We start from the raw sequence: 57,671 nt of genomic DNA on the forward strand, positions 1-57,671 counted from the left end.
AATCTGCTGTTAGAACTCAATCTGTACGAGTGCCCACACAGATGATTGCTTTATATTGTTAAAGAACGTTGCGACGTTGTCGCTAGGGATGCGTATAATACATCCTTAATTTTTCGAGTCAACACTTAATTTCAAACTTTCTTTTTAGACCGTTTTAAACCGAAGTTTTACTTAACTCTCTGCTACGTTGTTCAGCGTCTTTCGTTGCTGCCCGCCGTGTCAGTGGATGCGCATTATAGGGATGCGAAGAATTAACGCAAGCACTTTTTGAAGGTTTTTTTGATTATTTTCAAATTAGTACAATAACCATACAAATAAAGGGCTACAAAGGGATTTTAGCTCAAAAAGCAGTCATTTTTGTGAAGGTAAAATGGCATAGAAAAAGCGACATGCTTTAAATTAGCTATGTCGCTTTTTATTTTTATAAGGCGGATTAGTTAGTAGAAATTTCCCAAACAGCGATTGAACCCGAAATTTCATTACCAACAACTAGCAATGCTTCATTCGTTGCACTTTGTTCTGCTGGTATAAATGCCATACCTTCAGGGGCAAGATCACCCGTAATATCTGCATCAGTTTCTAGACCACGATTAAAAAAGTAATCTTGGAATGTCACATTGTATGGATTAGTAATATCAAACACCATAATGCCACCCATACGCTCTAAACCAATAAATGCAAATGTACGCTCGCCAATAGTACCTAGTGCTAATGCTTCTGGTTCTGCACCTTTGTCATCAGAGCGACTATCGCCGTCATTTTCATCTTCGTTATTATTGAATGCTGCTCCGTGAACTGATGCAGTAATGCGTGAAATTTGATCGCCAGAGTCAAAAACTACCATGCCGTTATTATCCCAGATGGTAAAGGAGCGGGCACCATATGCATATAGTGATTCGTATTCGCCATTATTATCTTCATCACCTTTAACAGTGGTCACTTTTAAACGGCCAATATCACTGTTGTCATTGTTCAGGTAGTCAAAATTGCTTGCTAGTGTTAAGTCTTTAGCTCTTGTCTCATCTATATATGATAAACAACCGTCATCTTTATCATAATCAAGACCACCTTTAGCTATGCAATCAGCTTCGTCGTTTGTATCAAAGAAGTATTCTCGTGCATCACCTTCGTTCGCTGTGACAATAAAGTTAGCACCTTTCCAGGTAAAGCTTGAAATAGTATCTGGTTGATACATGCCATAGAGGCCAGGGTATGATTTAAAGTTAACCCCACCGTCTTTATCAGATGCATCAAAAAGCAAATTAGACCAATCTTTAAAACCTAAGCCTTTAAGCTCTAGGCTATTATCTTCAAGATTGACGATAGCAAGGGCGTTATTTTCTTGTAGTGACACGTAGGCAAATTTATTATCTTTCGAAACGCTGATGTATTCAGGTTCTAAATCCATAGCCACGGTTGTATTAATCAAATTACCGTTGATTGTTCGACCTGTCGGGTTAGCAAATACAATCCCTCGCTCTTCAAGCTCTGCTTGTTTGTCGTTATAAGCTGAAAAAGTAATGCTAATAGCAGTATCTGCAATTACACCATCATTGATATTAATAATGCTAATTGAGCCTTCAGGGTCAATACTGTAATCACCATTAGGCTCACCTTCATTTGCAACCAGTACCTTATTGCCATCATGGCTAAAAGTAACCATGTCGGGTAGGGCGCCTACCGTTACATTCTTAATAAACAGAGGCTCATCGCCACTGATATCATAAAATGCGATTAAACCTTCATCACCGGTAATATCTGCGGCCATTGCAACTGCAAGAAGTTCATTATTAGCATCAATAGCGATACTGTTTGCATCACCCGCACTGTGCTTATTAAGTGCAAGGGTAATCTCTGAGGTTAAATTAGTGCCATTTATAACCCCTTCGTTATCTTTAACTAAAGCTGCACGGTCAAAGCTATCGGCTTTCATGATATTCACAACTGCCGAATCACCGGAACTATTGATCGCAAAAATTCGTTGTTTAGAAGCTTGATAAGCGACAATCTCTGCTGCACCTTCCGGACTTTCTGCGTTAAGCACTGCACGACCGATAAGGTTTATACTTAAAGCCGCGTTTGCATCTGTACCATTTGCTCCGTCAGCTCCGTTAGTACCATCGGAGCCATTTTCCCCATCAATTCCGTTAGTACCATTTTGACCTGCAGGACCTTGTTCACCTTGTAGGCCATCTTTGCCGTCGTCACCGTCTAACGAGCAACCTGTAAGAATAGTTAAAAGTGATAGCGCAATAATTGATCTTTTTAACATTATTATTTTTCCTTGGTATTGTATTGAGGCAATTACAACACGCAGGCATTACAACTATATGGCACTTTTATGAGAACAAAATTTAGCCACAAAAAAAGCGAGTATAAACTCGCTTTTATTTATAAATTAGTAGGGTAGCTCACTACTTTTTGGTTGGACGCTTCCAGCCAGTTAGATTACGTTGTTTGCCACGAGCTACTGCAAGCTGATCGTCTTCAACAGTATTAGTAATAACAGAACCTGCGCCAATCGTTGCCATTGAGCCAATATTCACCGGTGCTACTAGTGATGAGTTTGAACCGATAAAGGCGTTATCACCGATAATAGTTTTTGATTTGTTTACGCCATCATAGTTACAAGTAATAGTACCTGCGCCAATATTCACTTTTTCACCAACTTCAGTGTCACCTAAGTAGGTAAGATGATTTGCCTTTGAGCCTTTGCCTAAGCGAGTCTTTTTCATCTCAACAAAGTTACCGATATGCGAGTCTTCTTCCATAATCGCACCAGGGCGAAGGCGAGCATAAGGGCCTAAAGTACATTTAGCAGCAACACTCGCTTCTTCAACAAGTGAGTTAGCTTTAATTACAACGTTATCACCAACAGTACAATCTTTAAGTACGCAGTTAGGGCCAATTTGCACGTTATTACCTAGTGTTACTTTACCTTCGAAAATAACATTAACGTCGATTAGTACATCTTCGCCGGTAGTAACTTCACCACGCACATCAATACGCGCAGGATCAGCAAGTGTAGCACCATTAAGCATTAGCTCTTCGGCTTGCCATGCTTGGTATGCACGTTCAAGAGCTGCAAGTTGAACGCGATTATTTGCGCCTTCGACTTCCATCGGGTGCTCGGGCTGTGCAGAAGTAATTTCAACACCTTCGCTATGTGCCATAGCAACGATATCTGTTAAATAGTATTCACCTTGAGCGTTGTTGTTCGATAGGTTACCTAACCAACGTTTAAGTAGCTCACCATTGGCAGCCATAATACCGGTATTAATTTCTTTAATTGCAAGTTGCTCAGCAGAGGCATCTTTTTGTTCGATAATACCCACTAGCTTGCCATTTTCACGGATCATACGACCATAACCTGATGGGTCTTCTAAGGTAACGGTTAATACAGCTAAGCCTTTTTCTGGTGTCGCTGCGAGTAACTTCTCTAAGGTAGCGCGTTTTGTCAGTGGCACATCACCATAAAGAATTAATACAGTGTCATCATCAGCAATGTGTTCTTTAGCAACTGCCACGGCATGACCCGTACCTAGTTGTTCTTCTTGTAATACCCAGTTTACTTGATTGTGCGATAGGGCATCTTGCAGCTGTTCACGGCCATGACCGTAAACAAGGTTCGTTTCACGAGCGCCAAGGGCAGTGGCATTATCAATAACGTGCTGCACCATAGGTTTACCAGCAACTTTGTGTAAAACCTTTGGTAGAGCAGAGCGCATACGAGTGCCTTTACCCGCAGCAAGAATAACGGTAGTCAGAGACATTAAAACAATATCCTTCTTTCTTTGTTTTAGGTGTGCAATATTTTGTGAGTTCTGGGAAACATACAAAGTTGTGTAAGTCACATCATGTGTAAATACGCAATCCTAATGAGTTGGACTGAACCTTGGATGAAACAGCTATTCACTATTAATTTACACTATTGTAGCGAGCTTTGATGAAGGATATAAGTATAAATATTAAGTAGGGTAGAAAGCCGTGAATTTCGGGCACAAAAAAGCCCACATTAAGTGGGCTTTTTGAAAACCGAGTAGGCTTACTTTTTACGTAATTGTTGAATTACGCGAAGTTGAGCGATTGCTTCAGCAAGTTGCACTGCAGCTTGTTGATAATCTAACTCAGCAGTTGACGTATTCGCCATTTGCTCTTCAGCATCACGTTTAGCTTTTTCAGCCGCTTGCTCGTCTAGGTCTTCACCACGTACTGCAGTATCTGCAAGAATCGTGATGCGATCCGGTTGAACTTCTAGCGTACCGCCAGCAATATACATCACGTCTTCGTGACCAAATTGCTTAACTAAACGTACCATACCAGGTTTTAGGGCAGTTAATAATGGAGCGTGACCATAGTTAACACCAAGGTCACCTTCACTACCACTCACTTGAATCGATTCAACCAGACCAGAGAACAAGCTCTCTTCTGCGCTTACTACGTCAAGATGTACAGTCATAGCCGCCATACTACCCTCCTAATTACATGCTTTTGGCTTTTTCTTGAGCTTCTTCAATAGAGCCAACCATGTAGAACGCTTGCTCTGGCATATCATCAAACTCACCGTTTAAGATACCTTTGAAGCCAGCAATTGTGTCTTTAAGTGACACGTATTTACCAGGCGCGCCTGTGAATACCTCAGCAACGAAGAACGGCTGAGATAGGAAACGCTGGATTTTACGTGCACGAGATACAACTTGCTTATCTTCGTCAGAAAGCTCGTCCATACCTAGGATTGCGATGATGTCTTTAAGTTCTTTATAACGTTGAAGAACTGTTTGAACGCCACGCGCAGTATCGTAGTGCTCTTGACCGATTACTAATGGGTCAAGTTGACGTGAAGATGAATCAAGTGGGTCTACCGCAGGGTAGATACCAAGTGAAGCGATATCACGAGAAAGTACTACTGTTGCATCTAAGTGAGCAAACGTTGTTGCTGGAGATGGGTCAGTTAAGTCATCCGCAGGTACGTATACCGCTTGGATTGAAGTGATTGAACCCGTCTTAGTAGATGCGATACGCTCTTGAAGTACACCCATTTCTTCAGCAAGAGTTGGTTGGTAACCTACTGCTGAAGGCATACGACCTAGAAGTGCTGATACCTCTGTACCCGCTAGAGTATAACGGTAGATGTTATCAACGAAGAAAAGTACGTCACGACCTTCGTCACGGAACTTCTCTGCCATAGTAAGACCAGTTAACGCTACGCGTAAACGGTTACCCGGTGGCTCATTCATTTGACCGTATACTAGAGATACTTTATCTAGTACGTTTGAGTCGTTCATCTCATGGTAGAAGTCATTACCCTCACGAGTACGCTCACCAACACCTGCGAATACTGAGTAACCGCTGTGCTCGATTGCGATGTTACGGATAAGTTCCATCATGTTTACGGTTTTACCAACACCGGCACCACCGAATAGACCAACTTTACCACCTTTAGCGAATGGACATACAAGGTCGATTACCTTGATACCAGTCTCTAAAAGTTCTACTGAACTTGATTGTTCTTCATAAGAAGGTGCTGCACGGTGAATAGACATACGCTCTTCTTCACCAATTGGACCAGCTTCATCAATAGGGTTACCTAATACGTCCATGATACGACCTAGTGTCTTCGTACCTACAGGAACGTGGATTGGCTGACCTGTACCTTCTACTGCAGTACCACGACGTAAACCGTCAGTAGTACCAAGTGCGATACCACGTACCACACCGCCACCTAGCTGTTGTTGAACTTCTAAAGTTAAACCAGCTAAGTCGCCATCTGTTACTTTTAGTGCGTCATATACGGCTGGCACGTTGTCTTGTGGAAATTCGATATCCACAACGGCGCCGATAATTTGGACGACCTTACCTAAACTCATGTCTATTCCTCTCATTAAACTTTGCCGAAGCGTTAAACTGCTGCCGAGCCGCCAACAATCTCACTAATTTCTTGTGTGATTGCAGCTTGACGAGCCTTGTTATAAACAAGCTGTAACTCATCCATAAGGTCGCCTGCGTTATCTGTTGCAGCTTTCATTGCAACCATACGGGCAGCCTGTTCAGAGGCAGCGTTCTCAACTACACCTTGGTATACTTGAGACTCAATAAAGCGTACTAACAGAGCTTCTAAAATCGCATCTGGGTTTGGCTCATATAAGTAATCCCAAGAATGTTGAGATACTTCTTCTTCAGCTTTTGGCAAAGGGAGTAACTGATCGATTGTTGGCTCTTGCTTCATAGTATTAACGAACTTGTTAAATACTACGTATAAGCGGTCAATTTTACCTTCAGAGTATGCATCTAGCATTGTCTTTACAGGACCAATAACGTCTTGTAATGAAGGTGTATCTCCTAAGTTCGCTTTTTTAGCGACTAACTTACCGCCAAAACGTTGGAAAAAGCCAGCTGCTTTGCTACCTAAAGTAGTAAACTCAGCTTCAACGCCTTTTTCTTTCCACGCTTTCACGTCTAGGGCAACTTTTTTGAACTCGTTTGAGTTCAAGCCACCACATAGACCACGGTCAGTAGAGATAACAATATAACCAACTCGTTTTACTTCACGCTCTTCTAAGAAAGGGTGAGTAAAATCAAGATTTGCTTGAGCAACACGACCAATCACTTGGCGTAAGTTTTCAGCGTATGGACGGCTTGACGCCACACGTTCCTGCGCTTTTTTCATTTTAGACGCAGCAACCATTTCCATCGCGCTGGTGATCTTCTGAGTATTCTTGATACTCCCGATCTTGCTTTTAATCTCTTTTCCGCTGGCCATGACTCTCTCTCCGAATCAGGTGGGCTTTAGTTACCTAAAGCTCACCATTCATAACTAAATTACCAAGTTTGCGTCGACTTGAACTTCTCTAGAAGTTCTTTAAGTTGAGCTTCAATCTCAGCGTTGTAGTTACCAGTTTCATTGATTTGAGCCATTAGCTCTGCGTATGTGCTGTTTGCATAAGAAATTAGGCCAGCTTCGAAATCCATGATTTTCGCGATTTCGATGTCTTTTAGGTAGCCCTTTTCAGCAGCAAATAGCGACAGAGACATTTCAGCAACAGACATTGGTGCGTACTGTTTCTGCTTCATTAGCTCTGTTACGCGCTCACCATGCTCTAATTGAGCACGTGTTGCATCGTCAAGGTCAGACGCGAACTGCGAGAACGCAGCTAATTCACGGTACTGAGCTAACGCTAGACGGATACCACCACCTAGTTTCTTAACGATTTTAGTTTGCGCTGCACCACCAACACGAGATACCGAGATACCAGCGTTAACAGCTGGACGGATACCTGAGTTGAATAAGTCAGTTTCTAAGAAGATCTGACCATCGGTGATAGAGATAACGTTTGTCGGTACGAACGCAGAAACGTCGCCGCCTTGAGTTTCAATGATTGGCAATGCCGTCAGTGAACCTGTTTTACCTTTCACTTCACCATTAGTGAACTTCTCAACGTAATCAGCGTTTACACGTGATGCACGCTCTAGAAGACGTGAGTGAAGGTAGAATACGTCACCTGGGTATGCTTCACGGCCTGGTGGACGCTTAAGTAGTAATGAGATTTGACGGTAAGCAACAGCTTGCTTAGATAAATCATCATATACGATTAGCGCGTCTTCACCACGGTCACGGAAGTATTCACCCATAGTACAACCAGAGAATGGTGCTAGGTACTGAAGTGCCGCAGATTCAGAAGCAGATGCAACAACAACGATAGTGTTTTCAAGTGCACCGTGCTCTTCTAATTTACGTACTACGTTAGCGATTGTAGATGCTTTTTGACCAACTGCAACGTACACACACTTAACGCCTGTACCTTTTTGGTTGATGATTGCATCGATTGCTAATGCAGTTTTACCAGTTTGGCGGTCACCGATAACAAGCTCACGTTGACCACGACCTACTGGGATCATCGCATCGATAGATTTATAACCAGTTTGTACTGGCTCATCTACTGATTGACGTTCGATAACGCCTGGTGCGATTTTCTCAACAGGTTCAAAACCGTCGTTATCTAAAGCGCCTTTACCGTCGATAGGTGCACCTAGTGTGTTTACAACACGACCAAGTAGACCACGACCAACAGGAACCTCTAGGATACGACCAGTTGATTTAACTTTTACGCCTTCTTTAAGGTCAGCGTAAGGACCCATTACTACAGCACCTACTGAGTCACGCTCAAGGTTTAGTGCGATAGCATAACGGTTGCCAGGAAGCTCGATCATCTCACCTTGCATACAGTCAGCAAGACCGTGGATGCGGATGATACCGTCAGTAACAGATACGATAGTACCTTCGTTACGAGCTTCACTTACAACTTCGAACTGCTCAATACGTTGTTTGATCAGATCTGAAATTTCAGTGGAATTAAGTTGCATGCTCTTTTTCCCAATTACGATTGTAGTGATGTAGCTAAGCGGGCTAATTTGCCACGTACTGAGCCGTCAATTACAGTGTCACCCGCCTTAATGATAAGACCGCCAACAACTGTAGTATCTTCACTACAATTCAGCTTAACTTTGCGTGCGAAACGTTTTTCAAGTGCCGCTACCAATGATGCTTGCTGCTCAGCAGCTAGCGGTGTTGCAGAAACCACATCAACGTCGATTTCTTTGTCGTAGTCCGCTTTAAATTCAGCGAATAACTCTGCAACAGCAGGCAGTGCAACTAAACGTCCATTTTCAGCCATCACCTTGATTAGGTTCTGACCTTGTTCGTTGAGCTGCTCTGCACAGATCTTGATAAACAGATCTGCTTTTTCAGTAGCAGTAGGCAATCCAGCTAGCGCGGCAGCGGCTTGCTCATTGCTGGCAACATGGCCAGCAAAGAACAGCATGTCGTTCCAACTTTCAACAGTGCCTTTTTCAACGGCAAGTTCAAAAGCCGCTTTAGCGTATGGGCGAGCGATAGTAGCCAATTCAGACATGCTCATACCCTCCTAATTACAGCTCAGCGACAAGTTTTTCAACGATGTCACTGTGTGCGGCTTGATTGATTTCGCGCTCTAAAATCTTCTCAGCACCAACCACGGCCAGCGTCGCTACTTGTTTACGTAGTTCTTCTGTTACACGGTTACGCTCTGCTTCGATTTCAGAGTGCCCTTGAGCAATAATTTTTTCACGCTCTTGTTGACCACGAACAGTTTCTTCGTCAACGATTAGCGTGGCACGCTTTTTAGCTTGTTCAATGATATCAGCCGCTTGAGCTTTTGCCTCTTTAAGCTGCTCAGCAGCTTTCTTTTGCGCAAGTTCTAAGTCTTTTTCGGCTCTATCAGAGGCAGCTAAACCATCTTCGATTTTCTTCTGGCGAGCTTCAATTGCACCATTTAGTGGTGGCCATACGTATTTCATACAGAAAAGTACGAAAACCGTAAATGCAATTAATTCACCGATAAGAGTGGCTGTTAAGTTCACGACCGCTCCTCCTTAAAATAGTAAGCTGTTCAAAAAATAATATTAAAGTACGAACAACAATACCATTGCGATACCAACACCGATCATAGCTACGGCATCGATTAGACCAGCAAGGATGAACATCTTAACTTGTAATGAAGGTGCAAGCTCAGGTTGACGTGCACAAGCTTCTAGGAATTTACCACCCATGTTACCGAAGCCGATAGCAGTACCGATTGCACCGAAGCCGATAAGTAGAGCAACAGCGATGTACTTAAGACCAATCATTAGTTCCATTTTTTTCTCCAAAGTTTCAATTGTAAATTAAAGTTAAAATTTAAAAGTGTAAAAAATTAGTGATTATCTGAGCTTGCCATGCTTAGGTAAACGATTGTAAGCATCATAAATACGAATGCTTGCAGTACGATTACTAAGATGTGGAATACAGCCCAAATAAAGTGCAACGGTAGTTGCATTAAACCAACTGCGCCGATCAAGATGAAAATCAACTCACCAGCATATAAGTTACCGAATAAACGCAATGCTAACGAGAACGGCTTAGCAACTAAAGCGATTGTTTCTAGTAATAAGTTACATGGGATTAAGAACACCATCGCTAGCTTGTTTTTAGAGCTGAACGGGTGAAGCGTTAATTCAGCTAAGAATCCGCCAATCCCTTTGATTTTGATTGCATAACCGATCATCAGAATGAATACACCAATAGCAAGTGCAGCAGTCATATTGATGTCTGTTGTAGGTACAATCTTCATGTAAACGTCGTGAGAATCCATACCAAATGCTTGCTCGCCAACAAAGCCAGCTAATGCAGGTAGGAAATCAACCGGAATCAAGTCCATTAAGTTCATTAAGAACACCCAAACGAAAATCGTTAGAGCTAATGGAGCGATTAATGCGCTTTTACCATGGTATGTGTCACGTACGTTGTCGCCAACGAACTCAACAATCATTTCAATGAAACACTGAAATTTACCCGGTACACCGGTATTTGCTTTTTTAGCGGCACCACGGAAGATCCATAAAAATACCAGACCTAAACCGATTGACCATGCGAGGGTATCTATATTCCATGTCCAGAAACCACTGTCTGCACACGCTTTGTTGAAGGCAAGACCAGCGTCGGTCGAGCACATCTTAGCGTTAGTTAAGTGGTGCTGAATATGGCTTGATAGAGTTACTTCTTCTGCAGCCATGTTATATCCCAAAAGTTAATGATTAAAAAAAACGGGCGCAAACAATCCGCTAAATAACACCAATACATACACACAGAAAAACGGTAATAAAACGACCGTATAAGACTTCAGTATCAGTGCAAACAAAACGATTGTTAGCATAAATTTTAATCCGTTGCCGCGCTTTAGCGAGGCATACACTTGATTTACTCGACTTGCACCCATATAACGGAATGCATAGACAGCAAATACAAAATTAGGGAGTAGTGCAACAGCTCCGCCAGCAAGCGCTGACTGGCCGGCATTGACTCCCCAACCTATAAAAACAATTACTGCAGCGATAAATGCTACGATACCCTGAAGACAAATTAATTTAAATGCGGCAAGCCTATACGGCTTTGCTAACCTATTAGTCACGTTTTGTTAACCTTTAGAACGTTAAATTGTCAGGGTATGAAAACTGGCGAAATTATACTGATTCCTACCAGTTTTGCAACTTGAGTCGACCCTTTGTAGTGCAAAAACACCACAAATGTCTCTTTTTGGACATGTTATTAATTAATGACGGGAATAGTCTTAATTTATACGGCTTAAAATGCCATCTAACTCATCAAGAGTTGTATAAGAGATAACCAGTTTGCCTTTGCCTTTTTTATTGTAGTTTATTTCTACTTTAGCGCCTAAATTTTCAGCAAGCTTTTGTTCTAACTGTTTGACATCAGGATCTTTTTCTTGCACTTCTTTCTTTGGGGCTGGTTCTAAAATAGAACGCACTAGCTTTTCAGTTTCACGAACAGTTAAAGCTTTAGCAACGGCTAATCGAGCAGCATCTGATTGCGCTTCGCCTTCAAGTGCTAATAAACAACGTGCATGACCCATTTCAATGTCGCCATGCTCTAACAAAATTTTAACATCTTCATTGAGATTATTTAAGCGCAGTAAATTAGTCACAGTAGTACGAGATTTACCAACTGCCTCGGCGACTTGTTGATGAGTTAGTTCAAATTCGTTAAGTAAACGATTTAACGCAATCGCTTCTTCCATCGCATTTAGATCTTCACGTTGAATATTTTCTATAAGCGCGATAGCAACGGCCGCTTCATCAGGTACATCTTTGATGATACATGGAACAGCATCTAATTTTGCAAGTTGAGCAGCACGCCAACGACGCTCACCGGCGATAATCTCATATTTTTCTGCACCAATTTGGCGCACAACAATCGGCTGAATGATGCCTTGAGCACGTATTGAGTTAGCTAACTCTTCAAGCGCTTCTTCAGACATGTCTTTACGCGGTTGATATTTACCCGATTGTAAAAACTCAATCGCTAACTTTTGCAGCTCACCTTTACTTTGCTCTGCAACGACCTCAGAGACTTGCTCTGGTGTTGCAGTCGCTTGTTGCTGATTATTTGCACTTGAGGCAGGTTTTGATGAACTTAATAAAGCGTCGAGTCCTCGGCCTAAACCGCGTTTTTTAGCAGACATGTTATTTTTTTACCTCGAAGTTAGGCTACTGCTGAAGATGTTTTCTCTTTTCTACGTAACATTTCGCCGGCTAGGGCTAAGTAAGCTTTCGCACCACTTGATGCACGGTCATAATACATGGCAGGGGCACCAAAACTCGGCGCTTCTGCTAAACGGACATTACGTGGGATAACGGTACGATATACTTTATCGCCAAAATGTTGTTTGAGTTGTTCTGATACATCATTTGCAAGGCGATTGCGCGGATCATACATGGTGCGTAAAATCCCTTCAATTGTTAATGCTGGATTTACTAGCTTAGACAACTGGGTAATGGTATCCATTAATGCCGTTAAACCTTCAAGGGCATAATACTCACATTGCATCGGAACTAAAATTGAATCTGCGGCAGCCATAGCATTAACAGTAAGCATGTTAAGTGAAGGCGGGCAGTCGATAAAAATGAAATCGTATTGGTCTTGAATTTGTTCAAGCGCATTACGTAAACGCACTTCACGCGCAAACAATTCCATTAATTTAACTTCAGCGGCAGTCACATCGCCATTAGCAGCAATTAAGTGATACTCACCTGAGGTTTCTCTATTGATAACTTCATCGATTGGTGTTTCTTCAATCAATAAATCGTAAATAGTCGCAACATCACCGTATTTATCGACACCACTACCCATGGTAGCGTTTCCTTGCGGATCAAGATCGATTAATAACACTTTACGCTTCGTCGCGGCCATCGATGCCGCAAGATTCACAGCGGTGGTTGTTTTACCAACACCACCTTTTTGGTTTGCTAATGCGATGACTTTTGCCACAGTGCTCTGATCCCTAGTCTTTAGAAAGAATGATTAGATGTCTTTGCGCATCTAACTCAGGTACTTCCAAGCTGATTTTTTCATCAAACTTAATACCTTTAGGTAATGAGTCTAGTTCTTCGCTCGGAAATACGCCTTTTAAGGCGATAAATTTACCTGAATGATCAATCAAGTGCGCACACCAGTCAACCATATCTTGTAAAGAGGCAAATGCACGACTTAATACACCATCTAATTTAACACTTGGTTGATATTCTTCAACTCTAGACTGCACTGGGGTTACATTTTCAAGGCCAAGTGCATGTTTTACCTGCATCAAAAAGCGCACGCGTTTACCTAAACTATCTAACAATACAAATTGTGTATCAGGTAAAGCGATGGCTAATACGATACCCGGTAAACCAGGACCCGTACCAACATCAATGTAATGTTTGCCTTTAAGGTGTGGCGCAACAACTAAGCTATCCATGATATGTTTAACCATCATTTCTTCAGGTAAACGAACAGAGGTTAAGTTATATGCTTTGTTCCACTTGTCTAATAATTCAACATATTGTACAAGTTGTTGTTGCTGCTTTTCTGTTAGCGCAATATCAGTTTGCGCTAACAGTGAAGTTAATTGTTGTTGTAACACTGTATTCCTCACCAACTACGCAGTCTTGCGCAGTAAGCCTTGCTTTTTCAGATAGACTAATAATAGCGAAATAGCTGCAGGGGTGATACCTGAAATACGTGATGCTTGGCCAATTGTATCTGGACGACTATCAGTAAGTTTCGCGATAACCTCATTTGATAAACCAGAAACAGTTGAATAATCAAAGTCTTTTGGTAATACAGTTTGTTCATGACGTAGCTGCTTATTGATCTCATCTTGTTGACGAGCAATATAGCCTGCGTACTTAGTATGGATCTCAACTTGCTCAAGTGCAGCTTGGTTATCGAACTCAGAGCCTAAACCATCGATCGCCATTAGGTCGTTATAACGAACTTCAGGACGACGGATCAGATCTTCAAGGCTCGCTTCACGAGTCAGTGGTGTTTTTAATAACGCATTTACTTGATCAACAGCCACGTGATCTTTATGGATCCAGGTTTCTTTTAAGCGTTGTGTTTCTTTTTCAATGATTTCCATTTTTTCGTTGAAGGCAGCCCAACGAGCATCGTCAACTAAGCCAAGTTCACGGCCTTTAGCAGTTAAACGAATGTCGGCATTATCTTCACGAAGTAATAAACGGTATTCAGCACGGCTGGTAAACATACGGTACGGTTCTTTAGTACCTAATGTTGCTAAGTCATCAATCAGTACACCTGTATATGCTTCATCACGACGAGGTGTCCAAGGTTCTTTACCTTGTACTTGTAATGCTGCGTTCATACCAGCAATTAAACCTTGCGCACCAGCTTCTTCGTAGCCTGTTGTGCCATTGATCTGGCCTGCGAAGAATAAACCATTAATAAACTTAGTTTCTAATGATTGTTTTAAGTCTCGTGGATCAAAGAAATCATACTCAATGGCATAACCAGGACGACAGATATGTGCATTTTCAAAGCCAGTAATTGATTGCACAATTTCAAGTTGCACATCAAATGGTAAACTCGTCGAGATACCATTTGGATATAATTCGTATGATGTTAAGCCTTCTGGCTCAACAAAGATTTGATGTTTATCTTTATCAGCAAAACGTACGATCTTATCTTCAATTGATGGGCAGTAACGTGGACCAATACCTTCAATAACACCAGAGTACATAGGTGAACGATGCAGGTTATTACGGATCACATCATGTGTTTTTTCATTTGTATAAGTGATGTAACACGGGATCTGCTGTGGGTGATCCGATTGTTTACCCATAAATGAGAATACTGGAGTAGGAGTATCACCAGGCTGTTCTTGCATCTTGCTAAAATCAACAGTACGCGCATCAATACGAGGAGGCGTGCCTGTTTTTAAACGATCAACACGGAACGGTAATTCACGTAAACGCTCTGCAAGTGCAATTGAAGGTGGATCACCAGCACGACCCCCTTTGAAGTTCTCTAAACCAATATGGATCTGACCACCTAAGAAAGTACCCACAGTAAGAACCACTGAAGGCGCACTAAAACGAAGACCCATTTGAGTTACAACACCGATTACTCGATCGCCTTCAACGATTAGATCGTCACATGACTGCTGGAAGATCTTTAAATTTTCTTGATGTTGTAAAGTGTGTTGAATAGCGGCTTTATACAAAGCACGGTCAGCTTGCGCACGTGTAGCACGTACTGCAGGGCCTTTAGATGAGTTTAAAGTACGAAATTGAATACCACCTTTATCGATAGCCTGAGCCATTGCACCGCCAAGTGCATCGATCTCTTTAACTAAATGGCCTTTACCAATACCGCCAATTGCCGGATTACAAGACATTTGACCAAGAGTATCCATATTATGAGTTAGCAATAGGGTATTCATGCCCATGCGAGCAGATGCTAATGCAGCTTCAGTACCTGCATGCCCACCACCTACAACAATAACATCAAAACGTTCGTGAAAAATCATTTATGGGATCCTACTAATCAACCAGCAAAACTTTGTAAAGGGAGCGTATTCTACCTAGAAATTTAGAGAAGATAAATGATTAAACAGTGCTCAAGATCTAAGTGGGTGATCTCTAATAATATAAAGGATCTTTTAAAGAGATCTTTTATTACTCTTACTACTAGTGAGGGCTAGATCTGTTGATAATGTTCAATTTGCTTTTTAAAACATTGCTTTAAGGCAGATCTAAAGGTGTTAGTATGATCGGATCTTCCGGCGTAAAAGCTTTGATCAAAAGGGCTATTTATACACAGGGCAATATCGGTTGGATCTTATCCAAGGGATAAACTAGGTTAAAATCGCAGTTAGATCAGTGTTTATCCACAATCCGATCTAAATTATCAGTAAATTGTGGGTAACTTTTATTACAACGATCAACACCGATCGGCTTAATTGAGTCCTACAGTCTCGATCCAGCTTGGTAACCAAGCTAAAGCTGTGTCTTCTGGTAACGCTTCATCAAGAATATTTAGCTCTAAGCGTTCTGCCACGCGGTTTGCACCTTTATTTGCTAATAACTCATCTAGATTACGGCCTGCATAGTTATAGGTGTCGTAGCTAGTGTCGCCTAATCCGATCACACTGTAGTTTAATCCTTTAAGATCAGCCTGTTGGTTAATAGATTCAACAAATGGCAGTAGGTTCTCTGGGTAGTCTCCCGCGCCATATGTAGAAGTACATAACAACCAAATAGTATCTTGCTGATCAATATCATCAAATACAGGCTGTTCATGAAGCTGCACTTGGATCCCTTGTTGTTCAAGGGCTTCTGCTAGTTGCTCTGCCACGTATTCAGCAGATCCCATTTGGCTGCCAACGATGATATTTACTGATTGCATGTGATTGATCATGTATAGAAATAAGTGGCCACATGATAACTAAGTTAGGGTGTGAGTAAAGCGTTGAATTACGATCTGAATAAGTTTTTCTGCCTAAAATAACGGCTTAAATTCAATGTTTTTTATAATTTACTGTTTTTAATGGTTTTTTATATTTATTCGTAAATTAAACCCTTTGATCAAGCTGTTAATAAATTTGGGGAAAGTTCTGATCAAGCTAAAATTTAGAAACTGTATAACTTTGCTAAGTTGTTGATCTTTAATTGTGTGTAAGCGCTTTAGTTTTTAGATCGGATTAAAATGGAGAGTATGATCGTTTTGTGGATAGATCGCTTGTTGATAACGATCGGTTTGTAATTTGCGATCAATAAAATAGATCGAAAAAAACTTAAATATGGGCAAATAAAGGCTGTTTTTTAGAAAATTAATTATCAAAAAGGGCTGTTGTTTGTAAATAAGTTCAAATTTCAGCGTTTTTTTATGATCAAATCAGCCTTTAGATCTAAAAACACCTCAATTGTGGATAACATTTTTAGCTAAAGTCGATCTTAAAAGCTGTTTTGATCTGATTTTTTAGCTCGCTAAGTTAATTTGCGATCTGAGTTAGGGTGGTTTTTATCGTATTTCCGACTAGATCATAGAGCGAATTACCCAATGAAAACCGTTTTGCGCCACCAGCGAAAGCGGCTTTTGCTGAGTTAAAATTGTTCATAGCCATCACATTTAGTGGCATATCTATCGCGTTAGCTAAGCTGGTTATGTGCTCTATATTAGTTAAGCCAGGTACAAAAAGACCATCTGCACCTGCATCTTGATAAGCTTTTGCGCGCTTCAATGTGACTTTAAAAGGGCTGTCACTAACAAAGTAGGTATCGGTTCTGGCGTTAATAAATAAACTGCCGAAGCCATTTTCGTTAAGTACTTTCTTTATCTCACTAATAATAGTGCATTGCTGTTTGATAGATCTGAGTGCATTCGTGTCTTTGTCTGAGTCTTCAATGTTGATACCTGCAACCCCCAATTTTGCTAACGCAAGAACGTTTTGGCTAATTTGCAGCGGATCGTTACTGTATCCTGATTCTATATCGACAGAGAGTGGAATATGTATGTATTTGGTCAAGCTTTTAACCAGCGCTAACTGAGTTTGAAAAGAGATGTTCTCACCATCAGCTAAACCTAAACTTTCAGCAATGCCCCAGCTGGTTGTTGCTACAGCTTTAGCTCCTGCGGCCTGAATGAATTGTGCTGAACTAAGATCCCACGCATTAGCGAGTACAAAGCCTATTTGCTGGTGGTGTAATTGATGAAAGAGTTGATATTTGTCCATGACGTCCTCCGTTTAATGACATCGCTAGACTAATTGATTTGGGTTTAATTACTGGCTGGTTTCGGCCCTGAACCGATAATTGATTGCTGAATTAAAAACAAAAAAAAGAGTCTTGCGACTCTTTTTTATAATATTGATGACCGGAATTTATTTACCGATACAGAACGAACTAAAGATTTTTCCTAGCAAGTCATCAGAAGTAAATTCACCCGTTATCTCATTTAAGAACTGTTGTGTTAGGCGTAACTCTTCAGCCAGGATCTCACCAGCAATATGCATCTCTAATTGCTCTTTGCCTGTGTTTAAATGATAGGCTGCGTGATCAAGTGCATCTAAGTGACGACGGCGTGCCATAAATCCACCTTCAGTTGCCCCTTGGAAACCTATACATGCCTTTAAGTGAGTACGAACTAACTCTATACCTTCTGCATTTTTGGCACTTAAACGGATCACCGGATATTGTTCATGTTCATCCATTCCGACATTTTCACCGGAAATATCGGCTTTATTTCGAATCACAGTAACGCCCATACCCTCTGGTAACTTGGCCATAAACTCCGGCCAAATATCATGAGGGTCAGTGGCTGATGTGTCTGTGCCGTCTAACATAAATAGTACGCGATCGGCTTGGTTAATTTCTTCCCATGCGCGCTCAATACCAATTTGTTCAACTTTATCAGGGCTTTCGCGTAGGCCTGCGGTATCGATAATATGCAGTGGCATACCATCAATGTGAATATGCTCACGCAATACGTCACGTGTTGTACCGGCTATTTCGGTAACAATAGCTGCATCTCGGCCAGCTAATGCATTTAATAGGCTTGATTTACCAGCGTTAGGGCGACCTGCAATAACAACACGCATACCTTCACGCATGATGCTACCTTGTTTTGCTTGCTGAGTTACATTTTCTAATTGATCAATAATGGCATTGAGATCTGCTGATACTTTACCGTCTGATAGGAAATCGATTTCTTCATCTGGAAAGTCAATAGCGGCTTCAACGTACATACGTAGGTGAATGACTTTTTCCACCAGCGTTTCGATGTGCTTAGAAAATTCACCTTGCAGAGATTGGAGGGCACTTTTTGCTGCCTGTTCACTGGTTGCATTGATGAGATCGGCAATTGCCTCAGCTTGAGTTAAATCAAGCTTGTCATTCATAAATGCGCGCTCAGAGAACTCCCCCGGCTTTGCTAAACGAACACCGTCAATTTGGCTAATTTCTTTTAATAGCATATCAAGTACAACAGGACCGCCATGACCTTGCAGCTCAAGTACGTCTTCACCGGTAAATGAGTTTGGTCCTTGGAAGTATATAGCAATACCTTGGTCAAGCTGCTCACCGCTCAAGCTTTTAAATGGCACATAGTCTGCGTAACGTGTTTTAGGACAACGGCCAATAATGTGCTCTGCCACTGTTTTAGCTAAGCTGCCAGAGACGCGAATAATACCAACCCCACCACGTCCTGGTGCGGTCGCTTGTGCTGCAATTGTGTCTTGATTAATCATGCGATGAAAAATGCCAATAAAAGAATGAATGCTGGCTCTATTGTAACCTATGGCTTAATTTCATGCGAATAGCTGTTTAACCAATGAAGTGTTAAAAGCGCATTGTAAGTAATACTTTATTTAGCTCCGATTAATAAAAAACGGCATTGCAAATGATAATTATATTCATTAACATGTTGCGCATTATTCATTTTGTCCCTTTTTATTATGCGTCTTTCTGCTGTTTTAATTGCACTTGCTGCTGGTTTTTCGACCATTGTCCATGCTCAAACAGAAGTTACTACTTCTGATCAAACCAATTCTAAAGAGATCGAAAAAATAGAAGTTGTTGGCCGTGCGTTTTCTTTATATCGCCCAACCGAGTCAAGCTTTGCAACTCGTACAAATACACCTTTAGAGAAAATTCCTCAGTCAATCCAAATTCTGCCGCAGGAGCTGATCAGCGATCAGGCTGCTCGTCAAATTACCGACCTTTATAGCAATATTGCTGGCGTTAATGCTTTTAGTTATTCGGGCGTGACATTCCGTGGTTTCCGCCAAGATGAGATTTTATATGATGGCGTAAAGGGCGACCCTTTCAATGGTTTTGCTGTACCGCAATTATTTAATATTGAACAAGTTGCGGTTTTAAAAGGGCCTGCTGGCGCTATATATGGTAGTGGTAATCCAGGCGGTATTATTAACTATGTAACTAAGAAGCCTAAATTCACCAGTGAACACAGTATTGAAGTTGAAGTAGGTAATGATGACTTCTTCAGTGGTGCATTAGAAAGCACTGGAACATTGAGTGAATCACTTGATAATCATGCTTACCGTGTTGGTCTTTACCGTGATACTGAAAAGCCATTCCGTGCTAACACTAGCAGCGATAATACTATTGTTGATCTTGGTTATACGTGGCTTATTAACAGTGCAACCGAATTGACCACTCAGTATACCTATATAGAGCAAGAGTTGGGTGGGGCACGTTTACGTGGAGTCCCTGCTGATGATAATGGCAATTTTTTAACTGATATTAGCTGGAATCATAACGAGGCGACAGACTTTCAAAATGTTGAAGCCCATGTCTATCAGGCTACTTTAAAACATGAGTTTAATGATATTTGGCGAACAGATGTCACAACACGCTATTTTGATAACAAAGAAGTACAAAACTACCATGAGCCAAGAGGGCTTGTAGATACTGATGACGACGGTATTGTAGATTGGAGCCATCGTGAGTTTCGTGATCAAGTACGTGAAAACGAAGGCTTTAGTTTAACTGCTAATGCGATTGCAGAATTTATAATTGCAGACATGCAACATCAAGTGCTGCTTGGTAGTGACTGGTATGAGCATGACTTTGAAAGTGCTTACCGCACAGCAAAGCAACAGAGTAAAGGAGGCCCTGTACCAGGTCTTGCTCTTAACGATCCTGAATATGGTTTAACCTCTGCTGATGATTATGATCTTGATAGTATTAAACCAAGGTTAGGTAAAACAAATAGCACTCGCTTTGGTGCGTACTTGCAAGATCAGCTTGATATAACTGCAAATTGGAGTGTTACTGCTGGCTTAAGATATGACCGTTTTGAAGATAAAGATCTGTTAAATCAAACCGAGTTTTCTGATAGCGACTTAACCTACCGTATTGGTACCAGCTATAACATTAACAATATGTTCTTTCCTTATGCGCTTCATGGTACTGGCTTTGTACCACAGGGTGCCAGTGATCAAGAAACAGCAAAAGGCGGACCATTCTCGCCAGAGACTAGCCGTATTAATGAGTTAGGTTTAAGAACCAAATTATTAGAAGACACACTTGCTGTTAATATGGCTGTGTACGATATCGTACGTAAAAACATTCTGCAGCCTAGTTTATTGGGTGATGTTGCAGGCGACGGCGTTGATGACTTAGTTGCGGTGGGTGAAGTTCAAAGTAAAGGTTTTGAACTAGAAGTGGTTGGTGATATCACTGAGCGCTGGGTGGTTACTGCAAGCTACGCCTATAATGATGCCCGTATTACTGAAGCAAATGACAGTATTCGTAACCAAATTCCTGATAGCGATAAATTTGCCAACGCACCGCAAAATACTTTAGGTATATGGACACGCTATGAGCTAGCTAGTTTATCGTCATCTATTTCTGCTGGTTTAGATTATGTTGATGAACAGCTTAGTTTAGGTGGTCAACGCGTTAAACCTTACACTATTTACAACATGGCGTGGCAAACAACCGTTGATAACTGGCAATGGCAGCTATCAGTTAAGAACTTGTTTGATAAAGAATACGCAAGCAGTGGCTTTATCGAGCGAACAGGGCACTTTCCTGGTGAACCACGCCGTGTCTATTTAAGTGCTAAATACAACTTTTAATGGTGGCGTGTGAACGCTAAAAGTTGGTTTAACTTACATTCATGGGCAGGACTCTTTGTTGGAGTCCTGCTTTTTGTTACCTGCGTATCGGGCACACTCGCTACGTTAAGTCATGAACTCGAATACTTAACAGACGCTAAGTACCGTGCTTTAACTTCTTCTGCCTCTACTAACTACCAAGCTCTCGAAAACACCCTTAATAAGCATTATCCGCAAGCTCAGTTACTCTATATACAACGTCATAAGCAAGATTACCTAGCCACTGAAGCGGCCCTTAAAGTCGGTGATTCATTTCGTTTTGTGTATTTAGATGCAGCAACGGGTCGCTTACTCGGTGAAGGAGAGTGGGCGCGGATATCGCGGTTTTTACGTAACTGGCATATGAATTTGTCGATGGGCTGGACGGGCAAATTAATCGTCACCAGTTTGAGTATTTTACTTGTTATTTTATTGGTCTCGAGTATTTATGTGTATCGGCGCTGGTGGCAAGGTTTTATAAAAAAACCTGCTGCGCTTAGCCTTGATAAGCGCAGTAGTTGGTCTGATTGGCATAAGCTGTTAGGGCTTTGGAGTTTATGGTTTATTGCTGTGATGGCCATCACAGGGGTTTGGTATCTGATAGAACATGGACTGCAAACCGCGAAGGTACCTCACTATGTATCTAGTCCACAAGCCTTGAGTGAGTTTAAAAAACAAAGTCCTCGCAAAGGTCTATCGCCAATTAGTTTAGCTGCTGCTTATGAAGCAGCTCAACAGGCATTTAGTAGCCTTGATATTCGCTATATTCGTTATCCTAATGAAGCAAATCAGCCTATTGAAGTGCGCGGTTATAACGATGATATTTTACTGCGTCTACGTGCCAACCGTGTTTATGTAAAACCAATTTCAGGTGAGGTACTTGGTATACAAAAAGGAGAAGAATTACATCTGCTACCTCGAATTAAAGACACCGCAGATCCGCTGCACTTTGGTAACTTTGCAGGAATTGGTACCAAGCTTATTTGGGCGCTATTTGGTGCATTGATGGGCTTTGTAAGCGCTGCAGGCATCTATATGAGTTGGCTTAGGGTTAAGCGTAAAACAACAGCTGGAAAGTGGCTTGGATTATCTGGGGGAATTGCAATTGGTTTGGTGGTTGCTTCGCTGCTAACTACGAGTTTGAGCTTTACTGAGCGAAGTGTGCCCAATCAGGTTTATTCACCTATTCTCGGTTAGCTATTTTCAGGCATTAAAAAAGGCGCAGTTTGCGCCTTTTTGTTGGGTAGAGAGTTTAGCTTCTTACCTTAATACCTTTTTTCTCCATACCGCGGTAGATGATTAGCATCTGTGCGATTGAGATAAGGTTCGATACTAACCAGTAAAGTACTAGGCCAGATGGGAACCATAAGAAGAAAATAGAGAATACTACTGGCATAAAGGTCATCATTTTTTGCTGCATAGGGTCAGTAACCGTCATAGGTTGCAGCTTTTGAGTGATGAACATACTTAAACCAAATAAAACAGGTAATACGTAGTATGGGTCCATTGCTGATAAGTCATTTAGCCATAAAATGAATTCAGCATGACGTAGCTCAGTTGACTCTAAGAATACGTAGAATAATGCTAAGAAGATTGGCATTTGTAGTAACAGCGGGAAACAGCCACCCATAGGGTTCACTTTTTCTTTGCGGTACATTTCCATCATAGCTTGACCGAATTTTTGACGGTCATCACCATACTTCTCTTTTAGAGCTGCCATTTTAGGCTGTAATGCACGCATCTTCGCCATTGACGTGTATTGTGCTTTTGTTAGCGGGTACATTGCTGTCTTAACGATAACAGTGATTGCAATGATAGCTAGACCCCAGTTACCTAGGATGCTGTGTAACCACTTAAGTAATACGAATAGTGGTTGTGAGATAAACCATAACCAACCGTAGTCTACGGTTAAATCTAAGTCTGGGTGAATTGCTTCTAGTACGTCAGACTCTTTCGGACCCATGTAGTAAGTTGAGCTAAGTGTTGCTTGCGTACCCGCTTGTACGTTAACTGCTTCACCTTTAGTACCAATAATTGCCGCATTACCAGATACAAGCTTAGTGTAAAGAGTGTTTTGTTGGTCTTGCTTAGGTACCCATGCACTTACAAAGTAGTGTTGAATAAATGCAATGTAGCCGCCAGATGTAGTGATATTAAGGTTCTTATCAGCCATATCTGAGAAGCTGTATTTTTCATATGGCTCTTCTTCAGTACCATATGCGCCGCCTAAGTAGTTTTGATCTACTAGACTACCTTTTTCTTGTACTGTGCGTTTTACTTGTGTGTATAACTGCACTTGAATTGGATCAGCTGTTACGTTGTTTACTGTGTACTCTAAATCTACAGCGTAGTCGCCTTTTTTGAAGATATAAGTTTTAGTAAACGTCACACCTTTACTGTCAGTAAACTCTAGTGGTACACGTAGTTCATCACCCGTTAAAGTAAATGCTTTTTGTGTGGTTTTATAAACAGGGCGGCCTTCAACAGTTGCATCTGGGCCATTTAAACCAATTAAGCCACTTTGTGAGAAGTATTGTTTACCATCAAACTCACCTAATAGCATATAAGGTGTGTTACTGCCTTTATCTTCTTCGTACTGAAGTAAGTCTGTCTCAATGATGTCACCACCACGGGTGTCAATCTTAACAGTGAATACATCAGTTGTTACATCGATAACTGAGCGCTTTGCTGTAGTAGCAGCTGGAACTTCACCGTCAGATGATGCTGGAATAAAGTCATCAGATTCCGGTGTAGTTGCGCCTAGTGTTTGTGTTGTGGCACTTGGATCAGCTTTTGGTGCGTTGTAGTCGTTATTCCATTCTTGAAATAATAAAAACGACACAAGCATCAAGCCGATTAATAAAAACGTGCGTTGCGATTCCATAACAGCTCTTATTTCTCGTGTTGGTGGTTAATATGATTTTTTGCCGGTACGGGATCATCCCCACCAGCATGTAAAGGGTGGCATTTTAATATGCGTTTAACAGCTAACCAACTGCCTTTTACACTTCCATGCAAATTAATTGCTTGAATAGCGTAACTAGAGCAGGTTGGATTAAAACGACAATGCGGGCCTAATAGTGGGCTTATCCATTTTTGATAGCCGCGTATTAGCATGACTAAACAGCGCTTTGGAATAGCAACAAGTGGTTTAAGTAACCTCATGATGTGTCTGCCCCTGCGTTAATTTAGTCAATGGATACCATGAATTTAAATTCCCATCGTAGAATTTTAAATGCATGATTAAAAGGTGAGCTAAAGATACCTTAATTAAGCCTGTAATTCTATTGCTATCAGGCTTGTTTATTAGATTTAGCTGATTTATTCGGGCGTTTTTTAAATGGTGGTGGTTTAGGTGCACCAGGCTTGCAGCGTTCGTTAATTTTTCGCCACAATTTATTTAGTTGCTTTGTTAGCTCTTCGTTGGACTGTTCATCAATACCACTTTTAACCATAAGCACAATATCAATGTTATCGATTTTATGTTGATTTAAACGGAAACTTTCGCGAGCAAGTCGTTTAATTCGATTACGTTGACAGGCTTTTTTAACGCGTTTTTTTGCGACCGTAAGACCTAATCGAGGATTAGTTTGGTCATTGCGTTTAGCTAATAGAGTAAAGAAAGGAGTCGCAGCGCGTGCTGGTTCATTAAAGATTCGAGAGTAATGCGAGGGAGTTAACAGACGTAACTCCCTGCTGAAGCTAAAGTCTTCCACTTATATTAAGCAGAAAGAACTTTACGGCCTTTAGCACGACGACGAGCTAATACTTTACGGCCATTTGCTGATGCCATACGAGCACGGAAACCGTGTGTACGTTTGCGTTTTAAAACGCTAGGTTGAAAAGTTCTTTTCATAACAATTCCATCCGATCGGTTAAGGTTAAAACATCCTATGCAGGTCGCGATCCTGGCACAGGTGCCATTGCGAGCGCGAGATATTATAGATGAAGACAATAAAAGTCAATCATTAAAACGCTGCAGAGGTAGTAATTATAAAGGATCCTTTTTCGTGATCATATAGGATCATCATAAATAAGAAGTTTTCCACAGCCTCTGTATAAAAAGTGAATAAAAGCTTGGGAAAAGCCAATTCGATCGTAGAATTTGATCGCGATCTGCCTGCAAATTTGTTATGATCACTGTTCGAGCTTAAAAAATAAATTTCTTAAAAATCAGTGTTTTATTCTTTTATGTTGCTGAGATCATATTTTTCATAAAAATCAATCTTGTACTTGTGGATAAAGTACCTTCATAATAGTCGGTCTGGGCCAAGAAAGTTGGTCAAAGATTAGCAATAAATGTTTGATTTTCCATCATTAAAGATGAACGGGAATAAAAATTAAATCTCTGGGAGTTTAACTGTGTATCTGTCGGTTTGGCAAAGTTGTTTATATGTATTGCAAGATGAATTGCCTTCACAGCAATTCAGTATGTGGGTAAGACCACTTCAAGCAGAAAGTACCGAAGATACGTTGACTATATATGCACCTAACCGTTTCGTTTTGGATTGGGTGAGAGAAAAGTATTTAAACCGTATTAATGAACTACTCGTTGAAATTTGTGGTGATGAAGCACCTGAGCTACGTTTTGATGTTGGTAGTAAACCAATTTTAAATGCCCAAGTGGCATCAGCACCGGCTGCTTCAGAAGCTAGCGCATCTGTTCCACAACAAGCTGCCGAAAAGCAACAGCCAAAGCCTGAAAAAGCAGCGGTAGAACCTGCACCAAAATCAGGTTATAAATCAAACATTAAAGAAAATTATACTTTTGATAGCTTTGTTGAAGGTAAATCAAACCAATTAGCAAAAGCTGCAGCGACTCAAGTTGCAGATAACCCAGGTTCAGCATTTAACCCTGTATTTATATATGGTGGTACGGGCTTAGGTAAAACTCACTTATTACATGCTGTTGGTAACGGTATTATGGCAAATAAGCCAGACGCTAAAATTGTCTATATGCACTCAGAGCGATTTGTGCAAGATATGGTTAAAGCGCTGCAAAATAATGCCATTGAAGAATTTAAACGTTATTACCGAAGTGTTGATGCATTGATGATCGATGATATTCAATTTTTCGCTAATAAAGAGCGCTCACAAGAAGAGTTTTTCCATACATTCAACGCTTTACTTGAAGGAAATCAACAGATTATATTAACTTCAGACCGCTATCCCAAAGAGATAGAAGGGGTTGAAGATCGCCTTAAATCACGTTTTGGTTGGGGTTTAACAATTGCTATTGAGCCGCCAGAACTTGAAACGCGCGTTGCCATTTTGATGAAAAAAGCGCAGCAAAGTAAAATTAATTTACCCCATGAAGTGGCCTTTTTTATCGCTAAAAAATTGCGTTCAAATGTGCGTGAATTAGAAGGGGCGTTAAACCGCGTTATTGCTAATGCAAACTTTACTGGTCGTCCGATTTCGATCGACTTTGTAAAAGAAGCCCTGCGAGACTTACTTGCTCTGCAAGATAAACTGGTAACGATAGATAATATCCAACGTACAGTTGCTGAGTATTACCGCATTCGTGTATCAGACTTACTATCTAAACGTCGAAGCCGTTCAGTAGCAAGACCACGTCAAGTGGCCATGGCATTATCAAAAGAACTTACAAATCACAGTTTACCTGAGATTGGCGACGCTTTTGGTGGTCGCGATCACACAACTGTATTACACGCTTGTCGTAAAGTTAAATCACTACGTGATGAAAGCCACGAAGTGAAAGAAGATTATCAAAACTTAATAAGAACCTTGTCATCTTAAGGCCGACTTTATTATGCAAATAACAATATCAAGAGAGCAATTTTTAAAACCTTTAGTTCAAGTGTCTGGTGCGATTGAGCGTAAGCACACCTTACCTATTTTATCGAACGTACTTTTAGTTGTTGAAAACGGACAACTTTCGATGACGGGTACCGATCTTGAAATTGAGTTAGTGGCGAGTGTGTTTGTAGGTGAAGATACCACTGATACGCAACTCACTTTACCAGCTAAAAAGTTACTCGATATTTGTAAAAGTTTACCTGATGGCTCAGACCTTACGTTAAGTAGCCAAGATCATCAGTTACTACTAACCAGTGGTAAAAGCCGTTTTTCTTTAACAACGCTTGCCGCTGAAGATTTTCCGAATCTTGAGCAGTGGGATGGTGAAGTTGAATTTCAACTAACGCGTTTAGAGTTACGCAAGCTTTTAGAAAGCACGCATTTTTCTATGGCGAATCAAGACGTACGTTATTATTTAAACGGTATGTCATTTGAAGTTGATAACGCAGATATTAAAACAGTGGCTACAGATGGTCACCGTTTGGCGATTGCACAAAAGCAATTACCGCAATCATTAAATACGCAACGTCAGTTAATTATTCCACGTAAAGGTGTACAAGAAATTATGCGCCTAATGGTGGCTGATGATGAGCTAGTTACCATTCAATTCGGTGCTAATCATATTCGTATTATTGATACTGAATTTACGTTTACCAGTAAACTAGTTGATGGTCGTTTCCCTGATTATCGTCGAGTATTGCCGCGTGGTGGTGACAAGGTGATTACTGCTAACCGTGAATGGCTACGTAGTGCTTTTCAGCGAGTGTCTATTTTATCGAATGAAAAGTTCCGTGGCGTACGTTTAAACCTGTCTGAAGGTTTATTAAAAATTACAGCAAACAACCCTGAGCAAGAACAAGCTGAAGAGGTCGTTGAAGTAATGTACCAAGGCGGCGAACTTGAAATTGGCTTTAACGTTTCTTATGTCCTTGATGTACTTAATACATTAAAAACAGAAGATGTTACGTTTACGCTTGCAGATTCTAATAGCAGTGCGCTAATTGAAGGTGCGGGTGACGAAGAAGCTATGTACGTTGTTATGCCGATGCGCCTATAAGCTTATATGAGTTTAAGTCATTTAAGCCTCAATAATTTTCGGAATATTGAGGCGCTGACACTTGAGCCGGTTAATGGCATAAACATTATCTACGGCGAAAATGGCAGCGGAAAAACTAGTCTCCTTGAGGCGATTTATTTCCTTTCTCACGGTAAATCATTTCGTACCGCCAAACATAAAAATATCATTCAGCATCAACAAGACAAGTTTGTGATACATGGTCGAAAAGCACTACACGACTTGTCTATCCCAATTGGTATTAGTAAAAACCAAGCGGGTGAAACATCTTTAAAGATTCAGGGAAAAACGAGCCGTAAAATTTCTGAATTAGCGCAGCTAGTACCGGTGCAAGTTATTACACCTGAAAGCTATTCATTGTTTTTTGGTGGCCCAAAAGAGCGTAGAAAATTTCTCGATTTAGGATTGTTCCACGTGGAACATGACTTTTTTTATTTATGGCAGTCCTTTAATAAAGTACTGAAACAACGTAATGCTTTATTAAAAAGTAAACCTCGAGATTATTTCGAACAGATCAAGTTTTGGGATAAAGAATTTGTTAGACTAGCTGAACAAATAAATAATTTAAGAATCGCGTATATAAGTAGGTTTAAGCAGCAGTTTTTTGATAAAATGTGTGCAGAATTAACGCTTGTAAGCGATTTAGAAATTAACTTTCATGCGGGCTGGAAAGAGAGTGAAACGCTCTCAGAGGCGCTTGAGCAAAGCTTTGAACGTGATGCCAAACAAGGTTTCACAAGTAAGGGGCCGCATAAAGCTGATTTTAGTTTTAGTGTTTCTGGTAACAGTGTAGAAAATACATTTTCTCGTGGTCAATTGAAGCTCTTGCTTTATGCGTTAAAAGTAACGCAAAATAGCTTAATTGAGTCAGAAACAGATAAGCAATCTATATTGCTAATAGATGACTTACCTTCAGAACTGGGTGAAGATACAAAAGAAAAAGTGGGTCAGCTTTTGACTCATTGCGATTCGCAACTTTTTATCTCATCAATTTTATCTGAAAGTATTTCTGCTGTGGTGGAACCCATGCAACGAGAACTAAAAATGTTCCACGTGAAACATGGCAACCTAATAACAAGATAAGTGGGATTAACCATGTCTGAGAATTACGATTCGTCGAGTATTAAAGTACTTAAAGGATTAGACGCAGTAAGAAAGCGTCCAGGAATGTATATAGGGGACACCGATGACGGTACAGGCCTACACCACATGGTGTTTGAGGTTGTTGATAACTCTATCGATGAAGCCTTAGCTGGTCATTGTGATGATATTTTTGTAACGATTCACTTAGACGGTTCAGTCTCTGTAAGAGATAACGGTCGTGGTATTCCTACATCTATTCACGAAGAAGAAGGTGTTTCTGCGGCTGAAGTTATCATGACGGTACTTCACGCTGGTGGTAAGTTCGATGATAACTCATATAAAGTATCGGGTGGCTTACACGGTGTAGGTGTTTCGGTTGTAAATGCGCTATCTGAAAAACTACAACTGACAATTCGTCGTGAAGGCAAAATTCACCAACAAACTTATACTATGGGTGTACCAGATGCACCATTAGCTGTAATTGGTGATGCAACTGACACCGGTACTGAATTACGTTTTTGGCCAAGCGGTGAAACATTCACTGACTTAAACTTCCACTACGATATTTTAGCAAAGCGTTTACGTGAGCTTTCGTTCTTAAACTCTGGTGTAAGTATCATTCTTACCGATGAGCGTGAAGAAGCTAAAAATGACCACTTTAAATATGAAGGTGGTATTCAGGCATTCGTAGAATATCTAAACCGTAACAAAACACCTGTACATAAAAGTGTTTTCCACTTTACTCATGAGCGTGAAGAAGACGGTATTAGTGTAGAAGTATCAATGCAGTGGAACGATGGTTTCCAAGAAAGCATTTATTGTTTTACAAACAACATTCCACAACGTGATGGTGGTACGCACTTAGCTGGCTTTAGAGCCGCATTAACGCGTACGCTAAATAACTACATGGAAAAAGAAGGCTTTAACAAAAAAGCGAAAACAACAAGCAATGCAACGGGTGATGACGCTCGTGAAGGCTTAACTGCAGTTGTAAGTGTTAAAGTACCTGATCCTAAGTTCTCATCACAAACTAAAGATAAACTAGTATCAAGTGAAGTGAAATCTGCTGTAGAGCAAGCAATGGCAGAAAAACTAACAGAGTTCTTATTAGAAAATCCTGTTGATGCTAAAACTGTTGTTGGCAAAATCATTGATGCAGCACGTGCACGTGAAGCAGCTCGTAAAGCGCGTGAAATGACACGTCGTAAAGGCGCAATGGATTTAGCCGGTTTACCAGGTAAATTGGCTGATTGCCAAGAAAAAGATCCAGCACTTTCAGAACTATACATAGTGGAGGGTGACTCTGCAGGTGGTTCAGCTAAGCAGGGTCGTAACCGCAAAAATCAAGCTATCTTGCCACTTAAAGGTAAGATTCTTAACGTTGAAAAAGCACGCTTTGATAAGATGCTTTCTTCGCAAGAAGTAGCGACATTAATCACAGCATTAGGTTGTGGTATTGGTCGTGATGAATATGACCCAGAAAAGCTTCGTTATCATCGTATCATCATTATGACCGATGCGGACGTGGATGGTTCTCACATTCGTACCTTGCTACTGACTTTCTTCTACCGTCAAATGCCAGAGATTGTAGAAAAAGGCTTTATCTATATTGCGCAACCACCACTTTATAAAGTGAAAAAAGGTAAGCAAGAACGCTACATTAAAGATGACCCAGCGCTTGTTGATTACCTAACGTCATTAGCATTGAACAATGCTGCACTGTATACGAGTGAAGGTGCAACTGCACTTGAAGGTGAAGAATTAGAAAGAATTGTTCACGATTATCAAAATACAGTAAAAGTAATTGAACGTTTAAAACGTAAATATCCAAATTCGGTTATGGAACGTTTAATCTATCAAAGCGAAATTACAGAAGCTGATTTAGCAAATGAAGCAAAAGTAAAAGAGTGGACTAACACGCTTGTTGAAGACTTAATTGCACGCGATGAAGATGCAACTATTTTCCACGCGAGCACTGAGCACGATACAGAACGCAACATGTATTATCCTGTTGTGAATATTCGCCAACATGGTGTGGACAAAGCGCATGTATTGAACTTCGACTTCATTACATCTCGTGACTACAAACGCATTGCAGCGACAGGTGTTAACATTGCTAACTTACTTGAAGAAGGCGCATATATTCAACGTGGTGAGAAAACTCATGCTGTTGATAACTTTGTTGATGCATTAGAGTGGTTAATTAGTGAATCGAAACGTGGCCTTTATATCCAACGCTATAAAGGACTAGGAGAGATGAACCCAGATCAACTTTGGGAAACCACCATGGACCCAGGCGCACGTCGTATGTTGAAAGTAACAATTGAAGATGCGGTTGCAGCTGACCAATTGTTCGCGACACTAATGGGTGACCAAGTTGAACCTCGTCGTGACTTCATTGAAACGAATGCACTACGTGTAGTTAACTTAGACGTGTAAAGTTAGAATTGATAATTAAAAAGGAGCCAACTGGCTCCTTTTTTTATTGCTGAAAAAGCACAAACTGCTTAAAACCTTACTGCACACAAGGTATACTGAGAGCAATTTTCAGACTAAACGCACCAGATACTATAAGCCAAATATGCAAAAATATGACGTTAAAACCTTCCAAGGTTTGATCCTGGCTTTACAGGACTATTGGGCACAGCAAGGCTGTGTGATTGCTCAACCACTCGATATGGAAGTGGGAGCAGGGACATTTCATCCGTTAACTTTCTTAAAGTCGATTGGTCCAGAGCCAATGTCGAGCGCGTATGTTCAACCATGCCGTCGTCCAACTGATGGTCGTTATGGTGAAAACCCAAACCGCTTACAACATTACTACCAATTCCAAGTAGTATTAAAACCATCACCAGAGAACATCCAAGAGCTCTATTTAGGCTCTTTAGCTGCGGTAGGTATCGATACGCTAACTGACGAAGTTCGCTTCGTAGAAGACAACTGGGAGTCGCCTACATTAGGTGCTTGGGGTCTAGGTTGGGAAATCTGGTTGAACGGCATGGAAGTGACGCAGTTCACTTACTTCCAACAAGTAGGTGGCCTAGAGTGCTCACCAGTAACAGGTGAGATCACGTATGGTCTTGAGCGTTTAGCAATGTACATTCAGGGCGTAGATAGCATCTATGACCTTGTATGGGCAGATGGTCCTATGGGTCGTGTCACATACGGTGATGTATTCCATCAAAATGAAGTAGAGCAATCGGCTTATAACTTCGAACAAGCGGATGTTGAGTTCTTATTTGCACAGTTTGATCACTGTGAAAAAGAAAGCGAAAAGCTAATTGAAGCAGGCTTACCATTACCAGCTTATGAGCAAGTAATGAAAGCATCACATGCGTTTAACTTATTAGACGCTCGTCACGCTATCTCAGTAACAGAACGTCAACGTTATATCTTACGTGTTCGTGCTTTATCTAAAGCATGTGCGCAAAGTTACTATGATGCCCGTGAAGCTCTTGGTTTCCCGCTTTGTAAGGATTAAGAATTAGCATGTCAGCAGAAAATTTATTAGTAGAAATTGGCACTGAAGAGTTGCCACCGAAAGCACTTCGTAAACTTGCTGAGTCGTTTGCTGAGAACTTAGCAGCTGAGCTTGCAAGCTTAGAATTAGCTCATCAAGGCGTTAATTGGTACGCATCACCACGTCGTTTAGGTTTACGTGTTACTGCACTTGAAGCTAAACAAAGTGATAAGGTTGTAGAAAAGCGCGGCCCTGCAGTAGCAGCGGCTTTTGACGCAGATGGCAACCCAACTAAAGCCGCAATGGGTTGGGCTCGTGGTTGTGGCATCGATGTAAGCGACGCACAAACGCTAGAAACAGATAAAGGTGCTTGGTTATTACACAAAGCACAGGTTGAAGGTCAAGCAACTACCTCGCTTATGAGCGATGCTGTAAACAAAGCGCTTGCTAAATTACCTATCCCTAAACCAATGCGTTGGGGTGCAAATAAAACACAATTTATCCGCCCAGTGCACACTGCGACTATTTTATTTGGTAGCACGCTAATCGAAGGTGAAATCCTTGGTAAGCAAGTTGGCAACCAATTACAAGGTCACCGTTTCCATCATCCAGAAAAAGTAACAATTAACCACGCAGATGACGTGTTTGATGTTCTTAAATCTGCTTATGTTGTCGCTGACTTCGAAACACGTAAAGCACAAATTCGTGAACAGATTGAAGCTGCAGCAACAGCTGTAAATGCAAAAGTAGCGATGGATGAAGACTTACTGGAAGAAGTAACATCTCTTGTTGAGTGGCCAGTAACATTAACAGCAACATTTGAAGAAGCCTTCTTAGATGTCCCTTCAGAAGCGCTTATCTATACTATGAAGGACGACCAAAAATACTTCCCGTTATTAGACCAAGACGGCAACTTACTTAACAAGTTCCTATTTGTTTCTAATATCGAAAGTAAAGATCCAAGCGTGGTAATTGCTGGTAACGAAAAGGTGGTTCGTCCACGTTTAGCTGATGCGCAATTCTTCTATGAAACTGATAAGAAGAAAACGCTAGAGAGCCGTTTAGAATCGCTTGATACTGTTTTATTCCAAAAGCAATTGGGTACGTTAAAAGACAAATCTGAGCGTATCAGTGAACTTGCAGGTTACATTGCGGAGCAATTAGGTGCCGATGCCGAGCTGGCTAAGCGTGCAGGTTTATTAAGTAAAACAGACTTAATGACCGAAATGGTGATGGAGTTTACCGACGTACAAGGTGTAATGGGTATGCATTATGCTCGTCACGACGGTGAAGCCGAAGAAGTTGCACTAGCGCAAAATGAACAATATATGCCTCGCTTCGCGGGTGATAATTTACCAACCAATGTGATCAGCTGTGCAGTAGCAATTGCTGATAAGTTTGATACGCTGGTGGGTATTTTTGGTATTGGTCAAGCGCCAAAAGGCGACAAAGACCCATTTGCACTTCGCCGTGCAGCGATTGGTGCATTACGCATTATGGTTGAAAAATCATTACCGCTAGATATTTTAGATCTAGTTGCTAAGTCACAAACGCTATTCGGCGAGAAGCTAACAAACCTAAACGTATCAACAGATGTGTTTGAGTTTATGCTAGGTCGTTTCCGCGCCTGGTACCAAGATGAAGGTATCGAAGTTGATGTGATCCAAGCTGTGCTAGCTCGTCGTCCAACTAAACCAGTTGATTTTGACCGTCGTGTTAAAGCGGTAAGTCACTTCCGTACATTAGAGGCTGCAGAAGCGCTTGCAGCAGCAAATAAACGCGTAAGCAATATTCTGGCTAAGAATGACATCACAACACAAGGTGATGTAAATGAGAGCCTATTAAGCGATGATGCAGAAAAAGTATTAGCGTCGCATGTTGCGAAGTTTGCAACTGAGCTTGCACCTCTATATGCAAATGGTGATTACCAAGAAGCATTGTCACAACTTGCGGGTATCCGTGAGAGTGTTGATAATTTCTTCGATAATGTCATGGTAATGGCCGATGACGAAGCAGTTAAACAAAACCGTTTAGCATTGTTAAGCCAACTAAGCCGTCTGTTTTTAGATATTGCTGATATCTCTGTACTTCAGAAGTAAGCAGTAGCCAATTAATAAAAGCCAGCTCAGTGCTGGCTTTTTTGTAGCATAAGGAATAGTAATGAAACGTGTAATTACTTTAGCATTAGCAGGCTTATTAACAGCCTGTTCTAGCCAAATGCAAATGCCAAGCATCGATGATATTCTGCTAAGCAAAGACCTTGACCGTACTATGTATTTACGTGGTGACTTTACCTTGTGGGATGCCGAACCTCAGTATCAATTAGAGCAAGTTGCACCAGGTATATTCCAAACCGAAGTTAAGTTTTCAACACCTGGTAAGGTTTATGAATTCAAAATAGCGGATGCTGATTTTAGCGAAGGCTATAACTGCGGTTACAGTGATATGGACCCTGCAGGGCAATCATTGGTTTTAGGCCAAGCTGCCAATGCCGACTGTAATACTATCTACAATTATTTCAGCTTTAAACCCGCTGCAAAAGGTATGTATGTAGTGAGTTTTGATTATCGTAACAGTAATCAACCAAAAGTGACGGTAACCCGAAAGTAAAGCTCTGTGCTGGTAGGTTGGGTAGAGCGGAGCGAAACCCAACGCATACACTGCAACGAATTAGCTATCGGGAGGGTTTGATTTGCCAGCAATCACGTTGGGTTTCGTTGCTCTCAACCCAACCTACGTACTCAAACCCGCTGCAAAAGGCGAGTATGTAGTGAGCTTCGATTACCGCAATAGCAATCAACCAAAAGTGACAGCAACTCGGAAGTAAAGCTCTGCGCTGGTAGGTTGGGTAGAGCGGAGCGAAACCCAACGCATACACTCACCTTGAAGATTAGCTGGCGTATCTAACTCTGCAACGGATTAATTATCGGGAGTGTTGGATTTGCTAGCAATCACGTTGGGTTTCGTTGCTCTCAACACAACCTACACTGATTAGGCTAGCGTTAGAACAAAGCGCCAGCCTTCTCATCAATCTTCATATAGATTAAGTGCGATATCTAACTCATCATCTGACAAATTAAAAACAGATGACTTACTCAATTTCCTATAAGACGAAAATGGCCAGTCTTCAACTTGATTCACGTATTTATGTTTTACAGGGTTGAAGTAAATATAATTAATATGGTTCATTAGGTCTTGCTCGTCCTTTATATAATGCTCCCAATACCGTCTCTGCCAAATACCTCGTTCACATTTCTGAATGCGGCTAGGCGATTTATGCTCGCAATTATTTAGTTGTCTAGAAAAATTAGACTTAATTAATCGCCACCGTTTTGAATAATCACAATCCCCAACGGGTAGTTGCCAAATAGCGTGTAAGTGATCTGGAAGAATGACAATGGCAAGCGTTTTAAAAGGGTGTGACTTAGCCACACTTTTATAAGCTGAACGTAGCAGAGTGATGTTTGAAGTTAAAAGTGCTGAGTTTCTTTGCGCAATCGCTAGAGTAAAGAAATAGGTGCCCCCGGGGATTAATACTCTTCTGTATCGCATACATTCATCCTTGAATGTTAAATGATAAGAGTAGTTTAATTTCGATTAAAAGTTGAACTTCACGAACTTTAATTTGTTGCTATCATCCTTCAGTTACGTTGGGTTTCGCTTCGCTCTACCCAACCTACGAGCTCGTTACAACCCTTTCTTTAACAAGTATCGATACGGTGCTTGTTCTACATCTTTAGCCAGAAGTGTGTGATCCATAAAAGTACAAAAGCTTGGAATATCACGGGTAGTTGATGGGTCATCGGCGATGATAAGCAATGTTTCACCATCTTTCATTTTACGCACTGCGCCACGCACCATCATGACAGGTTCTGGACAACGAAGGCCAAGTGCATCTAATTGGTGATCGGGATTATCAAAACTCATGGCTGACCTTTTGAATGAAAGAGACAATTAATAAGCGGCTATTTTAACTTTCTATTGCCGCCTGTTTCAATAACCTAAAGCAAAGCAAATAAAAAAGGCGCACTGAGCAAATCAGTGCGCCTTTTTATCACCAAGATGTTTGGTGTGAGCTCGTTACTCTACGCGCTCAAATACAGTTGCAATACCTTGACCTAAACCAATACACATAGTTGCTAGACCGTATTTAGCGTTCTTGTCTTCCATTAGGTGAACAAGCGTTGTGCTAATACGTGAACCAGAACAACCTAGTGGGTGACCAAGTGCAATTGCACCACCATTTAGGTTAACTTTTTCATCTACCACATCCATCAGACCTAGGTCTTTTAATACTGGTAGAGATTGTGCTGCGAATGCTTCGTTCAGCTCTGCAACATCGATATCGTCAATTGTGATACCTGCTTGTTGAAGTGCTTTTTGCGATGCCGGAACAGGACCATAACCCATAATTGATGGATCGCAACCTGCAACAGCCATTGATTTAATACGCGCACGAATTGGTAAACCAAGTTCTTTTGCTTTCTCTTCGCTCATTACAAGCATTGCTGACGCGCCGTCAGAAAGTGCAGATGAAGTACCTGCAGTTACGCTACCTGATGCTGGATTGAATACAGGGCGTAGTTGCGATAAGCCTTCAACAGTCGTCTCAGGACGAATTACTTCATCGTCTTCAACTAAGATTAAAGAACCATCTGCATCGTGACCTTCCATTGCTAGGATTTCACGGCGGAAACGACCTTCAACTGTTGCAGCGTGTGCACGTTGGTGTGAACGGTAAGCAAATTCGTCTTGCTGCTGACGGCTAATGCCGTGAAGCGTTGCAAGGTATTCAGCAGTTAAACCCATTACGCCAGCAGCTTGTGCTACAGACGTTGATAAACCTGGGTGAAAATCATTACCATGAGTCATAGGTACGTGACCCATGTGTTCAACACCACCAATGATGTAGGTATCGCCAGCGCCAGTCATAATAGCGCGTGCTGCATCATGTAATGCTTGCATTGATGAACCACATAAACGGTTAACCGTTACCGCTGGTACAGAGTGAGGGATACCGGCTAGTAATGCCGCATTTCGGGCAATGTTGAAACCTTGCTCTAACGTTTGTTGAACACAGCCCCAGTAAATATCATCAATTGATGCTGGATCAACGGCTGGGTTACGGTCTAACAAACCTTTCATTAAGTGAGCACTTAAATCTTCCGCACGCTTGTTTTTGAATACGCCGTTCTTTGAACGACCCATTGGTGTGCGGATACAATCTACGATTACTGGATTATTCATGTTTCTTATCCTTCCACCTTATAGAATACACGGCCTTCTTCGGCCCACTTGCGAGTTTCATCTGATACTTGGTAAATCGCACCTAAGTGAGCGTACTTGTCTGCTGTTGCAACAAAGTTCGCTAAACCAGTTTGATCTAAGTAACGGAATGCACCGCCTCTAAATGGAGGGAAACCAATGCCGTAAATTAGCGCCATGTCAGCTTCTTGTGGTGACGCTACGATACCTTCTTGTAAACAAAGTAGTACTTCGTTGATCATAGGAATCATACAACGGTCAATGATTTCTTGTTTGTCGAAATCTTTAGGTGCATCAGTGATAGCACTTAGTAGCTCAGTTGCTGTTGCATCTTTTGCTTTTTTCAGGCGACCACGACGGTCCGGCGCGTATTGGTAGAAACCAGCACCATTTTTCTGACCAAAGCGTTTTTCGTTTGCAAATACAGTAACAGGATCTTTATCTTGGCGAGCCATACGCTCAGGGAAGCCGTCAGCCATTACACCAGTACAGTGGTAAGCTGTATCGATACCTACAACATCAAGTAGATATGCAGGACCCATTGGCCAACCAAATACATTTTCCATTACTTTATCAACTTTAGTGAAGTCAGCACCTTCAACAACAAGTTTGCTGAAACCTGCAAAGTAAGGGAATAGTACGCGGTTAACAAAGAAACCAGGGCAGTCGTTTACAACGATAGGTGATTTACCAAGTTTTAATGCGTAATCAACAACTGCATTAATTGTTGCTTCTGAAGTTTTTTCACCACGGATGATTTCTACTAATGGCATTTTCGGCACAGGGTTAAAGAAGTGCATACCACAGAAGTTTTCTGGTTTTTCAAGTGCAGATGCTAACTCGTCAATACGAATAGTTGACGTATTTGAAGTTAGGATAGTGCCTGCTGGTAAGTCTTTTTCAAGACCCGCAAGAACAGCTTGCTTCACTTTAGGGTTTTCAACCACGGCTTCAACAACGATATCAGCACTTTGTAGGTCTGCATCATTTAACGTTGGTTTGATCTTGCCTAAGGTGGCAACCATCTTATCCATCGCCATATGGCCACGTTGTACTTTCTTACCTAGTAGCTTAGATGCTTCGCCCATACCTAAATCAAGTGCATCTTGGTTGATGTCTTTCATGATAATAGGTGTGCCTTTATAAGCAGACTGGTAAGCAATACCGCCACCCATAATACCTGCACCTAATACAGCTGCTTGTTTGATCTCAAGCCCACTGTGTTTAGCTTGCTTCTTCGCTTTACCTTTAATGTATTGGTCAGCTAAGAAAATACCGGTTTGCGCGGCAGCTTCGCTTGTTGCTGCAAGTTTAGCAAAGTTAGCGTTTTCAATAGCCATTGCTTCAGCGCGTTCACAGTTTGCAGCAGCTTTGATTGTTTTTACAGCCATAACAGGTGCTGGGTAATGACCTTTTGTCTGACCCATTACCATACCTTCTGCCATAGCAAAGCTCATACCTTGCTCAACACGGTTCATTTTCAGTGGCTGTAATTTTACTTGTCGTTTTGCTTGCCAATCTAGCTTGCCAGCAATTGCTTGCTCAAGTGTTGCAATACTTGACTCTAAAAGTTTGTCAGCACTAACTACCGCGTCAAACGCACCTACTTTTAGGGCATCCGCAGCACGGTTTTCTTTACCTGTAGTGATCCATGTCATCGCATTATCAGCGCCAATAAGGCGTGGCAGGCGAACTGTGCCACCAAAACCAGGCATAATGCCTAATTTAACTTCTGGTAGGCCAATTTTAGCGTTAGAGCTAGCAACGCGATAATCGGTAGCAAGTGCCCACTCACATCCACCACCTAGCGCCATGCCGTTTACCGCACTTAGGGTTGGGAAAGGTAAATCTTCAATTGCGTCAAAAACATCAGTTGCATTTTTGATCCATGCAACTAGTTCTTCTTGAGGTTTAGTGAAAGTAGGTAAAAATTCGAAAATATCGGCACCGATAATGAAATGATCTTTATCGCTGGTGAACACCATGCCTTTGATATCTGAGTTTGTTGCCAATTCTTTTAATGCTAAAGCGCAATCTTGCAAGGTTTGCTGCGAAAGTTTATTTACTGAGCCGTCTGCACAGAACTTAAACTCGGCGATGTTGTCCTTGATGAAAGCAACTTCAAATGAATCGCTTTTATATAACATTATTATTCTCCCTAGTTTATTAACTAAGACTGGTACGATGAGTTTGCATTTCAATCAGTGTGCTTGCTTTAAAATGAAAATGCAACGAAAAATTTACTGCGCTTTATCGCGATTGGTTAAAATATAGCTGGTTTGGTGCTAAGGTGTAGCAGAAGTTTTTTGTTATTAATTCTTTAATTTTTGTTAAAGGTCATCATGAAAAAACAACTCCTTGGTTGGACAGCTGCCGCATTACTTTTTCCTTTTTTTGCAGCTGAAGCCAACGATAAACATGACGCTTTTTTAAAAGCAGAAAAAAAGGCGCGTTACGGTGATTATCAAGACATGAAAGAGGCAGCAAATGGACTTGATCATCCGTTGAAACCTTATGTCGAAAAGGCATATTGGCAACGCAACCCAAGCCTTAAACACCAAACGGAAATAGAGAACTATCTTAATATTTATCAAAACACGCCACTAGAGTGGCCTGTACGAAAGGCATGGCTTAATTACTTAAAAAAGTACAACAAGAAAGCTGCATATATTCGAAATTATCGCGAAACGAGCAATAACGAATTAACGTGCCCTTACTTAAGCTTTCAATTGGACTTGGGGGCACCTGAAAAAGCCATAATGAACCAAGTTACTGATTTATGGGTTGTTGGGGAGTCACAGCCAAAAGAGTGTGATGGATTATTCTCGCTGTGGAAGAAAAAGGGTTACCAAACCCAAGAGCGAGTTTGGCAGCGTATTAGTCTGGCCGCTGAAGGGGGCTCATCAAGCTTAATTCCTTACTTAAAAACATTATTGCCTCGGGCTGATCAATATTTAGCTGATTTATATTTAAAGGTACGAAGAGACCCAAGTGCTGCTGCGGGTCTTTATCGCTACAAGAAAAAGTCGACTAAAGAAGGACAAATTGCACTCTATGGGGTTAAGCGCTTAGTATGGCGAGATAAAGATTTGGCATTACGAGCTTGGGAAAAGCTCGAAGCTATGTTCGATTACACCGACGAGCAAAAAGCCGATGTTTACTACAGCTTTGCGCTTTCGCTTGCCTCGAGCGGTCATCAACAAGCACGCTTTTGGTTAAACAAAGTACCTAAAGAGCGCCAAACTCGTAAACTAATGCAATGGCAGCTAGGGAACATGCTAGAGAGACAAGATTGGTCTGGCATTGTGGCGTTTTTCACGGGTAAAGAAAACCTGAGTTTGGGTCAACAATATTGGTTGGCATATAGCTTAAATCAACGTGGTGACGTCGAGCGAGCTCGTGAAATTTGGCAAACGGTGGCTAAAGAGCGTGATTATTACGGCTTTTTAGCATCTGCACGCTTGGGTATTCCGGTTAGTTTAAATAACAAAGATATCAATATTAGTAATAAGCTTAAGCTTGAAGTGGCAAATGCCCCTGGTTTTAAGCGAGCTCGCGCCTTGTATGAGCTTGAGCGTTATACATCTGCGCGTCGTGAATGGAATTATTTAACGGATACATCTACTAAAGAAGAAAAGCTTGCTGCGTCTTTACTTGCTGCTGAGCTAGATTGGTACGACAGCACTATTTATACCTTGGCGCAAATAAAAGAGTGGGATTATGTCGATTTACGTTTCCCATTTGCGTTTAAAGATGTGTTTGCCACTTATAGCAACCGCAGCCATATCGATGTTGCTTGGAGTATTGCTATCTCGCGTCGAGAAAGCTCTTTTGCGCCAGATGCACGCTCTCATGCCAATGCTCATGGTTTGATGCAGTTGTTACCAAGTACTGCTAAGTATATGAATAAGAGTACAGTGTCACGCAGGCAGTTATATCAGCCTCGTACTAATATACGTCTAGGTAGTGAATATTTGCAGTATTTGAAAAAGAAAAATCATGGCAATGAAATCCTTGCTACGGCTTCTTACAATGCAGGTTATCATCGCATTAAACGCTGGATCCCAGAGCAAGCAATGCCAGCTGAACTGTGGATAGAGTTAATTCCTTATACCGAAACACGAAACTACGTTAAGAATGTGTTTGCCTACAGACAGGTTTATCACACTCGATTAGGTCGTGACGGCAATGTATTGGCACCGATCCTAGATATGTCGATGGGTGGTTAAACAAGATGTGTCACACTATCCTCCCTCAGTTGGGGGATAGTGCTGGCTATGTTAGACTGCTAACAAGTTAAATTTACTAAAGATGGGTTTACTATGGATAAATTAGCGGTGTTATACGCCGAACATATTGCAACCTTGCAACAACGCACTCGTACAATCACAGAGCGTGAAGGTTTAGAAGGGTTAGTAATTCACTCAGGTCAGGCTAAACGTCAGTTTTTAGATGACATGTATTATCCGTTTAAGGTGAATCCGCAATTTAAAGCTTGGTTACCAGTAATCGACAACCCACATTGCTGGATTGTGGTTGATGGTGCATCTAAGCCAAAACTGATTTTTTATCGTCCTGTGGACTTTTGGCATAAAGTGCCTGACGAACCGCGTGATTTTTGGGCTGAGTATTTTGATATTGAATTATTAGTACAGCCAGATCAGGTCGAAAAGCTGCTTCCTTATGATAAAGAAAAATTTGCCTATATCGGTGAATACCTAGAAGTAGCACAAGCGCTGGGCTTTAGCATTATGAACCCAGAGCCAGTAATGAATTACCTACACTTTCATCGCGCTTATAAAACCCAGTACGAGCTTGAGTGTTTACGTCAAGCTAACCGAATCGCGGTAGATGGCCACAAAGCTGCACGTGATACTTTTTTTGCTGGTGGTTCAGAGTTTGATATTCAGCAAGCTTACCTCATGGCAACGCGTCAGAGTGAAAACGAAATGCCTTACGGTAATATCGTTGCGCTAAATGAAAACTGTGCAATTTTACACTACACGCATTTTGAGCCTAAAGCGCCGCATTCACATCATTCTTTTCTTATTGATGCTGGTGCGAACTTTAATGGCTATGCGGCTGATATCACGCGTACTTATGACTTTAAAAAGTCGGGTGAATTTAGCGATTTAATTAAAGTAATGACAGAGCATCAAATCGCTTTAGGTAAAGCATTAAAGCCTGGCTTGTTATATGGTGAATTGCATTTAGATTGCCACCAGCGTGTAGCGCAAGTGCTTAGCGACTTTAATATTGTGAAATTACCAGCAGCTGAAATTGTTGAACGCGGTATTACTTCTACTTTCTTCCCGCATGGTCTTGGTCATCACCTTGGCTTACAAGTACACGATATGGGTGGCTTTATGGCTGATGATACTGGTGCACACCAAGCTCCGCCAGAAGGTCATCCATTCCTTCGTTGTACTCGATTAATTGAAAAGAACCAAGTATTTACTATTGAACCTGGTTTATACTTTATCGACTCATTATTAGGTGACCTTGCGCAAACAGACAACAAGCAGTTCATAAACTGGGAAAAAGTTGAAGCGCTTAAGCCATTCGGCGGTATCCGTATTGAAGATAACATCATCGTTCATGAAGATAGCCTAGAAAACATGACCCGTGATCTACACTTAGATTAACGATTTAGGTTAGTGAATATCGGGGCCATTAGGCCCCATTTTTTTAGATAAGCAATTATGTCTGAATACCAATATCCGGCTGAGCCGGTTTTTTACCAAGAAGAAATCAAAAAAAGCACCTTTATTGTGCATATTGCCCACACCCCAGATCTTGCGGCAGCAAAAGCCTTTATCAAAGAGATTCAAGATAAATACAGCGATGCTCGTCATAATTGCTGGGCGCATGTTGCAGGTAATCCCGGTGGTAGCCATGTATATGGCTTTTCGGATGATGGGGAGCCTAATGGCACTGCCGGCAAGCCAATGCTAAATGTACTAACTGGATCTGGTATTGGTGAAATTACAGCGGTTGTAACCCGTTATTTCGGTGGCATTAAGCTCGGTACTGGTGGGCTTGTGCGCGCCTACGGTGGTAGTTTAAATAATGCGATGCGTGAGCTTAAAACTATTACCAAAGTACCTAGTGTTGAGCTGATAGGCCAAAGTGATTACAGCGTACAAGGGGCTATAGAGCAGCTATTAAAAAATCAGTACCAGGTGCTTCATATCGAAAAACAGTTTGCAGAAAACATCACTTGGCAAATCGAAATCGATAGTCGTCAGGCGGAGCAAGCGGTTGATGATATTCATGAACTGACTCACGGTGCAGTTAGCCTAAAAGTCAGAAAAGTTTGAAATCTAAAAATAATACATTGCGTTTACTTACAATTAAGGCTGTAAGACAATAAACTGTATTAGCTAAACAATTAATAAGAAAGCGATACGCCTAGATGCAATTTCGTACCATAATAAAAATTCTCGGCCAGCTGGTGGCGTTATTTAGTATCACTATGGTGCCACCGGCACTCGTGTCTTTGATCTACAAAGACGGTGGTGGTGTGCCATTTGTTCTCGCTTTCATTTTTAGTGTAGTGATTGGTTTAGCGGCTTATTATCCAAACCGCCATGAGCATGGTGATTTAAAAGCTCGTGAAGGCTTCCTGATTGTCGTATTGTTCTGGTTGGTACTAGGCACCTTCGCAGCGGTACCTTTAGTGTTCTTACAAGAACCTAATCTTTCGCTAGCGGACTCTGTATTTGAAGCTTTCTCAGGGCTAACAACCACAGGGGCCACCGTACTTACAGGCATTGAATACCTACCTAAATCAGTCCTATTTTACCGCCAACAATTACAATGGTTAGGTGGTATGGGGATCATCGTACTCGCGGTGGCGGTCCTGCCTATGCTAGGCGTCGGTGGCATGCAGCTATACCGTGCAGAAACACCGGGTCCGGTTAAAGACTCGAAAATGACGCCGCGTATTGCTGATACCGCAAAGCATCTTTGGTATATCTATGTGTCGCTTACCATTGCTTGTACGCTGGCATATTGGGCTGCAGGAATGGATTGGTTTGATGCAATTTGTCATGCCTTCTCTACTATCGCGATTGGTGGATTTTCTACTTATGACGCATCAATGGGGCAGTTCGATAGCCCTGTAATTAATTTTATTTGTGTGGTGTTTTTGCTTATTGCGGCAATTAACTTCTCGCTTCACTATGCGGCGGTATCGTCACGCAGCATTCGGGCCTATTTACGAGACCCGGAATTTAAAGTGTTTTTATTGATTCAATTAGCATTGGTAATTGTCTGCTTTACAGTGTTGTCATCAAATAATATTTATGCGGATGGTGATGAGACTCTTGATCAAGCCATGTTTCAAGCTGTGTCAATGAGTACAACAGCAGGCTTTGCGACCGATAACTTTTCGGCATGGCCACTGTTCTTACCAATTTTACTTATCTTTTCAAGCTTTATTGGCGGCTGTGCAGGTTCTACCGGTGGCGGTATGAAAGTAGTTCGCGTGTTCTTGTTATACTTGCAAGGCATTCGAGAGCTTAACCGCCTTGTGCATCCTCGTGCTATCTACTCAATTAAATTAGGCCGAAAGGCACTGCCAGATAAAGTTGTCGAAGCGGTTTGGGGGTTCTTCTCTGCGTATGCTTTGGTGTTTGTCATTATCATGTTGGCGCTGATGGGCACTGGTATGGATAACATCAGTGCATTCTCTGCTACAGCTGCTTGCTTAAATAACTTAGGCCCAGGTTTAGGTGAAGTCGCTGCTCATTACGGGGCGATTTCAGATACGGCAAAATGGCTACTTACTATTGCAATGGTATTTGGTCGTTTAGAAATATTCACCCTACTAGTACTGTTTACGCCTACCTTCTGGCGAGGCTAACCAAAGCAAGGTGATTATCAAGAAGTGGAGGCATTACTGTGCCAAAAACTCAAAAACAACGCAATCTTGAGAAACTAACCTGTATCCCTGCAGGTAGCTTGGTGGATGTTGAAATTACCACACCAACCGACAGTAAACGGGTAAAAACAGAATTTATTGGTTTGATGAATGATCAGTACATCATTCTTAACTATCCATCAGCAAAGCGTTTAGCGAATAGTAGTGATGTCATTAAAGACGGTGTAATGGTCGTTATACGCGCCGTACTTGAAGCGGGAGGTGGGCAAGTGATTGCTTTTCGTCAGCAAATAAACGCCTTGGCATCGCATCCACATCGCTTAATTTTTCTCGACTTTCCTCAGCAAGTACAGCTTTATAGCTTGCGTAGTGAAGCGCGTATTCCTACGTTATTCCCTGCAAACTTAGTGATTGCAGAGCAAACACTGGCGGGACTTATTAAAGATATTTCACTTACGGGCGTGCAGTTTGATATTAATAGCAGTAACGACTTAACCGCTTTTAAAGGACAAAGCTGTCAAATCACACTCAGTAAACGAGAGTTTAGTGGCACAGTATGTAGCGTTCGCAAAAGAGCGGGTGGTTTTATGCTGGGTGTGCAGCTTGATACAAGTGAAGATGAGATGAAAGCGTTTATGAAAGAGCACTTAATTGACCTTTCTGTATTAGACAGCTAATTCCGGCTACCAATTCGCCATTTTGCAACAAAATGGCTATTTTCCCCGATTTAACCCTATAAATATCAAAATTAATTTATAAATAAATTCAAACAATCAATAAAATCAATCTGTTATGAGTTAAATTAATTTCGATTTTTTTCTTTAAATTTCGTTGTTCAGATAGAGTTTATTTTCGAACACCTCATTTTTTTGTTTTCTAATCCGAGTTAATCGTTATTGTCTCCATTTTAATCTTTATAACTTATTGATTTTAAAGGGAGCGTAAAACCAATCACTGAGCCTGTTGCAAAACAGCAACAAATAAATCGCTCTAGTCATCATAAATTCTCGAAAGTTCAATTCAAGATACTGATTTTATTATTCTTTTTAACTTTGGCATCGAAGTTGAAATAGTCTAAGCGAACACAGAGAAAAACTGATTCAGGAAAATTTCCTCTATCACAGTTGAGACAACATTGAAGGAATAGTGATTATGAAAACGTTACACAAAACTTTAGCACTTGTAGCTCTTGCAACCTCATCAGCAGCGTTTGCCGCTGATTTTGACACACTCGATGTGAATGGCGATGGCGCTATCAGCAAAAGCGAAGCATCAGTAAGCGAAACGTTAATGAGCCAATTTAAAGAGCTTGATACAGACGGCAATGGTGAGCTGTCTAAACAAGAGTACTCTAAAGCTTAATTTCATTGTAAGGACACATTGAAAAGGACTTCCTAACTCAAGACTACACACTTTGAAGGAATGACATTATGAACACAGTAAATAAAACATTAGCACTTATGGCACTTGTATCTTCATCAGCAGCATTTGCAATGAGTGATTTCGATACCCTAGATGTTGACGGCAACGGTGTTATCAGCCAAAGCGAAGCGTCTGTTGATGCAGAGCTAATGAGCAAATTCAGTGAATTAGACACTGACGGTAACGGTGAGTTATCGAAACAAGAATTTTCTAAAGCTTAATGTGATTAAGCAAAACCAGTTTATCTAGCTGATTAGTTCTGAGCTGCCAAAGACAGCCTAAGTGGATAAGGGAATCCATGAAAGAGGACAACACTGGAAGTGCGATCAGCTAACACTCTTAATATTGAAGGAATATCATTATGAAAACAGTAAACAAAACATTAGCTTTAATCGCACTTGCATCTTCTTCAGCGGCTTTTGCAGCAACTGACTTTGACACCTTAGACGTAGACGGTAACGGCGTGATCAGTAAAAGTGAAGCGGCCGTTGATGCAAAAATTATGTCGCAGTTTAAAACCTTAGACGTGAATGGTGACGGTGTTCTTACTGAAGCAGAGTTTTCAGAAGCAGAGTAACGTAATTAACTCGTAATAAACCAGTTTCCACTAAACAAGGATCTCAGAAACGGATTTCACTCTTTTCAAATTTTAAGGTAATTATTATGAAACAGTTAAGCACAACAATCGCAATTTTAGCACTAGCAACATCATCGGCAGCTTTTGCACAAGGTGTAAGCTTTGCAACTTTTGACACCGACGGTGATGGCGTGATCAGTAAAGAAGAAGCGTCTGCAAATATGCAGCTTGAAAAGTTATTTCCAAAGCTAGATAGCGATGGTAATGGCGAGCTTTCGAAAGAAGAGTTCGCACAGATTCAATAGAATCTTTTTGAAAAGTTAGGTACTTTCACTTCAAGAGTCGTAAAGCAGCCGTTATGGCTGCTTTTTTCGTTTATAAGCTCTCGTTTACAAGAAGATCGCACTTACCTGAAACAGCTTTTCAACAACCGTAATATGCTTTTTATCAATCAAAAACATGATTACGTGGTCACCAGACTGAATAACGGTATCGTCATGGGCAATCAGTACATCATCGTTACGCACAATAGCACCAATAGTTGTTCCTGCTGGTAGCTTGATATCTGCAATTGCTCGGCCAACAACTTTAGAAGTATGCTCATCACCATGAGCGACAGCTTCAATTGCTTCTGCTGCACCTTTACGTAACGAATAAACATTAACAATGTCACCACGGCGAACATGTGTTAATAGCGCCGAGATTGTTGCTTGTTGGGGCGATATAGCAATATCAATCTCACCACCTTGAACTAAATCAACATAAGCGCCACGCTGAATAAGCACCATGGTCTTTTGTGCGCCCATACGCTTTGCCAGCATCGCAGACATAATGTTTGCTTCATCGTCGTTAGTGACTGCGATGAATACATCAACTTGTTCAATATGTTCTTCAGATAACAGCTCTTGATCAGAGGCATCGCCACAAAACACCACGGTGTTATCAAGCATTTCAGATAGCTGCGCAGCACGCTCTTTATTGCGCTCAAGCAGTTTAACGCTGTGGTTCTTCTCAAGTGAACGAGCAAGACCCGCACCGATATTACCACCACCGGCAATCATGATCTTTTTGTATGAACGTTCGAGTTTTTGAAGTTCATTCATTACTGCTCGAATGTGCTTGGTTGCTGCGATAAAGAATACTTCATCGTCAGCTTCAATAACGGTTGTGCCAAGCGGCTTTATAGCTTTACCTTGACGATAAATAGCCGCTACACGGGTTTCGACATTCGGAATATGTTCTTTCAAGGCCGAAAGTGCATAACCAACCAGCAAGCCACCGTAATACGCTTTCACCGCAACCAGCGATAACATGCCATCAGCGAATTGTAATACTTGTAAAGCACCCGGATAATCGATTAAGCGACGAATATATTTAGTCACCAACGCTTCAGGAGCAATGTAGTGATCAACAGGTAAGTCATCGTTATGGAATAGCTTCTCACGATACTTTAAGTATTGCTCTGAGCGAATACGGGCAATTTTGGTTGGTGTATTAAAAATACTATAGGCCACTTGGCAAGCAACCATGTTCACTTCGTCAGAACTGGTTACGGCAATAATCATATCGGCGTCTTCGGCACCTGCACGACGCAATACATCGGGATGAGCACTGTGGCCAGTAACACCTTGTAAGTCATACTTATCTTGTAACTCTCGCAAACGGTTACCGTCGATATCGACAACGGTTATCTCATTTTGCTCACCGACGAGGTTTTCTGCCAATGTGCCACCAACTTGTCCGGCACCGAGTATGATTATTTTCATAGCTTGTTCTTATTAGTGTTTTTTAACTAGCTTTGCGTAGTAGAAACCATCACTTTCACCAGGCAGTAATTGTAGGCCAGGTATCGTTGGGGTGTCGTTTTCATGCAAAGGTATGTGTTCAGCACTTTGATTATTGGCAAGGAACTTAGCAACTTGTTGTTGGTTCTCTTGCGGTAATACAGAGCAGGTTGCATAAACTAAAGTACCACCAGGCTTAAGTAGAGGCCAGATACTATTTAGTATATCGCCTTGTAAATTAGCGAGGTCTTCAATATCAGATGCACGACGTAGCCATTTTATATCAGGGTGGCGACGGATTACGCCCGTTGCTGAGCAGGGCACATCAAGCAAAATACGGTCGAATTGCTGTTCATCCCACCAAATATGTGGCTGTGATGCATCTGCACATTGTAGATCAGCAGTTAAGCCAATACGCACTAAGTTTTGTTTAACGCGTTCTAGGCGTTCGCTGTCGCTATCAAGTGCTAATACGTCGGCATCAGCAAGCTCTAGAATATGGCACGTTTTACCACCTGGCGCTGCACATGCATCTAAAATGACATCATCATTTTCTGGTGCTAGGAAACGCGCAGCTAATTGTGCCGCGGCATCTTGTACTGAGCAGGCGCCAGTATCAAACTCTGGTAATGCGTATACATCACAAGGTTTTGCTAGCTTAATACCATCAGGAAAATTAGCATTGAGGGTATGCTCAATATCATTCGCTTTAAGCATCTCACTGTATTCTTGGGTGCTGTATTGCGCTTGATTTACTCGTAACCACATAGGAGCTTGAAGCTGATTCGCCTCAAGGATTTCTTGCCAATTATCAGGGTAGGCAGCGGTTACTTGTTTGATAAACCAACCTGGGTGGTTAAATTTGCAAACAGGAATTTGCTGTGCTTTTTCTTCAAGCTCAGCTTGTTCACGTTGGAAACTGCGTAAAATAGCGTTAATCAGGCCTTTTAAACCAAGAGCGCGCATTTGCTGAAGCGCATTAACCGTTTCGCTGATTGCCGCATGAGGCGGTACACGCATGTGTTGAAGTTGGTAAATACCCACATACAACAAGAATTGGAAAATACGGCGCTTGCCTTTTAGCGGTTGATCTAAAAGTTGCTGGCAATAATTTTCTAGGCTAGGTAAATAGCGCAGCACACCGTAACAAATCTGTTGCAGCAGGGCTTTATCTTTAGGTGATAATTCTTGGCTTGCAAAAGGTAGTTCTTGATTAAGTGATGCACCTTTATCGACTACGTTGTAGAGGGTTTCAGCAGCAAGTGCTCTTACATTACTCATTGCTTTGACCTAATACTGAGCCAGGTTCAACCCAATCACTGCGACCATTTAGAAAGTCACTAACAGCCATTGGTTTTTTACCTTGTGGTTGGAGAAGGGTGATTTTAAGTGCACCTTGCCCACAGGCGACTAAAATACCTTGCTTATCAGCAGCAATGATTTCACCTGCTTGCGCACTTTGCGATACAACTTCTGCCTGCCAAATTTTTACTGTTTGTCCTGCCATTTCGGTAAAGCAAACAGGCCATGGGTTAAAGGCTCGGATATTACGCTCAATTTGCTCAGCATCCATTGACCAATCAATATTGGCTTCATCTTTAGATAACTTTTTCGCGTAATTTGCTTGCGTGTCATCTTGCTTTTCTGGCGTGATTTCACCTGCAGCAAGGCGATTAATAGTACTAATCAGTGCATCAGGACCTAGCGCAGCTAGTTTATTGTATAAAGAGCTACTGGTTTCTGTGCTATCAATCGGACAGCGGCTGATATGCAGCATGTCGCCTGTATCTAAGCCTTCATCCATTTGCATTATTGTTACACCTGTTTCACGGTCGCCAGCCCAAATAGCACGCTGAATAGGCGCTGCACCACGCCAGCGAGGTAAAATAGAACCATGCACATTTAAGCACCCTAAGCGCGGAGCATCTAAAATAGCTTTTGGTAATAATAAGCCGTATGCCACCACAATCATGATATCTGCGTTTAGGCTTGTAAGTTCTGCAAGCGCTTCATCAGATTTTAGTGATTGCGGTTGAAATACAGGTAAGTCATGGGCAAGTGCTAGCTCTTTAACTTCACTGGCTTTTAGCTTTTTACCTCGGCCCGCAGGGCGATCTGGTTGGCTATAAACACCAACAACGTCGTGCTCTGAGTCAATCAGTGCTTGTAAATGGCGCGCAGCGAAGTCCGGCGTACCAGCAAAAATAATGCGTAATGGTTGTGTCACAGATATTCCTATTGATGAACTTATGATTTAGCAGCCAGCTTAGCTTCTTTTTCAAGCTTTTTACGGATACGTTGGCGCTTTAAAGGCGATAGATAATCAATAAAAAGAGTGCCTTTAAGGTGATCAAGCTCATGCTGAATACAAATCGCTAATAGCTCGTCAGCGTCTAAGCTGAATTCTTCACCATTTTCATTAAGCGCTTTAACAGTAACAGTTTCTGCGCGGTCAACTTTTGCGTATGAATAAGGGACTGATAAACAGCCTTCTTCACTGACTGTTGAGCCATCTTTCTTAGTGATTTCTGGGTTGATTAATACTAACGGTTGGTCGCGCTCTTCAGATACGTCGATCACCACAATTCGCTGGTGGATATCTACTTGCGTTGCTGCTAAGCCGATACCGTTTTCGTCATACATAGTTTCAAGCATGTCTTTGACGATTTGACGAACTTCATCGTTTACTTCTGGTACTTCTTTCGCGATTGTACGCAAACGCTCATCCGGAAATCTCAAAACTTCTAACCTAGCCATAGTTACCTTTTACACTTGTGATTCATTTAGGGTATTGTATGCTCTTATTTTAGCCATTCGTGTTCACCTTTAACAGGTTTTGGTCGATAATAATCTAAAAACAACTCAAGGAAGCCAAATGAGATACCCACTAGTTGCGGCTTTGTTAGCCTTTAGCTGTGCTTTTTCGGTAGCTGCTGATGTCTTAACAATTAAAAAAGATGCGCCAAAACAATACGTTGTAAAAAAAGGTGACACGCTTTGGGATATCTCTGGCGTGTATCTTGACCAGCCTTGGCAATGGCCTGATTTGTGGCAGATGAACCCGCAAATCGCGAATCCGCATTTAATATACCCGGGTGATGCGCTCAGTTTAATTTACGATAAAGACGGAAATCCACGTTTAGTTAAAAATCCGCGTTATAAAAAGCTCTCTCCTGAAGGGCGAATTACACCAAAGGGTAAGCAAGCTGTGCCGACTTTGCCTCTCGAATTGTTGCGTCCATATTTGACTTATGAACAAGCAATTAGCGCCGATATTATTGCACAAAAGCCGTATATTTTAGGTGCCAGCGTTAATACCAAAATGAACACTATTGGTCACACTCTTTACGTTAAAGGTGATTTAACACTAAACGAGGCTTATGGTGTATACCGTAAAGGTAATGACCTTGTCGATCCAAATACAAATGAAGTACTGGCGAACAAAGCGGAGCTTGTGGCGATTGTTCGAGCATTTAGAAGCGGTGATGCGGAAAACGGTGTACCTGCCTCTGTCAAGGTTGAGTTGGTAAAACAAGAGATCAAGCCTAATGACTTCTTAATGCCAGCAATGGAAGGGCAAATGATGCCTGCCTATTTCACTATGAAGCGCCCAGAAGTTGCTTTAGATGGCACTATTATCGCCGCAGCTAATGAAATGCGTGAATTTAGTACCATGGATATTGTTGTACTAAACTTAGGTGCTGACCAAGTGAAGCCAGGTTTTGTACTTGATATTCAACGTCAATCACCAGAAGTGTATGACGGTCGCAATGGTCCGCGTTACCGCGAAGATTCTAACAGCCTAGAGAAGTTCATGACTGATGCAAATGAGCTTTTTGGTATTGAAAGTGATGAAGACAGTAATGTATGGCATATGCCAAAGGAAAAAGTCGGTGAGCTAATGGTGTTTAAGGTATATGACAACGTTAGCTATGCACTGATAGTGAAAAATCAGCATCCGATCCGAGTTGGAGATTATGCAGTTATAAACTAACTCACAAATTGGGCGCTCTAAGGAGGGAGCATGGCACAGGTTTCAGGCAAGCTATCCCATTGGCTTGCCTTTTATTTATGTAAAGGGCTTGGGATCAAAAGCCTTATTGCATTAAGTCAAAAACAGCCGCTGGGAGAGTTATTTACATTAACTACCTCAGAGCTGCAGCAGCTCGGCTTATCAAAGAGCCAAGCCGATAATTTAGTTAATACTGACTGGCTGTTAGTTGCACACTATCAAGCGCAGATAGCTAAGCTGCAAATCAAGGTCATTAGTTATTTTGATGACAGCTATCCGCCGTTACTCAAGCAAATAGCCAGCGCTCCTATATTATTGTTTTGTTTAGGTAACACGGAACTATTACTGTCACCGCAAATAGCTATTGTTGGTAGCCGTAATGCAACACCTACAGGAATTGAAGTAGCCGCCGAGTTTGCCCATCAACTTTGTTCTGTTGGAATGACAGTTACATCAGGTATGGCTATGGGGATTGATGGCGCTGCTCATAAAGGCGCATTAGCGGGCTCAGGCAATACCATAGCTGTACTTGGCACGGGTATCGATATTGCTTATCCAAGACGCCATAGCTTACTTATCAAACAAGTTGCAGAGCGGGGCTTGTTGGTTTCTGAATTCCTACCTGGCACGGCTGCTAATGCAGCGAACTTTCCGCGCCGAAACCGTATTATCTCTGGGTTGTCATTAGGAGTACTGATTGTTGAGGCGCAAATTAAAAGTGGCTCACTGGTAACGGTACGCTATGCGCTTGAGCAGAATAAAGAGGTGTTTGCAGTGCCAGGCTCGATAAAAAGTCCACTTTCAGAAGCAAGTCATTTTTTAATTAAGCAAGGCGCTAAATTGACAGAAAATATTAGTGATATTCTTGATGAAGTGAGCTTTTTCTGTGAAAACAGTCTATATAGTATAGAACAGCCTATTGCAGATGAACCCGACTGCCCAGTGTTCAAAAGTATAGGGTATGAGGTTACAAGTGTTGATCAAATAACACAGCGAAGCCAATTACCAGTAAACGAAGTACAAGCTCGGTTACTCGACTTAGAGCTCGCAGATAAAATCGAACGAGTACTCGATGGTTATATAAGACTAGGAGGACATAAACATGTTTGACATCCTCATGTATCTTTTTGAAAACTATATCCATAGTGAAGCTGAAATCTTTACTGAAGAGAATGAGCTTACCGATGAGTTAGTTCGTGCTGGCTTCAATAAACCTGAAATCTACAAAGCCCTTGATTGGTTAGAGCAACTGGCTGATTTGCAACAAAGCGACATCTATCCATACCTTAATGCCCAGCCACAACATGCCATGCGTATTTACACCGATAGTGAATGCCAAATGCTGAGTGTTGAGTGTCGTGGTTTTTTAATGTTTATCGAGCAAATTGGTGTAATTAACACCGTAACTCGTGAAATGGTTATAGACAGACTGTGTGCTTTGGATAAACCATATATTTCTTTGGAAGATCTAAAGTGGGTGGTCCTTATGGTGTTATTTAATGTGCCGGGCTCAGAGCAAGCTTACGCGCAAATGGAAGACTTAATATTTGACGAACCAGCGGATGTATTACATTAGTTCGACTTTGCTTGTATCTTTGTTGAGTTTGGGTATATTAGGCGAAAATTAGCCAACCCCACAGGAATCTTATGAGTAAAATCGACCATTCTCTTTTTTCTGCAGATAAACATGCACTCGAAAAAGAGTATGAGGTTTGCCCTAAATGCGGTTCTGAATTGGTTATGCGCAACTCAAAGTCAGGCCCTTTTTTAGGCTGTGCCAGTTACCCCAAGTGTGACTACATCCGTCCTTTAGCACATCATGATAGCCAACAAATAAAAGTTCTCGAAGACAGTGCCTGTCCTGAGTGTGGCAAACCATTGGTAATTAAAAATGGCCGTTATGGCATGTTTATCGGTTGTACTGGTTACCCAGAATGCCATTATATTGCTCATGATGAAGAGCCTGACGATGCCCCTAAATTACCTACTTGCCCTAAATGCAAAAAAGGTCAGCTGGTTGCGCGTAGTAATAAGTTTGGCAAAACCTTTTATTCTTGTGATAGCTATCCGCGTTGTAAATATACACTTAATCATAAACCCGTGGCGACCGAGTGTCCGGCCTGTCATTGGCCAATTATGACCGAAAAGAAAACAGCTTCAGGTGTTGTGTTACAATGCCCTCAGAAGTCGTGTATGCATAAGTTAGTCGAGTCTTAATGTACTTGTAATTCGTTTTTTAGGAGAGTTTCTTTGTCTGATCCTGTTGCACAACCAACCAATGCAATTGATGCTTTGCAGCAAGGTGGCGTGATTGTTTATCCAACCGAAGCTGTTTTTGGTCTTGGTTGCGATCCTGATAACCAAGCCGCGGTTGAAAAGCTTTTAGCCATCAAACAACGCCCTGTAGAAAAAGGCTTAATTTTAATTGCTGACAATTATGGCCAGTTATTAAAGTATGTAGATGATGCCAAAATCCCAATGGATAAACGTGCTGATATCTTTTCACAATGGCCAGGAGCTATCACTTGGGTGATGCCGGCTGCAAAAGAAACGCCAAAGTGGTTAACAGGTCAGTTTGATACTATTGCTGTGCGTGTTACTGATCATCCGACGGTAAAAGCTTTGTGTCAGCAATTTGGTAAGCCTTTGGTTTCAACAAGTGCAAACTTAACTGGTCAAGAAACGGTAATGACTATCGCACAAGCGAAAAGCGAATTTGCTGATACGGTAGATTTTTATGTTGATGAGCCGTTAGGTGGCAACAGCCAACCAAGTGTGATCAAAGACGCAGCGACCGGAAAAGTATTTAGAGGATAAACATGCAAAGCGAGCTACTCGAACAAGTTAAAACCTATTTAATGGCCTTGCAAGATACAATTTGTCAGGGCCTTGAAAGTGCCGACGGCAAAGCAAAGTTTGTTGAAGATAATTGGCAACGTGCAGAAGGCGGCGGTGGCCGTACTCGTGTTATCCAAGGTGGCAATGTCATTGAACAGGGTGGGGTGAATTACTCGCATGTGTTTGGTGCTTCAATGCCAGCATCAGCAACAGCGCATCGTCCAGAGCTCGCTGGTCGTAGCTTTCATGCATGCGGTGTGTCATTAGTGATCCATCCTAATAACCCACATATTCCAACTAGCCATGCCAACGTGCGTTTCTTTATTGCCGAAAAAGAAGGCGAAGAGCCAATTTGGTGGTTTGGTGGCGGTTTTGATTTAACGCCTTTTTACGCTGTATTTGAAGATGTACAACATTGGCATCAGGTGGCAAGCGATTTATGCCAGCCATTTGGTGCAGAGGTTTACGACAAATATAAAAACTGGTGTGATGATTATTTTTATTTAAAACACCGCGACGAAACACGTGGTGTTGGTGGCTTATTTTTTGATGATTTAAATGAGCTTGGCTTTGAACAAAGCTTTGCTTTCATGCAGGCGGTAGGAAATGGTTATTTAGATGCTTACCTACCTATTATTGAGCGCCGTAAAGACACGCCAATAACTGAGCAACAACGCGACTTCCAATTGTATCGTCGTGGTCGTTATGTTGAGTTTAATCTTGTTTGGGACCGCGGAACATTATTTGGCTTACAAACAGGTGGACGCACTGAGTCTATCTTAATGTCGATGCCACCACTAGCACGTTGGGAATATAACTATGTACCAGCTGCAGACAGCCCAGAGGCTAAGCTGTATCAGTACTATTTACGCCCTCAAGACTGGTTAAATAGCAAAGAATCTGATCTAGTTGCACGCCAGTGGCAGCTTTAATCAAGTATTGAAACCACTCTAATCAACATT

Annotated in this window: 55 protein-coding genes (1 of these 55 running past the window's edge); 24 read left to right on the forward strand and 31 right to left on the reverse strand. The window is 41.5% G+C overall.

The window, feature by feature from the left end; genetic code table 11:
- Positions 1 to 433: 433 nt before the first annotated feature.
- The 18 genes from QUE86_RS07630 to mnmE all read right to left on the reverse strand — a co-directional run bounded on the left by QUE86_RS07630 (position 434) and on the right by mnmE (position 19,115).
- The gene (locus QUE86_RS07630; protein WP_286260249.1) at positions 434 to 2,272 is read right to left on the reverse strand and encodes a choice-of-anchor I family protein; all 1,839 of its coding nucleotides are present in this window, start codon (positions 2,270 to 2,272) and stop codon (positions 434 to 436) included.
- Positions 2,273 to 2,414: 142 nt separating this feature from the next.
- Entirely contained in the window at positions 2,415 to 3,773 is a 1,359-nt protein-coding gene (gene glmU, locus QUE86_RS07635) for a bifunctional UDP-N-acetylglucosamine diphosphorylase/glucosamine-1-phosphate N-acetyltransferase GlmU (RefSeq protein WP_286260251.1), read from the reverse strand.
- A gap of 272 nt (positions 3,774 to 4,045) precedes the next feature.
- A complete protein-coding gene (locus QUE86_RS07640; protein WP_054554812.1) occupies positions 4,046 to 4,468 on the reverse strand; it encodes a F0F1 ATP synthase subunit epsilon in 423 nt (140 codons plus the stop codon).
- A 13-nt stretch (positions 4,469 to 4,481) separates the two neighbouring features.
- On the reverse strand, positions 4,482 to 5,867 hold the full coding sequence (gene atpD / locus QUE86_RS07645) for a F0F1 ATP synthase subunit beta (protein WP_054554811.1): 1,386 nt from the start codon (positions 5,865 to 5,867) through the stop codon (positions 4,482 to 4,484).
- 32 nt (positions 5,868 to 5,899) lie between these two features.
- On the reverse strand, positions 5,900 to 6,760 hold the full coding sequence (gene atpG / locus QUE86_RS07650; protein ID WP_062568484.1) for a F0F1 ATP synthase subunit gamma: 861 nt from the start codon (positions 6,758 to 6,760) through the stop codon (positions 5,900 to 5,902).
- Positions 6,761 to 6,819: 59 nt separating this feature from the next.
- Positions 6,820 to 8,361, reverse strand: a complete 1,542-nt coding sequence (gene atpA / locus QUE86_RS07655; protein WP_054554809.1) for a F0F1 ATP synthase subunit alpha — start codon at positions 8,359 to 8,361, stop codon at positions 6,820 to 6,822.
- A gap of 14 nt (positions 8,362 to 8,375) precedes the next feature.
- Entirely contained in the window at positions 8,376 to 8,909 is a 534-nt protein-coding gene (gene atpH / locus QUE86_RS07660) for a F0F1 ATP synthase subunit delta (protein ID WP_167659027.1), read from the reverse strand.
- Positions 8,910 to 8,925: 16 nt separating this feature from the next.
- Entirely contained in the window at positions 8,926 to 9,396 is a 471-nt protein-coding gene (gene atpF, locus QUE86_RS07665) for a F0F1 ATP synthase subunit B (RefSeq protein ID WP_054554807.1), read from the reverse strand.
- A gap of 42 nt (positions 9,397 to 9,438) precedes the next feature.
- Positions 9,439 to 9,672 carry a F0F1 ATP synthase subunit C gene (gene atpE, locus QUE86_RS07670; protein ID WP_010561330.1) on the reverse strand — a complete coding sequence of 78 codons (234 nt, stop codon included), beginning with the start codon at positions 9,670 to 9,672 and terminating at the stop codon, positions 9,439 to 9,441.
- Between the two features lie 56 nt (positions 9,673 to 9,728).
- Positions 9,729 to 10,586: a F0F1 ATP synthase subunit A gene (gene atpB, locus QUE86_RS07675; protein WP_130050136.1), complete on the reverse strand. Its 858-nt coding sequence runs from the start codon at positions 10,584 to 10,586 to the stop codon at positions 9,729 to 9,731.
- A gap of 15 nt (positions 10,587 to 10,601) precedes the next feature.
- The gene (locus tag QUE86_RS07680; RefSeq protein WP_130050135.1) at positions 10,602 to 10,982 is read right to left on the reverse strand and encodes an ATP synthase subunit I; all 381 of its coding nucleotides are present in this window, start codon (positions 10,980 to 10,982) and stop codon (positions 10,602 to 10,604) included.
- A 159-nt stretch (positions 10,983 to 11,141) separates the two neighbouring features.
- On the reverse strand, positions 11,142 to 12,053 hold the full coding sequence (locus QUE86_RS07685; RefSeq protein ID WP_250661485.1) for a ParB/RepB/Spo0J family partition protein: 912 nt from the start codon (positions 12,051 to 12,053) through the stop codon (positions 11,142 to 11,144).
- 20 nt (positions 12,054 to 12,073) lie between these two features.
- Positions 12,074 to 12,859 (reverse strand): ParA family protein, encoded by a 786-nt coding sequence (locus tag QUE86_RS07690; protein WP_250661486.1) that lies wholly within the window; start codon positions 12,857 to 12,859, stop codon positions 12,074 to 12,076.
- Between the two features lie 13 nt (positions 12,860 to 12,872).
- Positions 12,873 to 13,493 carry a 16S rRNA (guanine(527)-N(7))-methyltransferase RsmG gene (gene rsmG, locus QUE86_RS07695; protein WP_054554802.1) on the reverse strand — a complete coding sequence of 207 codons (621 nt, stop codon included), beginning with the start codon at positions 13,491 to 13,493 and terminating at the stop codon, positions 12,873 to 12,875.
- Positions 13,494 to 13,508: 15 nt separating this feature from the next.
- Positions 13,509 to 15,398: a tRNA uridine-5-carboxymethylaminomethyl(34) synthesis enzyme MnmG gene (gene mnmG, locus QUE86_RS07700; protein ID WP_130050133.1), complete on the reverse strand. Its 1,890-nt coding sequence runs from the start codon at positions 15,396 to 15,398 to the stop codon at positions 13,509 to 13,511.
- A 428-nt stretch (positions 15,399 to 15,826) separates the two neighbouring features.
- On the reverse strand, positions 15,827 to 16,276 hold the full coding sequence (gene mioC / locus QUE86_RS07705) for an FMN-binding protein MioC (protein WP_239977146.1): 450 nt from the start codon (positions 16,274 to 16,276) through the stop codon (positions 15,827 to 15,829).
- A 586-nt stretch (positions 16,277 to 16,862) separates the two neighbouring features.
- Positions 16,863 to 17,603, reverse strand: a complete 741-nt coding sequence (locus QUE86_RS07710) for an isocitrate lyase/PEP mutase family protein (RefSeq protein WP_130050131.1) — start codon at positions 17,601 to 17,603, stop codon at positions 16,863 to 16,865.
- Between the two features lie 147 nt (positions 17,604 to 17,750).
- A complete protein-coding gene (mnmE, locus tag QUE86_RS07715; RefSeq protein ID WP_130050130.1) occupies positions 17,751 to 19,115 on the reverse strand; it encodes a tRNA uridine-5-carboxymethylaminomethyl(34) synthesis GTPase MnmE in 1,365 nt (454 codons plus the stop codon).
- 207 nt (positions 19,116 to 19,322) lie between these two features.
- Here mnmE and QUE86_RS07720 point away from each other — a divergent pair, with 207 nt between their 5' ends.
- Positions 19,323 to 21,470 carry a TonB-dependent siderophore receptor gene (locus tag QUE86_RS07720; RefSeq protein WP_286260274.1) on the forward strand — a complete coding sequence of 716 codons (2,148 nt, stop codon included), beginning with the start codon at positions 19,323 to 19,325 and terminating at the stop codon, positions 21,468 to 21,470.
- Between the two features lie 9 nt (positions 21,471 to 21,479).
- Positions 21,480 to 22,685 carry a PepSY-associated TM helix domain-containing protein gene (locus QUE86_RS07725; protein WP_286260276.1) on the forward strand — a complete coding sequence of 402 codons (1,206 nt, stop codon included), beginning with the start codon at positions 21,480 to 21,482 and terminating at the stop codon, positions 22,683 to 22,685.
- Between the two features lie 55 nt (positions 22,686 to 22,740).
- On the opposite strand, the gene yidC is transcribed toward QUE86_RS07725, so the two are convergent.
- From yidC to rpmH, 4 genes are all read right to left on the reverse strand, one after another.
- On the reverse strand, positions 22,741 to 24,372 hold the full coding sequence (gene yidC / locus QUE86_RS07730) for a membrane protein insertase YidC (protein ID WP_286260277.1): 1,632 nt from the start codon (positions 24,370 to 24,372) through the stop codon (positions 22,741 to 22,743).
- An 8-nt stretch (positions 24,373 to 24,380) separates the two neighbouring features.
- Complete coding sequence (gene yidD, locus QUE86_RS07735; RefSeq protein ID WP_054563758.1) at positions 24,381 to 24,653, reverse strand: membrane protein insertion efficiency factor YidD; 273 nt, start codon at positions 24,651 to 24,653, stop codon at positions 24,381 to 24,383.
- A gap of 128 nt (positions 24,654 to 24,781) precedes the next feature.
- Positions 24,782 to 25,204, reverse strand: a complete 423-nt coding sequence (gene rnpA / locus QUE86_RS07740; protein WP_130050126.1) for a ribonuclease P protein component — start codon at positions 25,202 to 25,204, stop codon at positions 24,782 to 24,784.
- 5 nt (positions 25,205 to 25,209) lie between these two features.
- Positions 25,210 to 25,344, reverse strand: coding sequence for a 50S ribosomal protein L34 (rpmH, locus tag QUE86_RS07745; protein WP_045980711.1), 135 nt, complete (start codon positions 25,342 to 25,344; stop codon positions 25,210 to 25,212).
- Positions 25,345 to 25,850: 506 nt separating this feature from the next.
- On the opposite strand from rpmH, the gene dnaA reads away from it, so the two are divergent.
- From dnaA to QUE86_RS07780, 7 genes are all read left to right on the forward strand, one after another.
- Positions 25,851 to 27,248 carry a chromosomal replication initiator protein DnaA gene (dnaA, locus tag QUE86_RS07750; RefSeq protein ID WP_130050125.1) on the forward strand — a complete coding sequence of 466 codons (1,398 nt, stop codon included), beginning with the start codon at positions 25,851 to 25,853 and terminating at the stop codon, positions 27,246 to 27,248.
- A gap of 13 nt (positions 27,249 to 27,261) precedes the next feature.
- Positions 27,262 to 28,365, forward strand: a complete 1,104-nt coding sequence (dnaN, locus tag QUE86_RS07755; protein WP_054563760.1) for a DNA polymerase III subunit beta — start codon at positions 27,262 to 27,264, stop codon at positions 28,363 to 28,365.
- Between the two features lie 6 nt (positions 28,366 to 28,371).
- Positions 28,372 to 29,466 carry a DNA replication/repair protein RecF gene (gene recF, locus QUE86_RS07760; RefSeq protein ID WP_054563761.1) on the forward strand — a complete coding sequence of 365 codons (1,095 nt, stop codon included), beginning with the start codon at positions 28,372 to 28,374 and terminating at the stop codon, positions 29,464 to 29,466.
- 12 nt (positions 29,467 to 29,478) lie between these two features.
- Entirely contained in the window at positions 29,479 to 31,905 is a 2,427-nt protein-coding gene (gene gyrB, locus QUE86_RS07765) for a DNA topoisomerase (ATP-hydrolyzing) subunit B (protein WP_130050124.1), read from the forward strand.
- Positions 31,906 to 32,047: 142 nt separating this feature from the next.
- The gene (gene glyQ, locus QUE86_RS07770) at positions 32,048 to 32,947 is read left to right on the forward strand and encodes a glycine--tRNA ligase subunit alpha (RefSeq protein ID WP_054554789.1); all 900 of its coding nucleotides are present in this window, start codon (positions 32,048 to 32,050) and stop codon (positions 32,945 to 32,947) included.
- Between the two features lie 8 nt (positions 32,948 to 32,955).
- Positions 32,956 to 35,025, forward strand: coding sequence for a glycine--tRNA ligase subunit beta (gene glyS, locus QUE86_RS07775; protein ID WP_167659033.1), 2,070 nt, complete (start codon positions 32,956 to 32,958; stop codon positions 35,023 to 35,025).
- A gap of 61 nt (positions 35,026 to 35,086) precedes the next feature.
- A complete protein-coding gene (locus QUE86_RS07780) occupies positions 35,087 to 35,536 on the forward strand; it encodes an early set domain-containing protein (protein ID WP_286260296.1) in 450 nt (149 codons plus the stop codon).
- 417 nt (positions 35,537 to 35,953) lie between these two features.
- Here the strand turns inward: QUE86_RS07780 and QUE86_RS07785 are convergent, their stop codons facing one another.
- The 4 genes from QUE86_RS07785 to fadB all read right to left on the reverse strand — a co-directional run bounded on the left by QUE86_RS07785 (position 35,954) and on the right by fadB (position 40,338).
- Positions 35,954 to 36,478, reverse strand: a complete 525-nt coding sequence (locus QUE86_RS07785) for an REP-associated tyrosine transposase (protein WP_167659035.1) — start codon at positions 36,476 to 36,478, stop codon at positions 35,954 to 35,956.
- Between the two features lie 135 nt (positions 36,479 to 36,613).
- Positions 36,614 to 36,853, reverse strand: a complete 240-nt coding sequence (gene tusA, locus QUE86_RS07790; RefSeq protein ID WP_286260298.1) for a sulfurtransferase TusA — start codon at positions 36,851 to 36,853, stop codon at positions 36,614 to 36,616.
- Between the two features lie 153 nt (positions 36,854 to 37,006).
- Positions 37,007 to 38,173, reverse strand: a complete 1,167-nt coding sequence (gene fadA, locus QUE86_RS07795) for an acetyl-CoA C-acyltransferase FadA (protein ID WP_130050121.1) — start codon at positions 38,171 to 38,173, stop codon at positions 37,007 to 37,009.
- Positions 38,174 to 38,178: 5 nt separating this feature from the next.
- The gene (fadB, locus tag QUE86_RS07800) at positions 38,179 to 40,338 is read right to left on the reverse strand and encodes a fatty acid oxidation complex subunit alpha FadB (protein WP_130050120.1); all 2,160 of its coding nucleotides are present in this window, start codon (positions 40,336 to 40,338) and stop codon (positions 38,179 to 38,181) included.
- Positions 40,339 to 40,533: 195 nt separating this feature from the next.
- Here fadB and QUE86_RS07805 point away from each other — a divergent pair, with 195 nt between their 5' ends.
- The 9 genes from QUE86_RS07805 (at position 40,534) to QUE86_RS07845 (ending at position 48,380) form a co-directional block, all read left to right on the forward strand.
- Positions 40,534 to 42,420, forward strand: a complete 1,887-nt coding sequence (locus tag QUE86_RS07805) for a transglycosylase SLT domain-containing protein (RefSeq protein WP_130050119.1) — start codon at positions 40,534 to 40,536, stop codon at positions 42,418 to 42,420.
- Between the two features lie 93 nt (positions 42,421 to 42,513).
- Positions 42,514 to 43,836 carry a Xaa-Pro dipeptidase gene (gene pepQ / locus QUE86_RS07810; protein ID WP_130050118.1) on the forward strand — a complete coding sequence of 441 codons (1,323 nt, stop codon included), beginning with the start codon at positions 42,514 to 42,516 and terminating at the stop codon, positions 43,834 to 43,836.
- A 57-nt stretch (positions 43,837 to 43,893) separates the two neighbouring features.
- Positions 43,894 to 44,511: a YigZ family protein gene (locus QUE86_RS07815; RefSeq protein WP_130050117.1), complete on the forward strand. Its 618-nt coding sequence runs from the start codon at positions 43,894 to 43,896 to the stop codon at positions 44,509 to 44,511.
- Between the two features lie 95 nt (positions 44,512 to 44,606).
- Positions 44,607 to 46,058, forward strand: coding sequence for a TrkH family potassium uptake protein (locus QUE86_RS07820; protein WP_130050116.1), 1,452 nt, complete (start codon positions 44,607 to 44,609; stop codon positions 46,056 to 46,058).
- A 38-nt stretch (positions 46,059 to 46,096) separates the two neighbouring features.
- Entirely contained in the window at positions 46,097 to 46,753 is a 657-nt protein-coding gene (locus QUE86_RS07825; protein WP_130050115.1) for a flagellar brake domain-containing protein, read from the forward strand.
- 475 nt (positions 46,754 to 47,228) lie between these two features.
- Positions 47,229 to 47,438, forward strand: coding sequence for an EF-hand domain-containing protein (locus QUE86_RS07830; RefSeq protein ID WP_054563772.1), 210 nt, complete (start codon positions 47,229 to 47,231; stop codon positions 47,436 to 47,438).
- 68 nt (positions 47,439 to 47,506) lie between these two features.
- Positions 47,507 to 47,719, forward strand: a complete 213-nt coding sequence (locus tag QUE86_RS07835; RefSeq protein WP_054554776.1) for an EF-hand domain-containing protein — start codon at positions 47,507 to 47,509, stop codon at positions 47,717 to 47,719.
- 140 nt (positions 47,720 to 47,859) lie between these two features.
- Complete coding sequence (locus tag QUE86_RS07840) at positions 47,860 to 48,075, forward strand: EF-hand domain-containing protein (protein ID WP_130050114.1); 216 nt, start codon at positions 47,860 to 47,862, stop codon at positions 48,073 to 48,075.
- A gap of 86 nt (positions 48,076 to 48,161) precedes the next feature.
- Entirely contained in the window at positions 48,162 to 48,380 is a 219-nt protein-coding gene (locus tag QUE86_RS07845; protein ID WP_167659037.1) for an EF-hand domain-containing protein, read from the forward strand.
- A gap of 84 nt (positions 48,381 to 48,464) precedes the next feature.
- On the opposite strand, the gene trkA is transcribed toward QUE86_RS07845, so the two are convergent.
- From trkA to def, 4 genes are read right to left on the reverse strand one after another with little or no spacing between them, the layout of a single operon-like run.
- Positions 48,465 to 49,841 (reverse strand): Trk system potassium transporter TrkA, encoded by a 1,377-nt coding sequence (trkA, locus tag QUE86_RS07850; RefSeq protein WP_054563775.1) that lies wholly within the window; start codon positions 49,839 to 49,841, stop codon positions 48,465 to 48,467.
- 12 nt (positions 49,842 to 49,853) lie between these two features.
- The gene (gene rsmB / locus QUE86_RS07855; RefSeq protein ID WP_286260307.1) at positions 49,854 to 51,140 is read right to left on the reverse strand and encodes a 16S rRNA (cytosine(967)-C(5))-methyltransferase RsmB; all 1,287 of its coding nucleotides are present in this window, start codon (positions 51,138 to 51,140) and stop codon (positions 49,854 to 49,856) included.
- Positions 51,133 to 52,086: a methionyl-tRNA formyltransferase gene (gene fmt / locus QUE86_RS07860; protein WP_130050111.1), complete on the reverse strand. Its 954-nt coding sequence runs from the start codon at positions 52,084 to 52,086 to the stop codon at positions 51,133 to 51,135. Before fmt ends, rsmB begins: the two co-directional genes overlap by 8 nt.
- A 20-nt stretch (positions 52,087 to 52,106) precedes the next feature.
- The gene (gene def / locus QUE86_RS07865; RefSeq protein WP_054554770.1) at positions 52,107 to 52,616 is read right to left on the reverse strand and encodes a peptide deformylase; all 510 of its coding nucleotides are present in this window, start codon (positions 52,614 to 52,616) and stop codon (positions 52,107 to 52,109) included.
- A gap of 118 nt (positions 52,617 to 52,734) precedes the next feature.
- On the opposite strand from def, the gene QUE86_RS07870 reads away from it, so the two are divergent.
- From QUE86_RS07870 to hemF, 6 genes are all read left to right on the forward strand, one after another.
- Positions 52,735 to 53,853, forward strand: coding sequence for a LysM peptidoglycan-binding domain-containing protein (locus tag QUE86_RS07870; RefSeq protein ID WP_167659039.1), 1,119 nt, complete (start codon positions 52,735 to 52,737; stop codon positions 53,851 to 53,853).
- Between the two features lie 30 nt (positions 53,854 to 53,883).
- Positions 53,884 to 54,981 (forward strand): DNA-processing protein DprA, encoded by a 1,098-nt coding sequence (gene dprA, locus QUE86_RS07875; protein WP_286260311.1) that lies wholly within the window; start codon positions 53,884 to 53,886, stop codon positions 54,979 to 54,981.
- A complete protein-coding gene (locus tag QUE86_RS07880; protein WP_130050108.1) occupies positions 54,974 to 55,447 on the forward strand; it encodes a DUF494 family protein in 474 nt (157 codons plus the stop codon). Before dprA ends, QUE86_RS07880 begins: the two co-directional genes overlap by 8 nt.
- Positions 55,448 to 55,518: 71 nt before the next feature.
- Positions 55,519 to 56,088, forward strand: coding sequence for a DNA topoisomerase family protein (locus QUE86_RS07885; protein WP_130050107.1), 570 nt, complete (start codon positions 55,519 to 55,521; stop codon positions 56,086 to 56,088).
- A gap of 33 nt (positions 56,089 to 56,121) precedes the next feature.
- A complete protein-coding gene (gene tsaC, locus QUE86_RS07890; RefSeq protein WP_130050106.1) occupies positions 56,122 to 56,688 on the forward strand; it encodes an L-threonylcarbamoyladenylate synthase type 1 TsaC in 567 nt (188 codons plus the stop codon).
- Between the two features lie 2 nt (positions 56,689 to 56,690).
- Positions 56,691 to 57,641: an oxygen-dependent coproporphyrinogen oxidase gene (gene hemF, locus QUE86_RS07895; RefSeq protein WP_250661492.1), complete on the forward strand. Its 951-nt coding sequence runs from the start codon at positions 56,691 to 56,693 to the stop codon at positions 57,639 to 57,641.
- On the opposite strand, the gene QUE86_RS07900 is transcribed toward hemF, so the two are convergent.
- Positions 57,638 to 57,671 carry the 3' portion of a hypothetical protein gene (locus tag QUE86_RS07900; RefSeq protein WP_130050104.1) on the reverse strand. It continues 419 nt past the right edge of the window, so 34 of the gene's 453 nt are visible here — the last part of the coding sequence; its start codon lies off the right edge, out of view; its stop codon occupies positions 57,638 to 57,640. The genes hemF and QUE86_RS07900 overlap by 4 nt on opposite strands.

Origin of the sequence: Pseudoalteromonas apostichopi (genome assembly GCF_030297135.1) — a bacterium.
Taxonomy (GTDB): Bacteria; Pseudomonadota; Gammaproteobacteria; order Enterobacterales; family Alteromonadaceae; genus Pseudoalteromonas; species Pseudoalteromonas apostichopi.

Coding starts and splice junctions, on each gene's coding strand:
- QUE86_RS07630 (WP_286260249.1), bottom strand. CDS start 2,272: ATGTTAAAAAGATCAATTATTGCGCTATCACTTTTAACTATTCTTACA.
- glmU (WP_286260251.1), bottom strand. CDS start 3,773: ATGTCTCTGACTACCGTTATTCTTGCTGCGGGTAAAGGCACTCGTATG.
- QUE86_RS07640 (WP_054554812.1), bottom strand. CDS start 4,468: ATGGCGGCTATGACTGTACATCTTGACGTAGTAAGCGCAGAAGAGAGC.
- atpD (WP_054554811.1), bottom strand. CDS start 5,867: ATGAGTTTAGGTAAGGTCGTCCAAATTATCGGCGCCGTTGTGGATATC.
- atpG (WP_062568484.1), bottom strand. CDS start 6,760: ATGGCCAGCGGAAAAGAGATTAAAAGCAAGATCGGGAGTATCAAGAAT.
- atpA (WP_054554809.1), bottom strand. CDS start 8,361: ATGCAACTTAATTCCACTGAAATTTCAGATCTGATCAAACAACGTATT.
- atpH (WP_167659027.1), bottom strand. CDS start 8,909: ATGTCTGAATTGGCTACTATCGCTCGCCCATACGCTAAAGCGGCTTTT.
- atpE (WP_010561330.1), bottom strand. CDS start 9,672: ATGGAACTAATGATTGGTCTTAAGTACATCGCTGTTGCTCTACTTATC.
- atpB (WP_130050136.1), bottom strand. CDS start 10,586: ATGGCTGCAGAAGAAGTAACTCTATCAAGCCATATTCAGCACCACTTA.
- QUE86_RS07685 (WP_250661485.1), bottom strand. CDS start 12,053: ATGTCTGCTAAAAAACGCGGTTTAGGCCGAGGACTCGACGCTTTATTA.
- mnmG (WP_130050133.1), bottom strand. CDS start 15,398: ATGATTTTTCACGAACGTTTTGATGTTATTGTTGTAGGTGGTGGGCAT.
- mioC (WP_239977146.1), bottom strand. CDS start 16,276: ATGCAATCAGTAAATATCATCGTTGGCAGCCAAATGGGATCTGCTGAA.
- QUE86_RS07710 (WP_130050131.1), bottom strand. CDS start 17,603: ATGGACAAATATCAACTCTTTCATCAATTACACCACCAGCAAATAGGC.
- mnmE (WP_130050130.1), bottom strand. CDS start 19,115: ATGATTAATCAAGACACAATTGCAGCACAAGCGACCGCACCAGGACGT.
- QUE86_RS07720 (WP_286260274.1), top strand. CDS start 19,323: ATGCGTCTTTCTGCTGTTTTAATTGCACTTGCTGCTGGTTTTTCGACC.
- yidC (WP_286260277.1), bottom strand. CDS start 24,372: ATGGAATCGCAACGCACGTTTTTATTAATCGGCTTGATGCTTGTGTCG.
- yidD (WP_054563758.1), bottom strand. CDS start 24,653: ATGAGGTTACTTAAACCACTTGTTGCTATTCCAAAGCGCTGTTTAGTC.
- rpmH (WP_045980711.1), bottom strand. CDS start 25,344: ATGAAAAGAACTTTTCAACCTAGCGTTTTAAAACGCAAACGTACACAC.
- dnaN (WP_054563760.1), top strand. CDS start 27,262: ATGCAAATAACAATATCAAGAGAGCAATTTTTAAAACCTTTAGTTCAA.
- recF (WP_054563761.1), top strand. CDS start 28,372: ATGAGTTTAAGTCATTTAAGCCTCAATAATTTTCGGAATATTGAGGCG.
- gyrB (WP_130050124.1), top strand. CDS start 29,479: ATGTCTGAGAATTACGATTCGTCGAGTATTAAAGTACTTAAAGGATTA.
- glyQ (WP_054554789.1), top strand. CDS start 32,048: ATGCAAAAATATGACGTTAAAACCTTCCAAGGTTTGATCCTGGCTTTA.
- glyS (WP_167659033.1), top strand. CDS start 32,956: ATGTCAGCAGAAAATTTATTAGTAGAAATTGGCACTGAAGAGTTGCCA.
- QUE86_RS07780 (WP_286260296.1), top strand. CDS start 35,087: ATGAAACGTGTAATTACTTTAGCATTAGCAGGCTTATTAACAGCCTGT.
- QUE86_RS07785 (WP_167659035.1), bottom strand. CDS start 36,478: ATGCGATACAGAAGAGTATTAATCCCCGGGGGCACCTATTTCTTTACT.
- tusA (WP_286260298.1), bottom strand. CDS start 36,853: ATGAGTTTTGATAATCCCGATCACCAATTAGATGCACTTGGCCTTCGT.
- fadA (WP_130050121.1), bottom strand. CDS start 38,173: ATGAATAATCCAGTAATCGTAGATTGTATCCGCACACCAATGGGTCGT.
- fadB (WP_130050120.1), bottom strand. CDS start 40,338: ATGTTATATAAAAGCGATTCATTTGAAGTTGCTTTCATCAAGGACAAC.
- QUE86_RS07805 (WP_130050119.1), top strand. CDS start 40,534: ATGAAAAAACAACTCCTTGGTTGGACAGCTGCCGCATTACTTTTTCCT.
- pepQ (WP_130050118.1), top strand. CDS start 42,514: ATGGATAAATTAGCGGTGTTATACGCCGAACATATTGCAACCTTGCAA.
- QUE86_RS07815 (WP_130050117.1), top strand. CDS start 43,894: ATGTCTGAATACCAATATCCGGCTGAGCCGGTTTTTTACCAAGAAGAA.
- QUE86_RS07820 (WP_130050116.1), top strand. CDS start 44,607: ATGCAATTTCGTACCATAATAAAAATTCTCGGCCAGCTGGTGGCGTTA.
- QUE86_RS07830 (WP_054563772.1), top strand. CDS start 47,229: ATGAAAACGTTACACAAAACTTTAGCACTTGTAGCTCTTGCAACCTCA.
- QUE86_RS07835 (WP_054554776.1), top strand. CDS start 47,507: ATGAACACAGTAAATAAAACATTAGCACTTATGGCACTTGTATCTTCA.
- QUE86_RS07840 (WP_130050114.1), top strand. CDS start 47,860: ATGAAAACAGTAAACAAAACATTAGCTTTAATCGCACTTGCATCTTCT.
- QUE86_RS07845 (WP_167659037.1), top strand. CDS start 48,162: ATGAAACAGTTAAGCACAACAATCGCAATTTTAGCACTAGCAACATCA.
- trkA (WP_054563775.1), bottom strand. CDS start 49,841: ATGAAAATAATCATACTCGGTGCCGGACAAGTTGGTGGCACATTGGCA.
- rsmB (WP_286260307.1), bottom strand. CDS start 51,140: ATGAGTAATGTAAGAGCACTTGCTGCTGAAACCCTCTACAACGTAGTC.
- def (WP_054554770.1), bottom strand. CDS start 52,616: ATGGCTAGGTTAGAAGTTTTGAGATTTCCGGATGAGCGTTTGCGTACA.
- QUE86_RS07870 (WP_167659039.1), top strand. CDS start 52,735: ATGAGATACCCACTAGTTGCGGCTTTGTTAGCCTTTAGCTGTGCTTTT.
- dprA (WP_286260311.1), top strand. CDS start 53,884: ATGGCACAGGTTTCAGGCAAGCTATCCCATTGGCTTGCCTTTTATTTA.
- QUE86_RS07880 (WP_130050108.1), top strand. CDS start 54,974: ATGTTTGACATCCTCATGTATCTTTTTGAAAACTATATCCATAGTGAA.
- QUE86_RS07885 (WP_130050107.1), top strand. CDS start 55,519: ATGAGTAAAATCGACCATTCTCTTTTTTCTGCAGATAAACATGCACTC.
- hemF (WP_250661492.1), top strand. CDS start 56,691: ATGCAAAGCGAGCTACTCGAACAAGTTAAAACCTATTTAATGGCCTTG.